Annotated in this window: 43 protein-coding genes and 1 tRNA gene; 22 read left to right on the forward strand and 22 right to left on the reverse strand. The window is 47.4% G+C overall.

Features of this window, described 5'->3' with window-relative positions:
• From der to F752_RS0108340, 6 genes are all read left to right on the forward strand, one after another.
• Positions 1-1,202, forward strand: a 1,202-nt coding sequence (gene der, locus F752_RS0108315) for a ribosome biogenesis GTPase Der (protein ID WP_017731270.1), incomplete at its 5' end; no start/stop codon positions are given.
• Between the two features lie 183 nt (positions 1,203-1,385).
• Positions 1,386-1,607 (forward strand): hypothetical protein, encoded by a 222-nt coding sequence (locus F752_RS0108320; protein ID WP_152425073.1) that lies wholly within the window; start codon positions 1,386-1,388, stop codon positions 1,605-1,607.
• A gap of 213 nt (positions 1,608-1,820) precedes the next feature.
• Positions 1,821-2,435 (forward strand): SprT family zinc-dependent metalloprotease, encoded by a 615-nt coding sequence (locus tag F752_RS0108325; RefSeq protein ID WP_017731272.1) that lies wholly within the window; start codon positions 1,821-1,823, stop codon positions 2,433-2,435.
• Between the two features lie 168 nt (positions 2,436-2,603).
• Entirely contained in the window at positions 2,604-4,166 is a 1,563-nt protein-coding gene (gene bshC, locus F752_RS0108330) for a bacillithiol biosynthesis cysteine-adding enzyme BshC (protein ID WP_017731273.1), read from the forward strand.
• The gene (locus tag F752_RS0108335) at positions 4,159-4,734 is read left to right on the forward strand and encodes a 5-formyltetrahydrofolate cyclo-ligase (protein WP_017731274.1); all 576 of its coding nucleotides are present in this window, start codon (positions 4,159-4,161) and stop codon (positions 4,732-4,734) included. Before bshC ends, F752_RS0108335 begins: the two co-directional genes overlap by 8 nt.
• Positions 4,735-4,818: 84 nt before the next feature.
• Entirely contained in the window at positions 4,819-5,406 is a 588-nt protein-coding gene (locus tag F752_RS0108340) for a uracil-DNA glycosylase family protein (RefSeq protein ID WP_017731275.1), read from the forward strand.
• A 62-nt stretch (positions 5,407-5,468) separates the two neighbouring features.
• Here the strand turns inward: F752_RS0108340 and mnmD are convergent, their stop codons facing one another.
• The 3 genes from mnmD to F752_RS0108355 form a co-directional block, all read right to left on the reverse strand.
• Positions 5,469-6,158, reverse strand: a complete 690-nt coding sequence (mnmD, locus tag F752_RS0108345; protein ID WP_017731276.1) for a tRNA (5-methylaminomethyl-2-thiouridine)(34)-methyltransferase MnmD — start codon at positions 6,156-6,158, stop codon at positions 5,469-5,471.
• Complete coding sequence (ispF, locus tag F752_RS0108350; RefSeq protein ID WP_040664478.1) at positions 6,155-6,697, reverse strand: 2-C-methyl-D-erythritol 2,4-cyclodiphosphate synthase; 543 nt, start codon at positions 6,695-6,697, stop codon at positions 6,155-6,157. The genes mnmD and ispF overlap by 4 nt, the downstream gene beginning before the upstream one ends.
• A 108-nt stretch (positions 6,698-6,805) precedes the next feature.
• On the reverse strand, positions 6,806-8,056 hold the full coding sequence (locus tag F752_RS0108355) for a M16 family metallopeptidase (RefSeq protein WP_026135603.1): 1,251 nt from the start codon (positions 8,054-8,056) through the stop codon (positions 6,806-6,808).
• 241 nt (positions 8,057-8,297) lie between these two features.
• On the opposite strand from F752_RS0108355, the gene F752_RS0108360 reads away from it, so the two are divergent.
• From F752_RS0108360 to ytxJ, 3 genes are all read left to right on the forward strand, one after another.
• Complete coding sequence (locus F752_RS0108360; RefSeq protein WP_017731279.1) at positions 8,298-10,277, forward strand: alpha-ketoacid dehydrogenase subunit alpha/beta; 1,980 nt, start codon at positions 8,298-8,300, stop codon at positions 10,275-10,277.
• 104 nt (positions 10,278-10,381) lie between these two features.
• Positions 10,382-11,707: a hypothetical protein gene (locus tag F752_RS0108365; protein ID WP_017731280.1), complete on the forward strand. Its 1,326-nt coding sequence runs from the start codon at positions 10,382-10,384 to the stop codon at positions 11,705-11,707.
• A 1-nt stretch (position 11,708) separates the two neighbouring features.
• A complete protein-coding gene (gene ytxJ / locus F752_RS0108370; RefSeq protein ID WP_026135604.1) occupies positions 11,709-12,047 on the forward strand; it encodes a bacillithiol system redox-active protein YtxJ in 339 nt (112 codons plus the stop codon).
• A gap of 110 nt (positions 12,048-12,157) precedes the next feature.
• On the opposite strand, the gene F752_RS0108380 is transcribed toward ytxJ, so the two are convergent.
• On the reverse strand, positions 12,158-12,565 hold the full coding sequence (locus tag F752_RS0108380; RefSeq protein ID WP_017731283.1) for an OsmC family protein: 408 nt from the start codon (positions 12,563-12,565) through the stop codon (positions 12,158-12,160).
• A 68-nt stretch (positions 12,566-12,633) separates the two neighbouring features.
• Between F752_RS0108380 and F752_RS0108385 the strand changes: the two genes are divergently transcribed.
• The 4 genes from F752_RS0108385 (at position 12,634) to F752_RS23745 (ending at position 16,404) form a co-directional block, all read left to right on the forward strand.
• A complete protein-coding gene (locus tag F752_RS0108385; protein ID WP_017731284.1) occupies positions 12,634-13,374 on the forward strand; it encodes a hypothetical protein in 741 nt (246 codons plus the stop codon).
• Between the two features lie 67 nt (positions 13,375-13,441).
• Complete coding sequence (lipA, locus tag F752_RS0108390) at positions 13,442-14,320, forward strand: lipoyl synthase (protein ID WP_017731285.1); 879 nt, start codon at positions 13,442-13,444, stop codon at positions 14,318-14,320.
• 179 nt (positions 14,321-14,499) lie between these two features.
• The gene (locus F752_RS23740; protein ID WP_152425074.1) at positions 14,500-15,129 is read left to right on the forward strand and encodes a hypothetical protein; all 630 of its coding nucleotides are present in this window, start codon (positions 14,500-14,502) and stop codon (positions 15,127-15,129) included.
• A 321-nt stretch (positions 15,130-15,450) separates the two neighbouring features.
• A complete protein-coding gene (locus tag F752_RS23745; RefSeq protein ID WP_017731288.1) occupies positions 15,451-16,404 on the forward strand; it encodes an NAD-dependent epimerase/dehydratase family protein in 954 nt (317 codons plus the stop codon).
• Positions 16,405-16,515: 111 nt separating this feature from the next.
• Here the strand turns inward: F752_RS23745 and gcvP are convergent, their stop codons facing one another.
• Complete coding sequence (gcvP, locus tag F752_RS0108410; protein WP_017731289.1) at positions 16,516-19,431, reverse strand: aminomethyl-transferring glycine dehydrogenase; 2,916 nt, start codon at positions 19,429-19,431, stop codon at positions 16,516-16,518.
• 195 nt (positions 19,432-19,626) lie between these two features.
• Here gcvP and F752_RS0108415 point away from each other — a divergent pair, with 195 nt between their 5' ends.
• Positions 19,627-21,174, forward strand: coding sequence for a M28 family peptidase (locus F752_RS0108415; protein ID WP_017731290.1), 1,548 nt, complete (start codon positions 19,627-19,629; stop codon positions 21,172-21,174).
• A gap of 79 nt (positions 21,175-21,253) precedes the next feature.
• Here F752_RS0108415 and F752_RS0108420 read toward each other — a convergent pair whose 3' ends face one another.
• Entirely contained in the window at positions 21,254-21,505 is a 252-nt protein-coding gene (locus tag F752_RS0108420; protein WP_017731291.1) for a hypothetical protein, read from the reverse strand.
• A gap of 158 nt (positions 21,506-21,663) precedes the next feature.
• The gene (locus F752_RS0108425; RefSeq protein ID WP_017731292.1) at positions 21,664-23,052 is read right to left on the reverse strand and encodes a DEAD/DEAH box helicase; all 1,389 of its coding nucleotides are present in this window, start codon (positions 23,050-23,052) and stop codon (positions 21,664-21,666) included.
• Between the two features lie 138 nt (positions 23,053-23,190).
• On the opposite strand from F752_RS0108425, the gene F752_RS0108430 reads away from it, so the two are divergent.
• The 4 genes from F752_RS0108430 to F752_RS26430 all read left to right on the forward strand — a co-directional run bounded on the left by F752_RS0108430 (position 23,191) and on the right by F752_RS26430 (position 25,333).
• A complete protein-coding gene (locus F752_RS0108430) occupies positions 23,191-24,531 on the forward strand; it encodes a dihydroorotase (protein WP_017731293.1) in 1,341 nt (446 codons plus the stop codon).
• A 71-nt stretch (positions 24,532-24,602) separates the two neighbouring features.
• Positions 24,603-24,678 (forward strand) — tRNA-His (locus F752_RS0108435).
• Between the two features lie 82 nt (positions 24,679-24,760).
• Positions 24,761-25,015, forward strand: coding sequence for a hypothetical protein (locus F752_RS0108440; RefSeq protein ID WP_017731294.1), 255 nt, complete (start codon positions 24,761-24,763; stop codon positions 25,013-25,015).
• A 144-nt stretch (positions 25,016-25,159) separates the two neighbouring features.
• Positions 25,160-25,333 carry a hypothetical protein gene (locus F752_RS26430; protein WP_017731295.1) on the forward strand — a complete coding sequence of 58 codons (174 nt, stop codon included), beginning with the start codon at positions 25,160-25,162 and terminating at the stop codon, positions 25,331-25,333.
• 91 nt (positions 25,334-25,424) lie between these two features.
• Here the strand turns inward: F752_RS26430 and coaE are convergent, their stop codons facing one another.
• From coaE to F752_RS0108485, 8 genes are all read right to left on the reverse strand, one after another.
• Entirely contained in the window at positions 25,425-26,069 is a 645-nt protein-coding gene (coaE, locus tag F752_RS0108450) for a dephospho-CoA kinase (protein ID WP_017731296.1), read from the reverse strand.
• Positions 26,047-27,027: a YbbR-like domain-containing protein gene (locus F752_RS0108455; RefSeq protein WP_017731297.1), complete on the reverse strand. Its 981-nt coding sequence runs from the start codon at positions 27,025-27,027 to the stop codon at positions 26,047-26,049. Before F752_RS0108455 ends, coaE begins: the two co-directional genes overlap by 23 nt.
• Positions 27,024-27,350 (reverse strand): preprotein translocase subunit YajC, encoded by a 327-nt coding sequence (yajC, locus tag F752_RS0108460; protein WP_017731298.1) that lies wholly within the window; start codon positions 27,348-27,350, stop codon positions 27,024-27,026. The genes F752_RS0108455 and yajC overlap by 4 nt, the downstream gene beginning before the upstream one ends.
• Before the next feature lie 20 nt (positions 27,351-27,370).
• Complete coding sequence (locus tag F752_RS0108465; RefSeq protein WP_026135605.1) at positions 27,371-27,913, reverse strand: DUF1573 domain-containing protein; 543 nt, start codon at positions 27,911-27,913, stop codon at positions 27,371-27,373.
• Between the two features lie 97 nt (positions 27,914-28,010).
• Positions 28,011-29,018 (reverse strand): isocitrate/isopropylmalate dehydrogenase family protein, encoded by a 1,008-nt coding sequence (locus F752_RS0108470; RefSeq protein WP_017731300.1) that lies wholly within the window; start codon positions 29,016-29,018, stop codon positions 28,011-28,013.
• A 2-nt stretch (positions 29,019-29,020) separates the two neighbouring features.
• Positions 29,021-29,323 (reverse strand): YtxH domain-containing protein, encoded by a 303-nt coding sequence (locus F752_RS0108475; RefSeq protein ID WP_017731301.1) that lies wholly within the window; start codon positions 29,321-29,323, stop codon positions 29,021-29,023.
• Positions 29,324-29,332: 9 nt separating this feature from the next.
• Positions 29,333-30,472: a transcription antitermination factor NusB gene (gene nusB / locus F752_RS0108480; protein WP_017731302.1), complete on the reverse strand. Its 1,140-nt coding sequence runs from the start codon at positions 30,470-30,472 to the stop codon at positions 29,333-29,335.
• Positions 30,473-30,631: 159 nt separating this feature from the next.
• The gene (locus F752_RS0108485) at positions 30,632-31,735 is read right to left on the reverse strand and encodes a Glu/Leu/Phe/Val family dehydrogenase (protein ID WP_017731303.1); all 1,104 of its coding nucleotides are present in this window, start codon (positions 31,733-31,735) and stop codon (positions 30,632-30,634) included.
• Between the two features lie 149 nt (positions 31,736-31,884).
• On the opposite strand from F752_RS0108485, the gene F752_RS0108490 reads away from it, so the two are divergent.
• Positions 31,885-33,675, forward strand: coding sequence for an ABC transporter ATP-binding protein (locus F752_RS0108490; protein WP_017731304.1), 1,791 nt, complete (start codon positions 31,885-31,887; stop codon positions 33,673-33,675).
• A 276-nt stretch (positions 33,676-33,951) separates the two neighbouring features.
• Here F752_RS0108490 and F752_RS0108500 read toward each other — a convergent pair whose 3' ends face one another.
• From F752_RS0108500 to F752_RS0108520, 5 genes are all read right to left on the reverse strand, one after another.
• A complete protein-coding gene (locus tag F752_RS0108500; RefSeq protein ID WP_017731306.1) occupies positions 33,952-34,485 on the reverse strand; it encodes a hypothetical protein in 534 nt (177 codons plus the stop codon).
• A 47-nt stretch (positions 34,486-34,532) separates the two neighbouring features.
• The gene (locus tag F752_RS0108505; protein WP_017731307.1) at positions 34,533-36,293 is read right to left on the reverse strand and encodes an ABC transporter ATP-binding protein; all 1,761 of its coding nucleotides are present in this window, start codon (positions 36,291-36,293) and stop codon (positions 34,533-34,535) included.
• A 19-nt stretch (positions 36,294-36,312) separates the two neighbouring features.
• On the reverse strand, positions 36,313-36,801 hold the full coding sequence (locus F752_RS0108510; protein ID WP_017731308.1) for a GNAT family N-acetyltransferase: 489 nt from the start codon (positions 36,799-36,801) through the stop codon (positions 36,313-36,315).
• Positions 36,785-37,552, reverse strand: a complete 768-nt coding sequence (gene truA / locus F752_RS0108515) for a tRNA pseudouridine(38-40) synthase TruA (protein ID WP_017731309.1) — start codon at positions 37,550-37,552, stop codon at positions 36,785-36,787. The genes F752_RS0108510 and truA overlap by 17 nt, the downstream gene beginning before the upstream one ends.
• 165 nt (positions 37,553-37,717) lie before the next feature.
• The gene (locus tag F752_RS0108520; protein WP_017731310.1) at positions 37,718-38,917 is read right to left on the reverse strand and encodes a thiolase family protein; all 1,200 of its coding nucleotides are present in this window, start codon (positions 38,915-38,917) and stop codon (positions 37,718-37,720) included.
• 135 nt (positions 38,918-39,052) lie between these two features.
• On the opposite strand from F752_RS0108520, the gene F752_RS0108530 reads away from it, so the two are divergent.
• Entirely contained in the window at positions 39,053-39,544 is a 492-nt protein-coding gene (locus tag F752_RS0108530) for a DUF4293 domain-containing protein (protein ID WP_026135607.1), read from the forward strand.
• A 77-nt stretch (positions 39,545-39,621) separates the two neighbouring features.
• On the opposite strand, the gene F752_RS25290 is transcribed toward F752_RS0108530, so the two are convergent.
• Positions 39,622-42,204: a PAS domain S-box protein gene (locus tag F752_RS25290; RefSeq protein ID WP_017731312.1), complete on the reverse strand. Its 2,583-nt coding sequence runs from the start codon at positions 42,202-42,204 to the stop codon at positions 39,622-39,624.
• Positions 42,205-42,453: 249 nt separating this feature from the next.
• On the opposite strand from F752_RS25290, the gene htpG reads away from it, so the two are divergent.
• Positions 42,454-44,313 carry a molecular chaperone HtpG gene (htpG, locus tag F752_RS0108545; protein ID WP_017731314.1) on the forward strand — a complete coding sequence of 620 codons (1,860 nt, stop codon included), beginning with the start codon at positions 42,454-42,456 and terminating at the stop codon, positions 44,311-44,313.
• Between the two features lie 132 nt (positions 44,314-44,445).
• On the opposite strand, the gene F752_RS0108550 is transcribed toward htpG, so the two are convergent.
• A complete protein-coding gene (locus F752_RS0108550; RefSeq protein WP_017731315.1) occupies positions 44,446-45,138 on the reverse strand; it encodes a CPBP family intramembrane glutamic endopeptidase in 693 nt (230 codons plus the stop codon).
• 200 nt (positions 45,139-45,338) lie between these two features.
• On the opposite strand from F752_RS0108550, the gene F752_RS0108555 reads away from it, so the two are divergent.
• Positions 45,339-46,571, forward strand: a complete 1,233-nt coding sequence (locus F752_RS0108555; RefSeq protein ID WP_017731316.1) for an IS256 family transposase — start codon at positions 45,339-45,341, stop codon at positions 46,569-46,571.
• The last annotated feature ends 67 nt before the right edge of the window (positions 46,572-46,638 follow it).

Raw genomic sequence — 46,638 nt, forward strand, 5'->3', positions numbered from 1 at the left:
CCCGCGACCGCCACTATGGATATGCCGAGTGGGTGGGCAAGCATTTTACCGTTATCGATACAGGAGGGTATGTTGAAGGCTCAGATGACATTTTTGAAGAAGCCATTCGCACACAGGTAAAACTTGCCGTGGAAGAAGCCTCCGTTATTTTGTTTATGGTCGATGTCCGGGAAGGGCTCACCGGCCTGGATCAGGATTTTGCCAGGGTGGTTCGCCAGTCGAAGAAGCCGGTTTATGTGGTGGCCAATAAAGCCGACACCCATCAGGCTGCCTTTTCTGCAGGAGAATTCTATGGACTGGGCTTAGGAGAAGTGCACCCGATTTCCTCCGCAAGCGGCTCCGGCACCGGCGACCTGCTCGATAAGGTGGTATCGCACTTTGAGGATGAAGGTATAGAAGATCCTGATGCCGAAATTCCACGGATAGCTATTTTGGGCCGCCCGAATGTTGGTAAGTCAAGCTTCCTTAATATGCTGTTAGGTAATGAGCGCAGCATTGTTACAGATATTGCCGGCACTACCCGCGACGCCATCAACACCCATTATAAAATGTTCGGGAAGGATTTTATCCTGACGGATACGGCTGGCTTGCGTAAAAAGAGCCGCAGCAAGGATGATATAGAATTCTTTTCCGTTCTCCGCTCTATTCAGGCACTGCAGGATTCTGACGTTTGCATTGTCATGATCGATGCGGAACGGGGCTTCGAAGCCCAGGATATGAGTATTATTTCACTGGCTCACCGCTATAATAAGGGTATAGTATTGCTGGTAAATAAATGGGATTTAGTAACTGATAAGGACAGCATGACCGCCAAACATTTTGAGGACACTATCAAAGAAAGACTGGGGCCGCTGGACTACATTCCAATTATGTTTATCTCTGTCCTAAAAAAGCAGCGAATTTTCCAGGCAATAGAAAAGGCAGTAGAGGTAAATGAGAACAAGCAGAAGAAAATCTCCACCTCCACCATTAATGATGTGATGCTGAAGGAAATTGAAAATTACCCTCCTCCATCCATCAAGGGCAAATACATTAAAATCAAGTACATTACCCAGTTACCCGGCCGTGTACCCACTTTTGCCTTTTTCTGTAATCTGCCGCAGTACATTAAGCCTCCTTATGAGCGCTACCTGGAAAATAAATTACGCTCACACTTCGATTTCACAGGAGTTCCCATTAGGCTTTACTTCAGGAAAAAATAATGGTCTAAAAGTGGTAATTTCGAAATAATATATATATTTGAGTCTTAAACCAAAACCTAACTTTAAAAATTACGTCTTTATTCCCTGTTTGTAAACCGAGTAAAACTGGCGTTAACAGACACAATTGAGAACTAATTGATAAAGATTATTATTTCTAAAACCACAACTAAACAAAACCAGACCATGAAAAAATTACTTTTTACCATGTTTGCTGCTGGTCTCTTTTTCGCATCATGCGATTCAAGCGAGACGTCAGAAACTGAAACTGAAACTGAAGTATTAACTGATACTGCTGTAGTTGTCAAAGAAAGAGAAGTAACTATTGAAAAAGAAACTGAGATAGATGTAGATACTTCAGATGCCGAGGTAGTGGATGAAATCGAAAACGAAGAAGTAATTGAGTAGTCTTTCCACTACTTTGCTACTACTTTAATAGGTACAAAAAAGAAGAGCTTTGCCGACTGGCAAAGCTCTTCTTTTTTGTACAGAATTCTCTAAATAATTATTTTCCAAGCCCTCACAGACAATAATTTGTTATTATTTTTGCTAAATAAAAGCTGCCATAACAGGCATAATTTTTAAAATTTTATCCTGTGCAGAATTAGAAGAAAGACGTTTGTGAAGAAAGATCAATTTTATAAAGTGAGCGCCGCCCATTTTCCAGGAGCCGCTATCGATTACTGCTGCGACTTGTGGCTGCTTTATCAGTTTAACTTTAAAATTAGCAGGGACCGCCAAACCAAACTGGGAGACTTCCGGTACGATAAAATTAAAAAGACCTATCAGGTAACGGTAAACAAAGGACTTAATCCTTATGCTTTTCTGGTTACCTATATTCATGAGGTGGCACATGTCGACAACTACCGGCAGCATGGACAAAAAGTAAAACCACATGGGCCGGAGTGGCAGCAAAGCTTCCGAAAGCTCGCTTATCCACTCCTCAATACAGACGTTTTTCCTGCTGATGTATTAAAAGCTTTCAAGGATTATCTTCAAAAGCCTGCTGCCAGCTCCAGCGGCTACCTGCCCTTATCCCTGGCGCTCCGCAGGTATGATACAGGAATTGAAGAAAGCCTGCTGCTTGCCCATCTTGACCAGGGCAGCAAATTTATTTTCAAGGATCGTACCTTTGTAAAAGAAGGAAAGAAAAGAACCCGGGCAATTTGCACCGACCTGGGCAATGGCCGAAAGTACCTGATCCCGGAAGGAGCACAGGTAAAAAAAGTGGCTTGAAAAATAAAGTTTAAACTTCAATTAAGCTCCTCAGTCCTGGAAAGTTACCATGGCTGGTTTCTGTTTTTCACCCTATCTCCATAAACATTTCCGGAAGAAAACAGTCCTGATTTCATGCGGTGCCCTGGAATGCCCTTATATTTGTGCTGAATTATCGACCTTACTTTTATGAGATCAGAAAAGATAGAACTGGATCAGCTTCAACAATTCTCTCCCCTTTTTTTAGACTACCTCAAGGGAAAACCTGAATTAAAAAGCTTCTACCACCTTCCCCCCTCTCCTGCCAGCTTCCAGCCACAAATTCAACAGAAGCAATTCTCTTCTCAGTATCGGGCTAATTTACAGGAGGTATTAATCGAACAGTACAGCGGCCTCCCCACAGCAGATGCCGTACAGGAAAATATTCGCTTGCTCGGCCTCGACAATACTTTTACCGTTACTACCGGACACCAGCTCAACATCTTTACCGGCCCACTCTACTTTATCTACAAAATTATTACCACCATTAATACCTGCCGCGAGCTGAGCCAGAAGTACCCCGACTACCATTTTGTACCGGTTTACTGGATGGCTTCAGAAGATCACGATTTTGAGGAAATTAATAATTTCAGGCTTTTCGGCAAGGAGTATCGCTGGGAGAGCAGCCAAAAAGGACCTGTTGGTGCTTTTTCCCCAAATGGGTTAAGTAGCCTGTTAAAAGAACTTCCGGAGTCTCTCCCCGTCTTTGAGAAAGCCTATACCGAGAACAAAACGCTGTCTGCTGCTACCCGCCAGTATGTACATGAGCTGTTTGCCAAAGAAGGGCTGCTCGTACTCGATGCCAGCCACCCGAAACTAAAGGCTTCTTTCACTGATATCATTAAAGCAGATTTACTCGAAAACCAGGCCAACCGCTTAGTAGAAGAGCAGTCAGCCAGGCTTAAGGAAATGGGTTATAAAGACCAGGTTTTCCCGCGCGAGATCAACTTCTTTTATATGAAGCCAGGCCTTCGGGAGCGCATTGTCAGGGAAGGGAATGAATTTAAGGTGTTGAATACGGAGCTCACCTTTTCCGAAGAAGAGCTGCTGCAGGAAGTGGAGCAGCACCCGGAGCGCTTTAGTCCCAATGTAATTCTACGTCCCCTCTACCAGGAATGGATTCTGCCTAACCTGGCTTATGTGGGTGGTCCGGCAGAAGTTGCTTACTGGCTGCAGTTAAAAAGGGTGTTTGACCATTTTGGTGTTCCCTTTCCCCTCCTGCTCCCCCGCAATTTTGCCCTGCTCATTAACAAGGCCAGCCAGCATAAACTCGAAAAAACAGGTCTCGAAGCCGTAGAACTTTTTAAAGATTCGCACGAGCTCAAGCAGCAGCTGGTTTTGGCCAATGTCGAGCAGGAAATAAGCCTGCAGGAAGAACAAAAGGAGCTCGAAGCGCTCTTTGCCCGTATTCAGGAAAAAGCAGCTGCTGTAGATAAGAGCCTTGAAGGATTTGTAGGAGCCGAAGCCGCCAAGAGCCAGAAGAGCCTCGAGAATATAGAAAAGCGAATTAAAAAAGCCGAAGAACGTAAACACGAAACCACACTGAGCCAGGTCGACAGTCTGAAGGAAAAACTCTTCCCTGACAACAGTTTGCAGGAAAGGAAAGACAGCTTCCTGAACTTCTATATCAATAACACTGGTTTCCTGCAAGAGTTAAGCCAGGAGCTTCACCCCTTCGATTTCCGCTTTAACATCCTTTCTTCCGATGAATAAAGAGGCGTTACGGAAGCAATACCTGCAACTGCGCCAGGCCCTGTCGGAAGAGGAGGTTGATAAACGGAGCCAGCAGATTTGCGACCAGCTCTTCGGTAGTGGAAAACTGAAAGAAGTAAAATATCTTCATTGCTTCCTCCCCATCCGGCATAAAAAGGAGGTCAATACCTGGATTATCGTAGACCGCATACGGCAGGAACAGCCACAAAGCAAAGTCATCGTATCCACCACTAACTGGACGGCAAAACGAATGGACCACTTTTTCCTGGAGGAGAGTGGTCTGATAGAGGAAAGCAAGCTGGGGATACCGGAGCCGGTTGATGCACCTGTATGCCCGGCTCAAAAGATTGAGCTCGTGCTCCTCCCTCTTTTAGCTTTCGACCAGAAAGGCCAGCGGGTTGGCTATGGGGCAGGCTTTTACGACCGATTTCTGTCAGAATGTATGCCCGGCACGCAAAAGGTGGGCCTTTCCCTTTTTGGTCCCACTTCAGAGCCTGTTACCGATGTGCACGAACTGGACATACCGCTCGACAGCTGCGTTACCCCTGAGAAGGTTTACAATTTTTAGTTTTGGTTGTTGGTTGTTGGTTGTTGGTTGTTGGTTGTTGGTTGATAAAGGAATTTTTTCCTGACTCCCTTTTGTTCTGCTACCATGCCTTCTTCCGTAGAAACCCTTCAAAAAGAGCTTGCCGCCTGCCGCTTATGCCAGCACAGCTTTAGCCATGAACCCCGGCCAATGATTTGGGGCCATGCTTCCGCGCCTGTTATGCTAATCGGACAGGCCCCTTCGCGCAGGGTCCATGAAACCGGAAAACCTTTTAATGATATGAGTGGCCGGCGACTCCGGAACTGGCTTGCCTTAAATGAGGAGCAGTTCTGGAATAAGGATTTCCTTTATATCTCAGCCATGGGACATTGCTTTCCTGGCAAAGCCCTTAAGGGCGGGGGCGATAATAAGCCGCCAAAAGTCTGCAGCGAAACCTGGATGCCACGGCTGTTGGAGAGTTTTCAGCCACAGCTGTACCTGCTGGTTGGCAGCTATGCCGCTCAGTACTTCTTTCCGAAGAAAAAACTGTCGGAGCTGGTATTTGAGGAACTGAGCATCCGCCACAAACCTGCCTTTGTGCTACCACACCCTTCGCCCCTCAACCAGAAGTGGTTCAAAGATTACCCTGAATTTGAACAGGCGCGGATATACGACATCAGGGCTGTCTTGCAGCAGTGGCAGCCATTGCAATAGCTGCCTCAATAAAGGTTACCGCGCAGTAAAGTCTAATTGCCGGCGGCTCCGGGCAAATCCTTTTAGGCTTCTCCGCTTTTACCGGCCCTCACCATCTCCTTTTTACCGGGTGCGCCTGGAAGAGTTTCCACCTCCAGTCCAAGGGCCTTTAAATCGCGCTTGAGCTGGCCTTTCGCACAATAAGTAGTAAATATAGCACCCGGTGCCATCAGCCGGCTTATTTTCTCCAGTTGTTCTTTTTCCCACAGTTCAGCCTGTTTGCTGGGGGCAAAAGCATCGAAAAAGATAAGGTCATAGGTAGCTGTTGCGCTGAAGTCCTCCAGCTTGTATCGCTCTTTCCGGAGCGTGAAATAGGGACTGATTTTTACGGCTTCTCCCCAGGGGCAGGTATGCATCCTGAGGAAGTCATTCTCATACCTACCTTCCGCCACCATACTGCCATAATTGAGGGCCTGAACAGTTTCCGCAGCAATGGGGTAAGGCTCCAGGCTGGTAAAGTTAATAGTCAGTTTCTCCTGCTCTGCGGCCTCCAGCGACAGCAAGGCATTGAGGCCGGTGCCGAAGCCTACCTCCAGCACATGCAGTTCACGGACATCAAGAAACTGCTCCCGCCAGTGAGCTAATCCCATTTTAATGAATACATGGCGGGATTCGCCCAGCGCGCCATGAAAGGAGTGGTAGGTCTCATTCAGCTCCGGCAGGAAAAGCGAACTGCTGCCATCTTCAGTTTCAATAACCTTTACCTCCCTCATATCCGGTTATAGGTGTGGTAATTCAGATCACCGCTGGCCTCAACCTTATAAATTAAAGCCACACAATAGGCAGATACCCCTTCTTCGCGTCCTACAAAGCCCAAACGCTCCGTAGTGGTCGCCTTTACCGATACATCCTCTTTGCGGCAGTGCATCGTTTCGGCCAGCACCTCCTTCATCTGCTCTATGTGCGGACTCAGCTTTGGCTGCTGCAGACAAATGGTGGCGTCGATATTTCCGACTTCGTACTGATGCTCCCGCAACAGTTCCATGACCCGCCCAAGCAGTATTTTACTGTCAATGCCCTTGTACTGAGGGTCCTTATCCGAGAAATGAAAGCCTATATCGCGCAGGTTGGCCGCCCCAAGCAAGGCATCGCATATTACATGGATAAGCACATCGGCATCGGAATGGCCCACGGCACCATGGGTATGGGGAATTTTAATGCCGCCAAGCCAAAAGTCTTTTCCTTCTTCCAGCTGGTGTACATCATACCCCATGCCTATGCGGAAGTTTAATGTCGGTTTGTTTGGTATCATAATTTAGTCCTGAGTCTTGAGTCATGAGTTGCTGACACCATTGATACTGTTTCTCCATCTATCACTTCTTCGATAGAGGCTTTCCAAGTACCAATTACCAGCTACTATCTACTCACTACTATTGTTTTTTGCTTTATAATGAAGAGTAGAGCAGTTGGTGGGCACGAGAATCTGGCGAGCCATCGCCTGTATACCCTCCGCGCTTACACCCTGGATGTATTCACCTTCTTTATTAATCAGGTCCGGCTGGCCGAGTAAGGCACCGAAAGCAAGATTCATAGCCCGGTTAAGCAGGTCCACTTCAGAAAACACCAGGCTCGATTCGGCCTGGTTCTTTACCTTCGCCAGTTCCTCTTCGCTCACACCTTTTTCCCGTACCTCAGTAATCACTGCCTCAATGGCTTCCTCTCCCTGCTGATGGGTCACACCCGGCCTTAACTTGCCACTAATAACCAGCAGCCCCGGATCTATGGAGCCGGTAACATAGGCCGACAGCTCCGAAAACAGCTTTTCCTCCTTCACCAGCTTATCATATAAAAGACTTGATTTTCCTCTTCCAAGTACATCACTCAGCAAATCGGCTGTATAATAACGAATGTCGGTACGGCCGGGCATGTGGTAAGCCTTGTAAATGGCATCGAGCGGCACTTCTCCTTCGGCAACCTCCAGCCTTGCCTCTGTTTGCTGTGGCTCTGCCGGTACCTGGCGAATGTATTTCTCCCCCGCCGGAATAGGCCCAAACCATTTTTCGCTCAGCTCCTTTACCTGTTCAAAGGTAACATTGCCGGCCACCACCATTACAGCATTATTCGGCAGGTAAAACTTAAAGAAGAATTTACGCACATCGTCCAGCGTTGCATCTTCGATATGCTTTATTTCTTTTCCAATGGTAGCCCAGCGGTAGGAATGCTTCCGGTAAGCCAGCGGGCGCAGTTTCAGCCACACATCGCCATAAGGCTGGTCCAGGTAGCGTTGTTTAAACTCTTCAATAACCACTTTCCGCTGTACCTCCAGCACTTTCGGGCTAAAGTTAAGGCTCATCATACGGTCAGATTCCAGCCAGAAAGCAGTTTCCAGGTTCAGTGCCGGAAGAGTGATATAATAGTTGGTTACATCGGGCGAGGTAAAGGCATTATTTTCGCCCCCAACCCGCTGCAGCGGCTCATCGTACGATTCGATATGTTTAGAGCCCCCGAACATTAAATGTTCGAAAAGGTGCGCAAAACCCGTCTTTTCTTCTTCTTCGTCGCGAGAGCCTACATTATACATAATATTTACTGCGGCCAGTGGCGTTGCACGATCTTCGTGTACAAAAACCTGCAAACCATTGGGCAGTGTAAAACTTTTATAATCGATCATAGTATTTCCGGAGCTCTCCTGGAGCTTTTTTACATCTACATTCAGTTTAAGCAACCCGCCTCAGGCTGCTTAAGTTTTTCAAACAGAGAAGGATCAGTAGCCTGTTTCGCCTCCTTTAGCCGCACAAGTTCCTGTACTTCAGCATAATTTACTGAAATACATTACGCAGCCACCCCACAAAAGTAAAAAATATTTTGCAGCTAAGGCGAATCCTGTAAATTTGTCAGATATCTATTATTTTATGAAGTTCGACCGCCAAGATTTTTCCGACGAAGATTTATTACATGTCTACGAGGAGCTCCTGCGCCCCCGTATGATTGAAGAGAAAATGCTTATCCTCCTACGCCAGAACAAAATCAGCAAGTGGTTTTCCGGTATTGGACAGGAGGGGGTGGCGGTAAGTGCTGCCCTCGCCCTGCAGGATAATGAATATATACTCCCCATGCACCGTAACCTGGGTGTATTTACCGCTCGTAAGGTTCCTTTCAACCGCCTCTTCAGCCAGTTCCAGGGCAAGCGAAATGGCTTTACCAAAGGCCGCGACCGCTCTTTCCACTTTGGAGCACCCGATTACCACATCGTAGGCATGATTTCGCACCTCGGTCCCCAAATGGCCCTGGCCGATGGTATTGCCCTGGCGCATAAGCTTAAAAAAGAAAATAAAATTGCCCTTGCCTTTACAGGCGACGGGGCCAGCAGCGAAGGCGACTTCCACGAAGCCCTTAATGTGGCTGCGGTATGGGACCTGCCGGTTATTTTCCTGGTAGAAAATAATGGGTATGGCCTTTCCACCCCCAGCGAAGAGCAGTTCCGCTTTAAATATTTTATCGACAAAGGCCCCGGCTATGGAATGGAAACCGTGCAGCTCGATGGAAATAACATCCTGGAAATGTACGGCACCCTCCGTAAACTGGCGGCAGATATACGTAAAAATCCACGCCCAATTTTAGTGGAAGCCCTCACCTTTAGGATGCGCGGCCACGAAGAGGCTTCAGGCACCAAATATGTTCCAAAGGAGCTCTTCGAAATATGGGGCAAAAAAGATCCGGTAGAGAATTACGAAAAATTCCTGCTGAAGGAAGGGGTGCTGAACGAAGATAAAATAGCCACACTCCGTAAGCAGATTACTAAAGAAATAGAAGCAGGCTTAAAAGATGCTTTTGCCGAAGGGGAGCCGGTGGCCGATACCGCTCTGGAGCTGCAGGACATGTATGCCCCTCACGAGCAGGAAGTAATTAAGCCAGAAAGTAAGCAGACAGAAGAAAAACGTTTTGTCGATGCCATTTCCGATGCCCTTCGCCAGAGTATGGAGAAGTATCCGAACCTGGTACTCATGGGACAGGATATTGCCGAATATGGAGGGGTATTTAAAATTACCGAAGGCTTTGTGCAGCAGTTTGGCAAAGAACGGGTACGAAATACGCCCCTCTGCGAATCGGCAATTATTGGTACCGGCCTTGGCCTGAGCATTAACGGCTATAAAGCAATGGTGGAGATGCAGTTTGCCGACTTTGTTACCTGCGGCTTTAACCAGATTGTAAATAACCTTGCTAAAATCCATTATCGCTGGGGGCAGCATGCCGATGTAGTGGTGCGTATGCCTACCGGTGCAGGCGTAGCGGCAGGCCCTTTTCACTCCCAGTCGAATGAAGCCTGGTTCTTCCACACTCCAGGCTTAAAAGTAGTGTATCCTTCAAACCCGCACGATGCCAAAGGACTCTTAAATGCTGCGCTGGAAGATCCAAATCCGGTTATTTTCTTCGAGCATAAAGCACTCTACCGCTCCCTCAGCGGACCTGTTCCAAACGATTATTATACAGAAGAGATTGGAAAGGCAAAACTGCTACAGGAAGGGGAAGATATGAGTATCATTACCTATGGTATGGGAGTACACTGGGCAAAGCAGTATATGGAAGAACACCCGGAGCTCAGCATCGACCTGCTCGACCTCCGCAGTCTGCTGCCATGGGACAAAGAAGCCGTGGCTGCCACAGTTAAAAGAACCGGAAAGGTGCTCATTCTGCACGAAGACTGCCTGACAGGCGGAATCGGCGGGGAAATTGCCGCCTGGATCGCCGAGCATTGCTTCCAGTATCTCGATGCCCCGGTAATGCGCGAAGCCAGCCTCGATACCGCCGTTCCTTTTGCGCCACCACTGGAGCAGAATTTCCTGCCTAAAAACAGGCTAACCAAGAAAATTGAATCTCTGGTTTCCTTTTAAGAGGTGCCGGATGTATTGATACCCACCGAATGACAGAGGGGGTATACCTGCAAGAGGCAGAGAGTGGATAGAATGTGGATTGTGTTCTGATAAATGAAATCTGTTTGAAGCAACGAATTATTAAATATGGATTTTCCCTCTGGCTGGCCTTCTGCCTCCTCAGCGGACTTTCGCCCTGGAGCAGTGCAGCCATGGCGCAGGGAGGCTATCCGGACAAGGTGCTGGAAACAGTAAAAAAGAAAAAGCAGAAAAAGCGAAAGAAAAAGAACCCCAAGCCGAAGGAGAACCGAGGAACAGATGTAATGGAAATTCAGCCACCCCTCATGGACCTCAGAAAACCGGGCAGTCGTGGAAAGAGAAAACTTCCTAAAAAAGATAAGTTTTATCAACCCGAACTCAACGATAACCGCAGCCTAAGGCTAAAGCAGAAAAAGGAAGAGCGGCAGCGAACCATCTTCTCAGGTCGGCTGAAAGAAGATCGGAACGAAGGGCCGGCCCCTGGCACCCATTATAAAGGACGAATAAAGCGGCAGGAAATAGACAATAATCAGCAGGGCACCCGGCATGCTGGTAGTATTCGTGTTAAACCTTCTGAAATAAGCGAACCCGGCAAGGGGCAGGAACATAGCCGAAAGGAATTCAGAAAGCACCAGCAACGCAATGGCACCGGCTTTGCCGGAAGAGGGAGCGTCCCTAAAAAGCAGGTGCGGGAGCCGGGAGTCCACCATCAGGATAGGCCCGGGAGTTTATCGAAGAAGTGGGGCAACAGTACCGAGGCCGCTTCTCATGCCGGGCACATGAGAGTCCGTAAGGATGAGATGAACGAGCCCGGCACTCTGCACAGCGACAGAAAGGAATCAGTAGGCAGAAAATACAGCAGCTATGAAGGAAGCCGCCACAGCGGCGACCATAAAATAGCTAAAAAGTATGTTAAAAAGCCCGGCACTCACTATTCTGAGCGAAAGAAGAGTATGGCCGGGCAGTATGAAAGCACCGTCGGCACGAACTATGCAGGTACTGAGCGTGTTAAAAAGAAGTACCTGAAGGAACCAGGCACCCTGCACAGCGACAGAAAGCGCTCTCTTGCCAGACAATACAGTAGTACAAGGGCTACGGGTTTCCGGGGACATATTAAAGTGCTCAGTCGCCGGCAGGAATCGCGCTTCTACGAAGAACTCTCATACGAGATGCATCAGTACGAAGGAAGCATTAAGATAAAATCAAGGCATCGAAATATGCATCCAAGTGCAGCCGCCCGAAAAAACGTGGTGATGCGCTCCAGAGAAATGGCAGAGCGCAGGCGCGGGCTCCACAGGTGGTGGAACAAACTATGGGACCGTGGCCAGCCGGAGGTTGTAAAAGAAGAGGCAAAGAAGCCCCGTTACGATGGGGATGAAGGAGAAATTTGGGATAAAAGCAGAGAATGGTAATATGAAGTGGAATCAACTTAATTCTGAACAAGCACTGGAGGCCATAAAAGAGCACTCAGCCGATAAAGCAATCATTATTTTCAAGCACAGCACCCGCTGTCCGGTAAGCCAGATGGCTCTCAGCTGGTTCGAGCGTTCCTGGAAAGAGGAGGAAATGAAAGGGGTAGAGCCTTACTTTCTCGACCTCATCAGTTACCGCCCGGTTTCCGGAAAGGTAGCCGAAATATTTAATGTTCAGCACGAATCGCCACAGCTCCTGCTCATACGTAATGGCAAGTGTACCTACCACCGCTCTCATTCGAATATCTCTTATAAAGAGCTTCAGAAGGAATTAGGCTAAAGAAAAGCCAGGGAGATAAATCTAAAAGAGGCAGCTTTAATTTTTAAGGCTGCCTCTTTTCTTCTTATAGAACAGCATGTACGCCAGCTGTTTTCTATCATAAAGGGACATCAAAAATCAAAATTGATCACCTGCTCAATTTCCGGATGAAGGCTTAGTGCAACCGGGCAGGTGCGTGCCGCATTCTTCAGCTTTTGTACCTGGGCCGCACTTAAAGCGGGGGCATTTTTCCAGCTGAAGTGGATTTCAATCTTCGATATACGGCGCGGCTCTGCGGCCATATGTTTGGTGGTGCTGAGGGACAGGCCTTCGAGGGAGATATCTTCCCGCTGGGCTACAATCCCCATAATCGTCATCATACAGCTGCCGAGTGCCGCGCATACCAAATCGGTAGGCGAAAAAGCCTCACCCTTTCCCTGATTATCCACAGGGGCATCGGTAATGATTCTGTTAGACGATTTTAAGTGGGTAGCTTCCGTCCGTAAGCTTCCCAGGTATTTTCCTTCTATGGTTGGCATAAACTTATAGGGTTCTTTTTTGTTAATTTATTAATTCATATTTTTATAGACAAACCTCTTTCGCTGGCATGAAGGCTCAACCGCTCAACACTCTGCTCCTGCTCTTATTTTTTTCCCTGGCAGGCATTTCTTCTTTACAGGCACAGGACGATGAAGAGGAAGAATATACCCGTGAGTTTGTGGGTGGTGTAAACCTCAATACCAATGGCGGTATTGTTGGTTTAGGAGGCCTTACTTTCAAATATTCCACCCTTCTTCGGCCGGGACTTTACCGGAGTCTTACCTTTGAAGCAGTAAACGTAAAACATGCCAAGGAAACCCGCTATCCTTCTTTCTCCGGCGGCACCTTTATACTGGGTAAAGTTAACTATTTATATTCGTTGCGCTTTAGCCTTGGGCTCGAAAAAATAGTGTTTAAAAGAGGGGTACAGCAGGGCGTTCAGGTAAATGTACTGGCGTCGGCAGGGCCTTCGATTGGCATTATTTCGCCTTACTATGTAGAGTATGCTGATGGCTCAGGCAACTATGCCAATTCCATTCCTTACCGGCCAGGACTTAACCCCAGTGGCATTTACGGGCCGGGGCGGCCGCTCCAGGGTATTGGAGAATCTAAAATAAGCCCGGGTCTGCATGTTCGTACCGGTGTTGGCTTTGAGTTTGGCACCTTCGAATCGAACATCAGCGGCTTGGAGCTGGGCCTCCTGCTCGAAGCCTTCCCTAAGCGCATTCAAATATTATCTGAGGCAGATACCCAATGGTTTTTCCCCTCAGCTTATCTTACTTTCTTCTTTTTTGGCAGCCGAAGTTAGCCCATGTTAAGCCTGGGTGAAGTCCGCAGAATTGCCTACCTTTGTTAATGAACAACGAAAGGCTCAGATGATAGAATTACCAGTGATATCAGAAGAAGCGAGCAAGCGTAAAAAGCCTGACTGGTTGCGCGTAAAGCTTCCGGTAGGAAAAGAATATGCGAGCGTTCGCAAATTAGTCGACCAATATAAACTTCATACCATTTGCGAGAGTGGCAACTGCCCGAATATGGGCGAATGCTGGGGCGCCGGCACTGCCACTTTTATGATATTAGGCAACGTATGTACCCGTAGCTGCAGCTTTTGTGCCGTAGCAACCGGCCGGCCGCCGGAGTACGATGAGGACGAACCTCGTCGTGTAGCCGAAGCCATTAAGCTGATGGGAGTTAAACATGCCGTCCTTACTTCGGTAAACCGCGATGAACTAAAAGACCGTGGTGCCGAAATCTGGTACCAGACCGTGGTAGAAACCAAGAAGCTAAGCCCCGAAACCACTATCGAAACGCTTATCCCTGATGTGAAAAGCAATTGGGATGCCCTCTACCGCATGATTAGTGCCGGGCAGGAAGTGGTTTCGCACAATATGGAAACGGTAGAGCGCCTGTACCGCCGCGTGAGGCCACAGGCAAAATACCAGCGTAGCCTTGACCAGATAAAGCTCACCAAGGAGTACGGCAAACGCACTAAAACAGGCATTATGCTTGGCCTGGGCGAAACGCCGGACGAGGTACACAAGGCAATGGACGATCTGGCCGCGCATGGCTGCGACATCCTTACCTTAGGGCAATATCTGCAGCCTACTAAAATGCATATTGAGGTGGCCGAATTTATCCACCCCGATTTATTTGATGCTTACCGGGAGGAAGGCCTGAAAAGAGGACTTAAATATGTGGAATCCGGCCCTTTGGTACGTTCTTCTTACCATGCCGAACGGCATGTAAATGTGTAAATTATTAGCAGTCACCCTGTTAGAAGAGCCTTTCCTTCCGGAAGGGCTTTTTTATTTTCTATTAATATTACTTCTGTACCATCCAACAATATCTGCCGCACAACAGAGTTATAAGTTTTGTATCATTGTAATACTAATACACTCAGCTAGTTAAATAAGTAGAAAAAATAGGGATGGGAATGTGTAGTAGAAGAAATAATACCATTTTAGCGTTAGCCATCAGTAGCCTTATGTTACTGGGCGCCTGCGAAGAAATGACAGAAGTGGTACCGGAACAGGCAGAGGTGCCGGGTACGGCAAAAGAAGCCGCCGCTGCGGCTGATATTGAAAAATATGTAATCCTGACCGGTGAGCACCACGCAACCCTAAGTTTTGAAAATGTTGCGCTGGACCAGTTAAAGTTTAATGCCCTTTTTGATAGTACCGCCATTTACTCCACTATTGATCCTGCCAACCAGGCCGACATCAATAAGCTGTACGGAATGGCCGACTGCAACAGCTACCACCATACCAACAGCGCCCGCTTCGGCTGGAGGTGGCACGAAGAGCAGCTGGAAATATGGGCATATACCTATGTAAATGGCGAAAGAAATTCAGCTTTCGTAGATACTGTTTCGCTGGGTGTGTTTAATGAGTATGAAATTAGCTTCGAAGATAATAATTACCGCTTCCGGCTAAACGAGAAAGAAGTAGAAATGCCCCGCCAGTGCGAGGCCACAGCTGAAGGATATAAACTGTTCCCTTACTTCGGTGGTGATGAAACCGCCCCCCACGATATCAGTATCTGGATAGAAGAATTAAAGAACTAAAGATAATCCTCTGTTAAACGTGTAATCTGAGTTCGAGAGTTGTTTGTTGTTAGTAGTTTTGTTAAAGGTGAAGAGCGGCTGGTTGAAAGACTGGCCGTTTTTTATTTTTCTGAGATGCCTGCAACAAAATATTTCTTGGAAAAGCTGGCTAGCACTTGCAGCAAAAAGGATACAGCAGGCTTTCTTTTTTCATCATCTTGTTTAATTATTCTGCTTCCTTAACTACCGCTAATCCATTTCAGTTTGTAAGCTTTCTGCCATTTCCTTACCTTCGCCCTATTTCCAGTTGGTCCCTTTTTAGTTTTAAGCTTTGAAATTATTATGCAAACGATATTAGGCGCCGGTGGTGCCATTGGCCATCAGTTAGCCCGGGAACTCCACCAGTATACCAGAAATATCAGGCTGGTGAGCAGAAACCCGCAAAAGGTAAATACCACAGATACTCTTTTCCCTGCCGACCTTTCTGATGTATCGCAGGTCGACAGGGCCATTGAAGGCTCTAAGGTGGTATACCTGACCGTAGGCTTTGAATATAATATAAAGGCTTGGCGCAAAAACTGGCCTCCCCTCATGCGGCGGGTCATTGGCGCCTGTAAGAAGTACGATGCTAAACTGGTGTTCTTTGATAATGTGTATATGTATGATTCAAAATATGTATACCACATGACGGAAGAAACCCCTGTACGACCGGTAAGTAAAAAAGGAGCCGTAAGGGAGCAGATTGCCCAGATGCTGCTTGCAGAGCTTGAGCGGAATGAGCTAACGGCTCTTATTGCCCGTGCGGCTGACTTCATCGGTCCTAAAAACAGCATCCCGGTGGAGATGGTGTATAAGAACTTCCGGAAGGGAAAAAAAGCCGACTGGTTTGCAGATGTTAATAAAGTCCATTCCTTTACCTATACCCTCGATGCTGCTAAAGCCACCGCTCTTTTAGGGAATACTCCCGCTGCTTATAAGCAGGTGTGGCACCTACCTACCCACCATGCACCTCTTACCGGAAAACAGTGGATTGAACTCTTTGCACAGGAAATGGAGGTTAAAGCCCGTTACCGCGAACTGCCTGCCTGGCTACTCAGCTCCCTGGGTGTTTTTATGCCCCTTATGCGGGAATTCAGGGAAATGAATTACCAGTACGACAGGGACTACTTCTTCGACAGCAGTAAGTTCGACAAAAGATTCGGACTAAAACCCACCCCTCCTCAGGAAGCGGTACGACAAACTATTGAAACCCTGGAACAGGAGCATTCCGCAGCACCAATCGCAAACATAAAATAAATACAGCAGCAGCTAAACGTGGACAGGCCATTTAGCTAATGCACCTGATTCATTCCAAAAAAAGAGGCTGCCTGTGATGGGCAGCCTCTTCTTGTTTTCTAAAACAATTATTTAAACAGCCATTGCTTCCTGCTCTTCTGATTGCTCATACATTTCCACAGGAATACAGCTACACATCAGGTTGCGGTCGCCATAGGCGCTATCGATCCGGCTTACCGTTGGCCAGAACTTCATTCCTTTTACCCATTCCAGCGGATAAACTGCCTTCTGGCGGCTGTAAGGAAGGGTCCAGTTATCGGATAAGGCCACTTCGGCTGTATGGGGTGCATTTTTCAGCACATTACTTTCCTTATCAGCCTTACCCTCTTCTATTTCACGAATTTCGTTTCTGATTTCAATGAGGGCATCGCAGAAGCGGTCAAGCTCAGCGGGAGATTCACTTTCAGTTGGCTCTATCATCATGGTACCCGCCACCGGGAAGCTAACAGTTGGAGAGTGGAAACCATAGTCCATCAGGCGCTTGGCAATATCCTCCACTTCCACATCCGCTTTCTTAAAGTCGCGGCAATCGATAATCATTTCGTGTGCGCAGCGGCCATTTTTACCGGCATACAACACATCGTAATGGCCCTTGAGCCGGGCCTTGATGTAGTTAGCATTCAGGATGGCCATTTGCGTAGCTTTCTTCAGGCCTTCGGCACCCATCATGGCAATATAAGCATAGGAGATGGTAAGGATGCTGGCACTGCCCCATGGCGCTGCCGATACCGCACTAATCGCTTTTTCGCCACCGGCTTTCGCCATTGGATTCCCCGGCAGGAAAGGTGCCAGGTGTGCTGCCACTCCAATTGGGCCCATACCAGGTCCACCGCCACCGTGAGGAATACAGAAAGTTTTGTGCAGGTTCAGGTGGCAAACATCCGCACCAATATTGGCCGGCGAAGTAAGCCCAACCTGTGCGTTCATATTCGCCCCATCCATATATACCTGTCCGCCATACTGATGAATGGTTTCGCAGATTTCAATAATGGCTTCTTCAAATACCCCGTGGGTAGATGGGTAAGTCACCATTAAGCAGGAGAGCTGGTCTTTATGCTTTTCTGCCTTGGCTTTGAGGTCTTCTACATCAATATTGCCACGCTCGTCGCACTTCACAATTACTACTTCCATACCCGCCATTACAGCCGATGCAGGGTTGGTACCATGGGCGGAAGATGGAATGAGGGAAACATTACGCTGTCCTTCGCCCCTGCTCTCGTGGTAAGCACGAATCACCATAAGGCCGGCATACTCGCCCTGTGCACCTGAGTTAGGTTGCAGAGAGGTGGCGGCAAATCCGGTAATTTCACATAGCCAGCTTTCGAGGCGGCGGAACATTTCCTGGTAACCTGCGGCCTGGTCTTTAGGCGCAAAAGGATGCACACCCCCCCACTCCGGCCACGTAACCGGAATCATTTCGGTTGTGGCATTGAGCTTCATGGTACAGGAGCCGAGAGATATCATGCTATGCACCAGCGAAAGGTCTTTATTTTCCAAACGCTTGATGTAGCGCAGCATTTCGTGCTCGATATGATAGCTGTTAAATACCGGGTGTTCCATATAGGCCGTACGACGAATCAAAGCCTCGGGAACCTGCAGTTTCAGTTCTGCTGCTTCACTATCAATTGCCGGAGCTTCCTTACCTGCTACTGCAGCAAATACCGCCGCCAGGTCCTCCACATCTCTCAATCGGGTTGTTTCATCGAGCGAAAGAGTTACAATGGTGGTATCGGGGCGGTAGTTCAGGTTCATTTCCTTTTCCAGCGCCGCTTTGCGTAGCTCTTCAAGCTTTTCGGCTGAACCCAATTCTACCGCCAGGGTATCGAAGTAGGCCTCATTCAGCTGCTGATAGCCGATTTTCTCCAGTACGCCTGCCAGCTTTTGGGTAAGCAGGTGTGTGCGGCCCGCAATCCGCTTCAAGCCCTGCGGACCGTGGTATACACCATAAAAACCGGCCATTACAGCCAGCAGTACCTGTGCGGTACAAATGTTGGAAGTAGCTTTTTCGCGGCGAATATGCTGTTCGCGGGTTTGCAACGCCATCCGGAAAGCGTTTTTGCCGGTCCTGTCTTTCGATACACCAATAATACGGCCCGGTATCTGGCGCTTGTACTCATCTTTGGTTGCAAAATAAGCAGCATGCGGTCCGCCGTAGCCCATAGGTACCCCTAAGCGCTGCGAAGTTCCTACCACTACATCGGCTCCCATTTCGCCCGGAGGGGTAAGCAGGGTAAGGCTCAGCAGGTCAGCGGCAAAGGCCACAAAAACATTCTGTGCTTTAGCCTCAGCCACAAAGCGGCTGTAGTCTTTTACCGCGCCCCATTTATTGGGGTACTGCAGCAGCACACCATATAAATTCTCATCCTGCAGGTCAAGCGTTTCCACATCGCCTACCACCAGTTCAATTCCAACCGGTATAGCGCGGGTTTTAAGGATGTCGAGCGTTTGCAGGAAGGTATTCTGATCAACAAAAAACTTATTCGCTTTCTTTTTAGCGCCCTTACGGAGGCCGGACAGCATGGTCATGGCTTCAGAGGCAGCGGTTCCCTCGTCGAGCAGAGAGGCATTTGCAATTTCCATTCCCGTCAGATCCATTACCATGGTCTGGAAGTTCACCAGCGCCTCGAGGCGGCCCTGGGCAATTTCGGCCTGGTAAGGAGTATAGGCAGTATACCAACCCGGGTTCTCCAGTACGTTTCGCAGAATTACAGAAGGAACAATGGTATTGTAGTAGCCCTGCCCGATATAAGAGCGGTAGAGCCTATTCTGGTTAGCCAGTACTTTAAAATCTTTTAAAAACTCATACTCGCTTTGTGCAGCCGGCAGTTGCAGCTCTTTTTTCAGGCGAATCGACGCAGGGATGGTCTGGTCTATGAGGGTATCAATAGAATCAGCTCCTACTTTATCCAGCATGTGACGGATGCCGCTTTCGTCAGCGCCATTATGCCGTGTTTCAAACTTCTCGAAACGGGTCAGATCGATCTTCATTCTATGGTAAAAATTTTGACGGTTTGGGTAGAATTATCTTATTTATGCCATGACAAATCTACAATTTATTTAGGATAAAGATTCAACTTTGACAATAATTGTAGCCTAGTGGAACTATCCGAAACAGTTGTTCTGCTTATCTTTGTATAATGGTATTTTATTTTGCCATTCCAATCTTTAAAAATTGAATCTTATATGAAAAAGACCCTGATGACTGCCTTCGTGGCCAGCCTCAGTCTGCTTAGTGTGCAGGCCCAGGATAGCCTTTCCGTAGACAGTACAGCACTTCGCTTTGCCGGTACCATTACGGCCGAAGACATGGAAAAACACCTGAGCATTTTGGCTTCCGACAGCCTTGAAGGCCGCGAAACCGGCACCCGTGGCCAGAAGATGGCCGCCGATTATATCATGAATCATTTTAAGTCTTTAGGCCTGCAGCCGGTTGCCCAGAATAACAGCAGCTTTTACCAGCCTTTCGAGCTCGAAAAGCGCAGCTGGGGTACTGTTTATCTGAAAACAGAGGAGGATGCTACTCTTAATAACTTCGAAGATGTTATTTACTACGGCAGCGCCCATGTACCGGAAGAAACTGAAATGGAAGTCGTTTTCGCAGGCCGCGGCCGGGCGCAGGATTACGAAGGCCTCGACGTAAAAGATAAGCTCGTACTTATTTTCGACTCGGAAGATAAAGACTGGCGCCAGAAATTAAGAACGGCTAAGGAAAAGGGCGCTGCAGGCTACATCGTTACCTCAGGCGGCGATAAAGCCGAATTCAGCAGAACGGTGAATAATGCCCGTCTTTTCGTGGATCGTCCTCGTCTTGGCTTTAAGAATGAGGATAAGGAGGAGACTGGAACCATTTTCTTCTTTACTGCCCCTGAAACCGCCGCAGAAATTATGGATACCAAGCTCTCGAAGCTCGACAAGGCGATGGAGAGGAAGGATAACGGGAAGGAAAAGGCCCTGCGGAAAATAAAGCCGGCCACCATTACCGTTAAATCTGAACGGAATGTGGAAACCGTAAAGACGGAGAACGTACTTGGCTTTATGCCCGGCACTGACCTGAAAGACGAAATAATAGTCATTACCAGCCATTACGACCACCTGGGTAAAACTCCTGAAGGGGAAATATTTAACGGGGCCGATGACGATGGTTCAGGCACCACTGCCGTACTGGAAATTGCTGAAGCCTTTGCCGAGGCAAAAGAAGCCGGTAATGCTCCCCGCCGCAGCATCCTATTTATGACGGTAACGGGAGAAGAAAAAGGGTTGCTCGGCTCTGAGTATTATACCAATAATCCTGTATTTCCGCTGGAGCAAACGGTTACTAACCTGAACATCGATATGGTGGGTCGTGTGGATAAAATACACGAAGGAAAAGAAGACTATGTATACCTGATTGGTTCAGATAAGCTTTCTACCGAACTGCACGAGCTGAGTGAACGTGTAAACGATACCTACACCCAGCTGGACCTTGACTATGCGTACAATGACGAAAACGATCCGAACCGCTACTACTACCGCTCCGACCATTATAACTTCGCCAAAAATCAGGTGCCGGTTATCTTTTACTTTAACGGAACCCACGAAGACTACCATAAGTCAACGGATACCGTAGAGAAAATAACTTTTGAGCAAATGGAGAAGAGGGGCCGCCTTGTATTCCACACGGCCTGGGAACTTGCCCAGCGCGACGAGCGGGTAGCTCTGGATAAAAAAACTGAAGAGGCTGAACAGAAATAGCCTCCACCCAGCCTATAAAATAAAAGCCGGTCCTTTATCAGGACCGGCTTTTATTTTTTCAGATTCTTTATTCTTAAGTCTACTTTACATCATCGCCATAGCGAGGATCAGTACTTTTCATGGCTTTTTCTCTTGGAAATTCCTTATGCACATCTTCTGCATGCTTTCTGCTCTCCCAGTAGCTGTCATAGTTTTCCGGAATAGGCGGCTCAGATGGCTGATGCGTACGAAAAACATCTACCAAAGACAATGCAACCACAGCGCCTATGAGTATACTTACAATCCAAAAGAAGAGATGGGCTCCTGTTCCAATAGGTGGGTCAAAAAACATAAGGTTATCAATATCTGGTTAAAACAAACTTTTAGATGTTGCGAAGATACCGCTTTGCCCTCAAATATTTTAGTGAAAGACTAACTTTTTCAGGTACCTTCATATAAAGAAACGGAGAGCGTGAAAATGAGTTTCTTTCCCTTTCAGCAAGCGTAAAATCAGGATAGTTTTCTTCTGCCTTTTGCGCCCCGGTTTCCTCCCCTACGTCCTTTTGGCCCCTTCTTAACAGATGGCCCGAACTCCTTTGCCTTCTTCTGGTTTTTATCTACCACCTTTCCTTTAGGATTTTTAAACACCCTCTTTTTCTCATGGAAGGCTCCTTTAAAGTTAGGGTCTTCTTTTCGTTTCTGCTCATCTATTTCACGAGCCATTTGCTGCTCTTCGGTAAATGGTGTTTTCTCGATGGTTACATCCGGCGGAATAAAGGCCCGTGGAATGGGCTGGCGTATCATTTCCTCAATTTTAGCAACATGGTAGGCCTCGGCCGGGCTCATAAAAGTGATGGCCACCCCATTTTGCTCGGCTCTTCCGGTACGCCCAATACGGTGCACATAATCTTCGTAAATCAGGGGCACATCAAAATTAAACACATGGCTTACCATGCTTACATCTATACCACGGGAGGCCACATCGGTAGCCACCAGCACCGGCACGTTTCCTTCTTTAAAAGCATCCATGGTGTTAATGCGCGTATTTTGCCCTTTGTTGGCGTGCAGCACCCGTACTTCTCCCTCGAGCTTCCGCCCCAGGTATTTACTAATATCGTCGGCAGCTTTTTTGGTTTTGGTGAAGACAATTACCCTGTTAAACTCCTCCTGGTTCGAAAGAAGGTAAAGCAGGAGGTTTATTTTGGTTTTATGGTTAGGCACTTCGTAGAGCTTCTGGCTTACTGTTTTGGCCGTGGTTGCCTGCGGCTCTACCTCTACCCGCTCCGGAAATTCAAGGAAGTTCTCCGAAAGGCGCACGACCTTTTCGGCCATGGTAGCAGAAAACAGAGCATTTTGCCGCTTAACTGGAATTACTTCCAGTATGCTGTTAATCTGGTGCATAAAACCCATGTCCATCATCTTATCGGCCTCATCCATGATAAAGGTTTTTATCTGGCGGGTAGGCAGACTGCCGGTGCGGTACACATCTAAAAATCGGCCGGGGGTAGCAATGATAATATCCACTCCCTGCAGCACCAGTTCGGCCTGGGCCATTACCCCTTTACCACCAATTAGCGCAAGACAACGAAGGTCGGTATAGGCACTAAACTGCCTTACTACTTCCTCTATCTGCAGCACAAGCTCGCGGGTGGGGGCCAGAATAAGAGCCCTGGGAGTATTGCCCTGTGCATATTTTACCTTCATGAGCAGGGGCAGAACATAGGCTGCCGTTTTTCCGGTACCGGTCGGGGCAATACCCATCAGGTCGTGTCCTGCCAGCAAAACAGGAATCGCCTTCTGCTGAATTTCCGTCGGCTGCTGGTATCCGGCTTCCTCCACAGCTGTAAGGAGCTGCTTGTTGAGCTTGAAATCGGAAAAAGTTTTTATATCTTGGCTCATCAGTAAATTTTAACTTGTTCGGCGCAAAGATAGTGCTTTGTAATGAAAGCATCAGTGCCGCGGTTTTGTTCCGCCTTCATGCACTGCTTTTTACTTCTTCCGCCCGACCGTTAAAGCTTCCTTACCGTATAATTAGCCATGAAAACTACCCTTATTTTAAATGCCACCATCGTCAATCGGGGCAAAATTGTTGAACAGGATGTATATATCAAGGGCCCCTGGATAGAACAGATAGGCTCTGACCTTTCAGGCCGGCAAGCCGATCAGGTTATTGATGCACAGGGCAAATACCTGTTACCTGGTGTAATTGACGACCAGGTACACTTCAGGGAACCGGGCTTAACCCATAAAGGCGATATTTACAGCGAATCGCGTGCAGCCGTTGCCGGGGGTATTACCTCCTTTATGGAGATGCCCAATACCCAGCCCCAAACCCTAACACAGGAGTTGCTGGAAGAAAAATATGCCATTGCTGCAAAAGACTCCCTGGCCAACTATTCTTTTTACATGGGTGCCTCTAACGATAACCTGGAAGAGGTACTTAAGACAGATAAGGAGAATGTTTGCGCCATTAAGGTATTTATGGGCTCCTCTACCGGCAATATGCTGGTGGACGATACGGAAACCCTTGAAAAACTCTTCAGCAAAGCCGGAATGCTCATTGCTACCCACTGCGAAGATGAAGGAACCATCCGCCGGAATGCCGAAGAATTCCGGGCCCGCTTCGGGGAAGAAGTTCCTATGGAATACCACCCGAAAATACGAAGTGCCGAGGCCTGCTACCTTTCCAGCAGCCGGGCGGTTGAGCTGGCGAAGAAGCATGGTACCCGCCTTCACATTCTGCATATATCCACCGCCCGGGAAACTGAGCTCTTCCGTAACGATATACCGTTGAAGGATAAAAAGATTACAGCAGAGGCCTGCATCCACCACCTGTGGTTCGAAGAAAGCCAGTATACCGAAAAGGGCAGCTTTATCAAATGGAACCCTGCTGTAAAATCGGCAGAAGACAGAGCCGCCATCCGGCAGGCGGTAAAAGACGGACGCATTGATGTTATGGCGACTGACCATGCCCCACATACTCTGCAGGAGAAGCAAAACACCTATTTTAAAGCGCCAAGTGGCGGGCCACTGGTGCAGCACAGCCTTGTGGCGGCACTGGAACTACACAAGCAGGGGGTATTTTCGCTTGATGAGCTGGTGGAAAAGATGTGCCATAATCCCGCCATACTGTTCAACATCCGGAAGCGGGGCTATATCGAAGAAGGCTTTTATGCCGACCTGGTGCTGGTCGATCTGAACCGCCCCTGGACTGTAAGCCGGCAGAACATCCTGTACAAATGCGGATGGTCACCTTTTGAGGGGCAAAGCTTTCAGAGCTATGTTACCCATACCTTTGTTTCGGGCCACCTTGCCTGGGCCGAAGGGGCATTCAGGGAAGAAAAGAAGGGTGAGCGCCTGCAGTTTGATCCACGGTAAATATCTGCTGATTTTTTTCGGTAATCTGTTTGCAAAAAGCAAAAAGGCTACTACATTTGCATTCCAAAGACGGTGATTGTAGTTCAGTTGGTTAGAACGCCTGATTGTGGTTCAGGAGGTCGCCGGTTCGAGTCCGGTCTTTCACCCTTTCCCAAGCCCTTGTTAATTTGTCGTTAACAAGGGCTTTTTGCTATAGAACCTTTTCCGAGAAAAAAGTATTGATGGGTATATGATAGATGTGGAAATATTTTCGGGCCTCCCGATTAGGCAGAAGATAAAGGTGCTGTATGAACATGGCTCCTTTGTAGTGGCCATTCGCTACTATGGATACAAAATTAACCTGTACCTCATCGGCAGCCATTATGTGGAGGTGTTTTACAACCACAAGTTGGACTGTATTGAAAAGGTAGAGCTGATGAACCCCCGGCACAGCCGCCTGAAGTTCTATACCGACCAAATCAACCTACCCACTAACCTGCTCTAGTCTCCATCCGCCGTATAATCTTCGGAAACAGCCGCACGTTTAGAAGAAAAAATGCATTAGCTTGGGTATTTTAATCTTCCTCTTTATCTTCGTAAGGATTATAAAAATATCTTTACCAAGACAAACCTTCAACCATACAGCTAAATGGAAAATATTACGAAATACCTCGGTCTTATTTTAATTATTATTGCAGCTATTTTTATGCTGGTTGTTTTTATGATAGACAGTGTAAACAACACAACCTTAGCCATTGCCGGCGGGCTTAGCATTGTAGGTTTACTGGTACAGGTATTTGTGGGCCGTTCGGTAGATTATTAAGAAAAGCGTATTTCAGCAAATACATCTCTTTCAGCTAAACTCTCTAAGCGGGTTTAGCTTTTTTTTGCCAGGAAGGTGCTATCAATACAGGCTAACGGGCAGCAAAGGAAGGCTGACTGAACTGCTTATGGAGGCGGAGCACCTGCGGTACTACCAGGCTTTTGTCGCCATTCGTAATTTTATAGTCTGCCCTGCTTAGTCGTTCCTCTTCAGAGAGTTGCTTACGAATAATTTCTTCTACCTGCTGGCGGTTCCGGTGCTCATCGCGAATAATCGTTCTACGAACCCTTAATTCTTCGGGAGCTGATACCGCAACAACTGCATTTAGATTTTTATAAGAGCCTGCCTCAAAAATTAAAGCCGCCTCCTTTATTACATAGGGTGCCTCTTCGTGCCGCTGAAGCCATTTATTAAAATCTACGGCGACTCTCGGGTGCACCAGGCTATTCAGCAGGACCAGCTTCTCTTCATCTTTAAATACCTCATTGGCTAAATATACGCGATTGAGTGTGCCATCTGCCGCATAGCTTGCTTCACCAAAATGAGCCTTGAGCTGCCGCACAAGCGCAGGGTCCTCTGTGAGCAGGCGCTTTGCCTGCGTATCGGCATCGTAAACCGGAATGCCAAGGGCTGCAAAAACACGGCACACCACACTTTTGCCCGCGCCTATACCACCGGTAACGCCAATTTTCACTACCGGGCTGTGGGAAGGGTTATTCTTGTCTTTCGTCAGCATACTCTAAAGGTACCGCCTGCTTTTCAACTACTATATCTTTTATAAAGGCAGGTACTTCTCCTATTTTTAACTGTACCGTGGAATCCTGCCGGTTAATCTGGCGAAAGTCGGCCGACACCACAATATTTGTCTCCTGCCCCTGCTTCAGCAACTCATCGCGCACCATAAAAGAGACAAGGATGGCCGTATCTGCCAGGTACACACTCGAATCGGCCGGAAAATTAAGGGGCCGGATAGGCACACGCTTATCTACTCTTGTAAAATGAGCCACCTCAAATGCCACGGCAATTTCATCCGGCTCAACCTGTATCTGCTCCGATTCCATAAAGCTCAGATCTACCACATTATCGAAGGTTTCATTTAGCTGCTCGTAGGGCAGGTCAAGCAAAATGGAGTCGGATAACTGGCTGATAAAGGAAGAGGGCCCCACAAAAATGGCAGAATCTGGCTCAATCTCCAGAGGGCTTACAATGCGGAATCCTTTCTCCAGTGTTATACCGGAGCTATCGATTGCCAGAGCTACTTTTTTAGTTTCTTTGCGCTCGATATCCAGGAAAAGGGTATCGGTAATAACGTAATTCAGGCGCACCTCATTCAACTGATCGGCAATGATAGTTGCCAGCGAAGACTTGGTGATATACTTCTGGGAGGTAGGATTCTCGAGCAGAATTTGGATAGGGTTCAGATTAAACCAGGCGGTTTTCCGCAACAGGTTCCAGCCACCGCCTGAAATAACGATGCCCACCTCCTCCGGTAAGTCTTCAACCACTACCACTCCTTCTTTATCAAACACAAACTCCACCGGATAGTTAATTCGGGTCGCATAGTCTTTATTCAGGGCATTAAAAAACCAGAAAGTGGTAGCTCCTGCTATGCACAGGGCTACCACCTTCCAGTTCCTGCGGTCTGATTTAAACAGCCGCTTTAATCCTTTGAATATAGACTCACTTCTTTTCAAGCTGCTTTAGTTGCTTTGGAAAGTTTTTTACTTGCATCGAGAGAAATAGCCGACTTTTCAAAAGTAAGCTTGGTTCCTCTGTCCACATCCAAAATAACTATTTCACCTTCAATAGCAGATATACGCCCATGCATTCCCCCAATTGTTACTACCTGGTCTCCTTTTTTCAGAGATTCGATAAACGTCTTCTGGTCCTTTGCCTTTTTTTGCTGCGGCCGCACCATAAAGAAGTAAAAGATAATAACAATACCTCCAATAAGAATGAGGTTGCCCATCCAGCCGCTTTCGCCAGCCGGTGCCTGTAATAAAATAAACTCTAACATAGGGGAAATAAAATAATCCTTTATTGTTTAACTGGTCCTGCAGAGAGGTCCTGACCCGCTACAACAGTTCCTTTAATTTTTACTGTATTAATAGAAGGTTTTGTATTGGCAGTAATGGTAACGGTTTTGTTTTGAGTACCCACACGGTTATCGCTGTTAAACTTCACCTGAATTTCGCCGCTTTCTCCTACAGGAATAGGCTCCTTAGAATAGCTCGGAACGGTACAACCACATGACGCAGATGCATTCTGGATTATCAGCGGAACCTCTCCCACATTTTTAAACCTAAAGGTGTGCTCTACCACTGCTCCTTCAGTAACAGTACCGAAGTCATACACTTCTTCAGTAAACTCGAAAGCCGCTGCCGGACCGCTTACTTCCTGTACATCCGCAACATTAGAATTAAGCACAGGCTTTGCCGCAGCTACACCACCGTTTCCTTCCAACACTACTACCCGCTGTTCCAGCTTTTCCACGCGCTCTTCCAGCTCGGCATTGTTGCAGCTTGAAAGGGTGAATGCACCAGCACCCAACATAAGGGCATAAGCAAAATACTTTTTCATTCTTTTATGGTTTTGATTATAATTTTCCTGTAACCGAAGCTTTTTACCTGCGGTTTTGCATGAATACAAGAATTTTGAAGAATAAGTTTATTACCTCTTATTTTTTAATCTTCTCGATTACAAAATTAGTAAATTCTTCTGTAGTAGCCGAACCGCCCAGGTCGCCGGTACATTGCTCCTTGTGCTTCAGGGTTTCATTAATGGCATGGTCAATCGCATCGGCATACTCGCGTAGGTCCATATGGTGGAGCATCATAATGGCAGAACGCAGCAGGGCGGTAGGGTTGGCTTTTCCCTGGCCGGCAATATCGGGGGCAGTACCATGTACGGCCTCGAAAATTGCCACCTCATCGCCAATATTGGCACCTGAAACTACTCCAAGACCCCCTACGAGGCCGGCACAAAGGTCGGACAGGATATCGCCAAAGAGGTTAGTAGCCACCACCACATCGAACTGCTGCGGCTTAATAACCAGCTGCATACACATGTTATCGACGATTTTATCATCCAGCTCAATGTGCGGGTAATCTTTCGATACTTCTTCGCCAGCCTTCAGGAACAGCTTACCTGCACTTTTAAGGATGTTGGCTTTATGCACAACCGTAACCTTTTTGCAGCCCATTCTATCTGCATATTCAAAGGCCGCTTTTACGATACGATAAGAACCTTCCCAGGTAACACGGGCTACAGAATCGGAAATTTGCAGGCGCTCGTCGAAAAATTCTAATCCGGCATAAAGCCCTTCAGTATTCTCACGGAAGATTACCAGGTTTACATCCTTAAACCGCGACTCGACACCTTCGGTCGTTACACAGGGACGAACGTTCTGGTAAAGGTCAAATATTTGTCTGAGTTGTACATTTACGCTTTTAAAGCCTTTCCCTACAGGCGTAGTTAAAGGACCTTTGAGCGCTATTTTATTTTTCTTGATGGATTCGATAAGAGAAGATGGAATTAACTCCCCGCATTCTGCCAGCGTCGTCTGCCCTGCATTTTCCTCTTCCCAGCTGACAGGCACCTGAGCGGCTTTGAATACCGTCTTTACCGCTTCAGTAATTTCCGGTCCAATACCATCGCCCTTTATTAATGTTACTGTCTTTGTCATTTTTACAGTTTTTCCTCTTTTTTAATTTGACCGATTAAGGTCTCCACATCTTTTAATAATTCTTCCGCCTTTATTTTGGCGTCTGATATCACCCGCTCACCTTCTGACTTTGCCGCACTATCGGGCAGGTCTTCGGCCTGGAGTTCATTCAGCAAATCTTCTAATGCTGCTTTAAATCTGAATAAGTTATAGGAAACTCTGCCTCTGGTGTTAGAACCTGTGTCGGGTGCAAATAATACGCCTACCGCCAGCCCTACGGCTGCGCCGGTTATGAGAGATAAAAAACCTACGGTACCTTTATTCATAATATATATCTATTTATTGTCAATTAATCCTCTACCGCTCTTCTTGATGAGTCCCTTCTCCTGCAACTCGTTTGACAGCACATCGAGCACCCCGTTAATAAAGAATTTACTCTTGGGTGTGCTATATTTTTTGGCGAGTTCAATATACTCGTTTATTGTCACTTTTACAGGAATACTGCTAAAATTAATCATTTCGCAGAGGGCCATTATCAGAATTACCCGGTCGAGCAGGGCCAGTCTTTCGACGTCCCAGTTCTTACTTTTCTGCGAAATCATTTCTTCATATTCCTTCTCATGCCTGATACTCAGGTTAAAAAGGTCGATGAAGAATTCTTTGTCATCTTCCCAGTTATACGAAAGCTCTGCCAGCTCAAACTGGTCGTTGTTTTCTTCCTCCAGCGCCTTAACTGTCCGCTGCACCATGCTCTTCAACACTTCCCTGTTTTCGGCCCAGTAAAGGTCGCGCTGGTCCATTAGAGAACTTACCAGCTCATTTTTAAAGAACACTTTTTTAATGATGTGCAATACTATCTGCTTATCGTCCTCGAAAGTCGTGCCGCTTTTCTCCAAGTACTTTAAAAAAGTTTCATCTTTCCCCAGTACCTCTTTATAGAGCTGCTTAATAAACTCCTGCTCATCGTTCCACTGGAGGTTATGCTTAATAGCTTCCACCTGCAAGGGCTTATTCTGGGCCAGTTGTTCCACTACCCGGTTATTGAGCCAGTTGGTTTCATCTATTTTTGCACTACGTCCAAGGCTCAGGCGCTTGTCCCGCTCATTACGTGCATAGCTAACCAGTTCTGTCAGTAAAAGTAAGAATTCCAGGTAACGTTCGGCTATTTTCTCTGCTTCGGCCACCATACTTTTCCGCAGGTGCTGAGTATCCTGTCTTACCAGTTTATCGTAATATTGAAGCGCATCCTGGGCCGCTTTTGTCTGTGCTTCGGTTGTCTCTTTGGCAGGCGCCAGCTTCATTTCTTTATAACCCGCTGCAAACAAATCTGAGGCCGCTTTCCTGTCCGCCTCCAGCTTTACAGGGTCTTGTACCTCCATCGAGTTCAGGTCAGGTGCAAATTCCTCCTTAATCAGGTCCAATCCCAGATGGAAATCGGACTGACGGCACTGAATAAAAGCGAAGAAATTTTGCATCACCTTTATCCGTAAATATCTTCTGTTAAGCATTCTTCCTGATTAAATGGCCTCTTTAAAATTTAAGAAGCACCGCCGCCAGGGCAGCAATGCTTCCTAAAATAATAATGTAATTTTAGTAATAGTTGTTCTTTTCTCAGCAAAATATACCTTCCATAATTAGTACGGAAGCTTTACTCTGCCCATTGCCTCAATCCGCTCCAACGCCATTTTCATGGCTGCTTCCTGTGGCGTAATTCTTTCGTCATCTGCCTTTTTAAGAATATCGGTACAGATACCGTATACTTTCTCTGCTTTCTGGTAAGCACGCTCGCGCTGGTAGTTGCCTTCATATTCGGCGGCCACATTTATTACACCGCCGCAGTTAATAAGAAAGTCAGGCGCATAAATAATACCTTTTTCTACCAATTGCAGACCATGGCGCTTCTCGTCTTTCAGCTGGTTATTGGCAGCACCGGCCACCACCTGGCACTTCAGCCGGCTGATCGATTCGTCGTTAAGCGTAGCACCAAGCGCACAGGGCGAATAGATGTCGAGATCCAGATCGTAGATTTTATCGCCTGCCACAATTTCGGCTCCATAAGTATCGGATACGTGCTTCAGACGCTCAGGCGATATATCAGAAGCATAAATTTTTGCTTTTTCTTTATGCAGCAGCTCTACCAGGTAAGTACCTACCTGCCCTACTCCCTGCACCAGTATCTTTTTACCTTCCAGGCTGTCGTTTCCCCATGCTTTATGAGCAGCTGCCTTCATACCAAGGTACGTACTGTAAGCTGTTACCGGAGAAGGGTCTCCGCCACCGCCCACCACTTCAGGCAAACCGGAAACATAATCGGTTTCCATGGCAATGTATTCGATATCGGAAGTACGGATATTCACATCCTCAGCCGTTACATAGCGGCCTCCAAGGCTGTCGACAAAACGACCGAAGCGGCGCATGAAGGCTTCGGTTTTCTGGGTTTTAGCATCCCCGATAATCACTGCCTTACCGCCACCAAGGTTCAGGCCGGCAATGGAGTTTTTAAAAGTCATGCCGCGCGAGAGTCGTAGCACATCGGTAAGGGCTTCTTCGTCGGAAGCATACTGCCACATACGGGTACCGCCGAGTGCGGGGCCGAGGGTAGTATTATGCACGGCAATGATGGCTTTTAAGCCGGTGGGTTCATCATAGCACATCACAACCTGTTCGTGCCCCATCAGTTCAATCTGACCAAATACAGAATTCTTTGTTTCTGTACCTACTTCATTTAACTCTACCATTTAAAGTTATTTATAGTTTGTACTACCTTTACATGCAGGGATGCTACGGTATAGCTTTTAAAAATAATGCAAAATTAGAGCTTTTCATCGAGTATTTCAATCGTTAATGCAGAATATAACTTAATTAAACGTCCAACGTTGTTCATAAGGTGAAAGAGCTTAATTACCTCAATAAATACCTGCTGAAGTATAAGCGCTATCTTATTTTAGGTACGCTGTTTCTGATCATATCCAATATTTTTGCCATTGTGCCGGCACAGGTGGTACGCTATGCCTTCGACCTGGTGAAGGAAAACATAGAAGTATACCGGCTATACCGCGATTTTGAGCTGCAGGAATCCATCTTCGACATGTTTGCCCACAGCATTTTTGTGTATGGGCTTATTATCCTGGCCATGGCCATTCTGCGCGGCGTTTTTCTCTTCCTGGTACGACAGACGATTATTGCCATGTCGCGGCACATTGAGTACGACCTTAAAAACGAAATTTACGAGCACTATCAGAGCCTGCCGCTCAGCTTTTACCGCCGCAATAATACCGGCGACCTGATGTCGCGCATATCGGAAGATGTGAGCAAAGTACGGATGTACCTTGGGCCTGCCATTATGTATGGCATTAATCTGGTCACCCTTTTCCTGATTCTCATTCCGTACATGGTGTCAGTCAATGCCAGGCTTACCCTCTATGCGCTGCTCCCGTTACCAATCCTTTCGGTCAGCATTTATTTTGTCAATAACCTTATTAATAAGCGGTCGGAAGAAATACAGCGGGCATTGGGCGGGCTTACTACTTTTACCCAGGAGGCATTTTCGGGTATTCGGGTACTGAAAGCTTTTGCCCGTGAGAAGGACTCGGCCGAGCAGTTCGACCGCAAGAGCAATGAGTATAAAGATAAATCGCTGCGACTCACCTTCGTCAATGCTCTCTTCTTTCCGCTGGTAATGGCGCTCATTGGCCTCAGCACTATATTAATTGTATATATAGGGGGTGTGGAAGTAATGCGTGGCGCCATTTCGGTGGGTAATATTGCCGAGTTTGTTATATACGTCAACCTGCTTACCTGGCCTGTTACATCCGTAGGCTGGGTTACCAGTATTGTACAGCAGGCCGCCGCCTCCCAGCAACGAATCAATGAATTTCTGCATACCAAAAATGACATTGTCTCTCATAAAAATCTCCAGAAGGAAATTCAGGGACATATTGCCTTTGAGGAAGTGAGCTTTGTGTACCCCGACTCCGGCATAAAAGCATTGAAGAACATTTCTTTTGAAGTGGCTCCAGGGCAGTCGCTCGCCATTATCGGCACCACCGGCTCCGGAAAAAGCACCATTGCCAACCTGCTGCTCAGGATGTACGATACCACGGAGGGAACGATTTATATTGATGAAACGCCTATCGAGGACTATAACATTAATAAGCTCCGTGCCCAAAGCGGCTATGTTCCGCAGGATGTGTTTCTCTTCTCAGAAACCATCCGCAATAACATTGCTTTCGGCAATGTAGACCTGACAGAGGAGCAGATTAAGGCCGCCGCGGCCGATGCCGACCTGCTGGAGAACATCAGCCGTTTCCCGCAGGGCTTTGAAACCCGACTGGGTGAACGGGGTATCACCCTCAGTGGTGGCCAGAAGCAACGCGTAAGCATTGCCCGCGCCATTGCCCGAAACCCTAAAATCCTCATTCTTGACGATGCCCTCTCGGCGGTCGATACCAAAACGGAAAACAGCATTTTAAATGCCCTCAAAAAGATTATGAAAGGGCGAACCAGCATCATCATCTCCCACAGGGTATCGTCTGCCAAGCTGGCCGACAAAATTATCGTGCTCGACGACGGCCGCATTGTGGAACAGGGCACCAACGAAAGCCTGCTGAAAAAGAATGGGGTATACAAAGAGCTCTACGATAAGCAGCTGAAGGAAGAAGATGAGGTAGTGGATTAAGCTGGCAAGATGATGTATTTAGAGTGAGGAGGAAGTACAGCAATTGATTTAGAAATCACCCACTCTTGTCATGCCCCCGGGCATCTGAGGAATTAAGTGCAAAGTGGAGGCACTTAAATGAAGAACAGAGAGGGCTTTATTTTTCAGGAGCTCCGTCAGGTTCCCTGCAGGTATAACAAATCTACCATTTCTGTTAATAAGGAATCTCTTATTAAATCTGAAAACCATAGCCGGAACTACACCTTTTTAGCTTGCAGCGATAAACCTAAAAAGCTTCTACTCCTCCACTGGCACTTCAATCTCCAGGTGTCGCTCTCCTATATACTTTTCGATGCTGATATTAGGTTGTAGCTTCAGGCCCTGTTCTTTTGCAAAAGCTTCCAGCTCTTCGCGGATAACATTTGGCTTGGCCATCACCATATTGTGCGACCGGATGGTACTCCGCACCGCCTGGTCGGCCTCGACGGTAAAATGTTCCCAGCCTTCGGGTAGTTCTTCCACAGGTTGTTCGGTAAGCACGCCTATAAACTGCTCCACCGTGTCTTTTTCTTCCACCGGCTCTTTCAGCACCACTACAGTTAACACTCCTTCCAGCTCATCCTGCTGCACTTTATCCTGCACTTCGAAAAAGATATCCCCCAGCGCCTCATTCTGTAGGGTTCCGGTATAGTGCTTCCCAATGAGGTGGTAATTATTTACCTCCACGAGCGCCAGCTCCCGATCTTTAAAACCACCTAAATAAATGTAGCCTGCAAGACTGATAACTGCCGCTATCAACAGAACTGTAATAATGTATTTTTTCCCCGACATGGATCTGGTTTTGCGTAGAGCTGCAAGTATAGGCAGGAAGGCTGATATTATACAACCTCTTTGTACTGCATTTTATAAAGCTGGGCGTAATAGGCATTCAGGTTCATCAGCTCCTCATGAGTTCCTTCTTCCATTATCTCTCCTTTGTCCAGCACAATAATTTTATCGGCCTTTTGAATTGTAGACAGGCGGTGGGCAATAACGATGGAGGTTCGGCCTTTCATCAGCTTTTCTATGGCGCCCTGTATCATTTCTTCTGTTTCGGTATCGACAGAGGATGTCGCCTCATCGAGCACAATAATGCGCGGGTCATAGACAAGGGCCCGCACGAAGGAAATCAACTGGCGCTGGCCTACGGAAAGAGTGGCTCCCCTCTCCATTACATTATAGTCGAAGCCACCGGGCAGTCGCTCGATAAACTTAAACGCCCCCACCAGTTCAGCTGCCTCCCGCACTTTTTCCATGCTTATTTCCTCATTATTCAGGCGGATGTTCTGGCCAATAGTGTCAGAGAAAAGGAAAACATCCTGCAACACCACGCCTATTCGCTGGCGCAGGTTGGCCAGGTCAAACTCTTTGATATCACGCCCATCGACGCATATCTCTCCTTTGTTGATATCGTAAAAGCGGTTGAGCAGGTTAATGATGGATGATTTCCCGGCACCGGTCGCTCCTACCAACGCCACGGTTTCGCCGGGCTTAACGGTAAAGCTGATATCCTTCAGCACCCATTCCTCTTCATTATAGGCAAACCACACACTTTTGAAGGCCACCTCCCCTTCCATGCTTTCAGGAATAAAGCTGCCATTATTCGGAATATTTTCTTTACTATCGAGCAGGCGCATAATACGCTCCGAGCTTACTACGCCCAGCTGAAGGGTATTAAAGCGGTCGGCAATGAGACGGATGGGGCGGAAGAACATCTGGATATACAGGATAAAAGCTACCAGCACCCCCAGTTCAATTTCTTCGTAAATTACCTGTCGTGCACCGTACCACACCAGCAGTCCAATACCTGCTGCCTGAATAACTTCTGCCACCGGAAAGTAAACGGCATAATACAGCACCGAGCGAAGGTTCGCGTGCCGGTGCTCTTTATTGATATCTTTAAACTTTTTGTATTCCCGCTCTTCACTGTTAAAAATCTGCACAATGCTCATGCCCGAGATATGTTCCTGCACAAAGGAGTTTAGGTTACTCACGGCATTTCGTACATCATTAAAAGCAACCTTAATTTTTTCTTTGAAAACATAGGTACTGATAATGAGTACCGGCAAGGTAGAGAGGGTAACCAGTGTCAGGCGCCAGTCGGTATACAGCATAAAGCCGATGATGAAGACCAGCTGCAGCAGGTCGCCTATAATGGCGGCAAAGCCCTGACTGAAAACGTTGGCCAGCGTTTCAATATCGGATACACTTCGGGTAACCAGGCGGCCGATAGGTGTGCGGTCATAAAAGCGGAGCCTGAGGGTAAGCAGGTGGCGAAAAAGGCTGGTGCGTATATCGCGGATTACATACTGGCCCAGCCAGTCGCTGGAGTAGGTATGCAGGTATTGCACTACCGCATTGAGCACCAATAGTCCAATGAGGATAAAAAGCATGAGCTGAAGGCCGGAGTAATCGCCTACCAGAATGTAGTTATCGATGGCCTTCTGGATTACATAAGGACGCAGCGGGGCCAGCACAGCCAGCAGCACCGTAAGCACTACTAATACCCAAAATCGCACTATGTATGGCTTTACAAATTTAAAAAGCCTGCCCAACACCTGTGCATCTACAATATTTCCGCTTTTAACTTCTTTATCCATCCCTTAACAATCATCCAAATTATAAGTCCAGGGCATAGGCCTGGTCGCAGCGACAGGACATTTCCTTCCTGCACACAGGCCTGAAGCCCCGCTTTTCGTACAGCTTTATGGCCTCCTTTAATACCTGCGCTGTCTCCAGCTCCACTCGGCTAAATCCTTTTTCACGGGCTATTCTTAATAATTCATCAAGCAGGAAAGCCCCCAGGCCTTTTCCACGGGCCGAAGGCAGCAGGTACATCTTCCGCACTTCTGCCACACGGCCACTCTCCTCCTCCAATGGGTATAAGCCAAAGGTACCAACCAATGTTTCTTCTTTATCTTCCACCACTCCAAAAAAACCGCCGCGGCTGTTATAGCTGGTTTCCACATCTGCTATATCCGCATCGGTACTTCCTTCGTCCGGCTGCAATCCATAATCCTGCAGCACCCCAAACACCAGCTTTTTAATGGCCGCGCTATCGGCAGAGCGAGCTGCCCGAATGCGGTAGTCTTTAAAAGTCAGATTCATAGTCGGAAAGTTCGTAAATCTTATCCGGATAAGTGACTTTGGTGAGAAATAAACCCTGCGCCGGGGCCGAGCGGCCAGCACGGGAGCGGTCGCGGCTTTCCAGTACCTGCCGAAACTCTTCCCGGCTCATCCGGTGCTGCCCTACTTCCAAAAGCGTTCCTACAATGGCACGCACCATATTACGCAGAAAGCGATTGGCGCGGATGTAAAAAACAAGCATATCTCCTTCCTCTATCCACCGGGCCTCCTGAATGTTACAACGGAAATGCTTTACCTCGGTATGTACCTTGCTGAAACATTCAAAATCTTCCCATTGCAGCAAGAATTCGGCTGCTTTATTCATCGCCTCCACATCGAGCGGGCGCCCATTTACATAAGTGAGCTTTTGCAGAAAAGGATTCTTCTGGCGGCTGATACGGTACTCATAGCTCCTGAAAAGGGCACTAAAGCGGGCATGAGCCTTCGGATGCACCGGGAAAATCCGTTTTACGGCAATATCGGACGGAAGAAGCTTATTAAGCCTGAAGTGCAGCTGCTCCACATCCAGCTCCGCATCCCAGTCGAGATGTACCAGCTGCTGCTCGGCATGTACACCCGTATCGGTACGGCCACTTCCAACCACGGCAATGGGAGTCCGCAGCAGCTTCGATAAAGCCCCCTCCAGCTCTGCCTGAACGGTATTGGCATTCTGCTGCACCTGCCAGCCATGGTAGTGGGTGCCGTTATACGCTACATCTAAAAAATACCTCAAGTTTAAAGTGCAAATGGTTTGATGTGATAACCTACCTGCCGGCAGGCGGGTGTGCTGATGATCTGGCCTGCCGGTGGCTTTATATGCTTACATCCTTTCTGATACCTATGCCAGACAGCCTATAAAGACTGCCTGACAAAGCTCATATTGTTTGATTACGGCAGGTTAAACTTTCTCAAAAACAATCGCTGCGCCCTGCCCTACGCCTACACACATGGTGGCCAGGCCATAGCGGGCATTCGGCCGCTTCTGCATTTCATGCAATAAAGTAGCCGAAATACGCGTACCACTGGCGCCCAGCGGGTGACCAATGGCAATGGAGCCACCATTCACATTTACAATCTCCGGGTTCAGGTCCAGCTCCTGCATACAGGCAATGGACTGGGAGGCAAAGGCTTCGTTCAGCTCGATGAGGTCAAGATCTTTTACCTGCAGGCCGGCACGCTTAAGGGCTTTGCGGGTCGCTTCCACCGGGCCAATACCCATACACTCCGGCTCCACACCGGAAACAGCCATAGACACCACACGTGCCATGGGCTTCAGGCCGTATTTCTTCATGGTTGCCTCATTTACCACCAGGGCGGCAGCTGCTCCATCGTTTACGCCGGAGGCATTACCAGCCGTTACGCTTCCATCTTTTTTAAAGGCCGGCTTTAAGCTCAGCAGCTTCTCGACCGAGGAAAGGCGTGGATGCTCATCGGCCTCAAACATAGTATCTTCGCCCTTGCGCTGCGGAATCATAACCGGCACAATTTCATCTTTAAACCTGCCGGCCTCAAAAGCCTGCTGGTATTTTACCTGCGAGTGGTGCGCAAACTCATCCTGCGCCTGGCGGCTGATGTTCCATTTATCAGCCACATTTTCGGCGGTTTCGCCCATGGCAAAGGGATAGTGCAGCTCCGACAGTTTTGGATTGATAAAGCGCCAGCCAATGGTGGTATCGTATATTTCCTGGTTCCGGCTCCAGGCATTTTCGGCTTTGCCCATTACGTAAGGTGCACGGCTCATGCTTTCGACGCCTCCTGCAATATAAGCACCGCCTTCCTGCAGCTTGAGCGCGCGGGAAGCATCCATAATCGACTGCAGGCCCGAAGCACATAGGCGGTTAACTGTAACCCCCCCGATGGTCAGTGGCAGCCCTGCCATTAAAAGGGCCATACGGGCCACATTACGATTGTCTTCGCCAGCCTGGTTGGCGGCACCAAAAATTACATCTTCCAATTCATTCACCTCCAGTTCAGGGTTGCGCTTCATTAGTTCCCGCATTACATGGGCAGCTAAGTCGTCGGGCCGAACAGCGGCTAACGTTCCTCCGAATTTACCGACAGGGGTGCGGATAATATCAATTATATAGGCAGATTCCATATTGTATTATATTTATAATTTCAGCAAAAAATCAATCAATCCGGAGGCTCCCGAATTACCGGCTATTGTGGCCTGTTGTTTTTATTTTAAGGCTTTTTATTCTTACTTTGCAACGCAATTTAACCTTTAGCTGACATGATACAAAGAATACAATCCATATTTCTGTTACTGGTAGCCATATCGATGGGCCTGATGCTGGGCTTTGACATCTGGCAAAAAGTGGCCCCTGAGCAGGCAGTAATACTGAATGCGTATTTCCTCACCCACCAGGAGGTAAATGGTAGCCTCGAAGCTGCACCGGCTGACATCCTCCACCAGGAAGCCACCTGGTATATCGCTATTCTGGCGAGTCTTACTGCCGTTATCGCTCTTTACTCCATTTTCCGCTACGACAACCGCCTTACCCAAATGAAGCTCGGTGCCCTCAACTCTCTTTTAATTGGAGGCACCCTCGCCGTTTGTCTTTACCTGGCCTACCAGGGTCAGCAAATGCTGCCTGGCCCTGAGCATGGACAGTACCTGGTGGGCATTTACCTGCCCGGCGCTGCCCTGGTGTTTAATATGCTGGCCAACCGCTTTATCAGGAAAGATGAAGCTTTAGTACGTTCAGCCGACCGTTTCCGCTAGGAAAACCTAAAAACGACAAAAAGCCCTCCGGAAGTTAAAAACGACTACTCCCGGAGGGTTTTTTTTATCGTTTTCTTCTACGCTCTGGTCTGTCTTCGGGCAATAAACTGCAGGAGCTTCTGTTCCATTTCTTCTGCCTGAAAAGGCTTGGATACAAAACCATTCATACCAGCCTCCAGGGCTTTCTGCTGTATTAGCGGCTCCGTTGCCGCAGAAATAGCCAGTACCGGCAGTTCCGCCACTCTTTTATCTTTTAGCCGGCGAATCTGGCGGGTGGTTTCAAAACCATCCATTTCCGGCATCTGCAGGTCCATCAGAATAAGATTAAAAAGTATTTCCTGCTTTTGAAGCATTTCCAGGGCCACCAGTCCGTTTTCAGCCGAATGTACCTCTACCTCCCACTTCTGCAGAAATTTTTTTCCTACAAACACGTTTAGCGGGTTATCTTCGACCATTAGTATTTTACAACCTTTCAGCCCATGGTTTTGCTGACTGCCCGGTGGCTCTTTTTCTTTCATTACGATAGGATCCTGGTATTTATCAAGCTTTAAACAGAAAGAAAAAGTACTTCCTTCATCCTCCCGGCTTTCCAACATAATTTTACTTCCCTGAAGTTCAAGGAGGCGTTTACTAATAGAAAGGCCGAGACCTGTGCCGCCATAACGACGGGTAATATCGCTTCCTGCCTGGGTAAAGCTCTCGAAAATGACTTCCTGCATATTTTCAGGTATCCCTATTCCGGTATCTTTTACTTTAAACTGCACCAGGCTACTCTCTTCTGTGTCTTCCAGCACTGTAAGCTGCACCAGAATACTGCCCTCATGGGTAAATTTGATGGCATTGCTGATCAGGTTGGTAAGCACCTGCGACAAACGTACCGGATCGCCCATTACTTTCCGGGGCAGGTCTGCATCCTGCAACAGTTCCAGCTCCACTCCTTTCTTTCTGGCGGCTGGCAGCATGGATTTTTTAATATCGGATATGAGCTGTGGCAGCTGGAAAGGAATATGCTCGAAATGAATTTTGCCGGCCTCTATTTTGCTCAGGTCCAGCACATCGTTCAGGAGCACCAGCAGATTTTCGGCCGAGAACTGTAGTATCCGGAGATTTTCGGCCTGCTCGGGAGTCGGTTTATCTTCCTGCAGGAAATGGGTGATGCCAATGATGGCATTAAGCGGAGTTCGAATTTCGTGGCTCATGGTACTCAGGAACTGCGCCTTTACCCTTGCCGCCTCTTCTGCTTTTTCTCTTGCCTCTACCAATGCTTTGGCTGCCCTCTCCTGCTCAGTAATGTCTTTGGCAAAAACGGTATAGCGATCTACTACCTCACCATCCATTATTGGGAATACAGTCGTTCTGAAAACCCGCTCCTCGTTGCCTGTTGTAAGGTGGTCAATATAGGCGTGCACCTGCCCGCCGGCAGCGGCCTTATAACGCTGGAGCCACTTCTCATGTTCCCCGGGGGGTGTTAAGCTAAAAATGTTCTCATTCCTCCGCAGTTCCTGTCCATAAGCTGCCGTAAAAGAATGGGCAAATGCTTTATTAAAATCGAGGAGGCGATATTCCTTATCAATCAGAAAAATCCGGTTATCATTATTATCAAGTATACTGCGGATGTTCCTTTCTTTCGTGCGCGCCTGCTCCTCATAATGGAGCCTGTCGGTAATATCGCGGGAGTTAATAACAATACCTCCTACTGTTTTATCGCCCAGCAGGTTGGTGCCTTTTGCCTCCAGGTATAAGTAACTGCCGTCGGACTTCCGGTAACGAAACCTGAGAACGGACTGACTGGTAAGCTCCTGCAACCTGGCTGAAAAACGATCTTTCGTTGCGGCCAGGTCTTCGGGATGTACAAAGTCGAAAACCGTTTTTTCGGCCACTTCCTCTGGCTTAAAACCCGTAAGTCGAAAGAAAGAGGGAGTGAGATATTTAAAGTAGCCCTCTGCATCGACTACCGCGGTAATGTCAGAAGCATTTTGTAAAAGCGCTTTAAAATAGTCATTCTGGTCGCGCAGGCGCTCGCTCAGGCGGTTGGAGTGCAAAAGGTTCTTTTGCAGCTTCTTCTCCTGGTGGCGCAGGTGCAGGTTCAGCTCTTCCTGCTTTTCGAGCGCCTGTTTTAGCTGTTCCTGCTGCTGAATGGTCATCCGGAAGTACAAAAAAGCAAGCAGGAAAGAAGAAATAATGGTAAGGAGGAAGCTTTGCTGATTTATTTGCTGCAACTCCTGGCGGTACAGTTCCTGATCAACCGCCAGGCTGTCATCCAGGTACAGCAACAGTAAAATTGACAGCACCGGAGCGGCGAGTACTGTAAAAATATACTTTCGCTTCCGCAGGTTAAATACCAGGGCCGTTGCCGCAATAATGGGAATAAAATAAAGCTGAATTCCACTGCTAAAGCCGAAGCTGGCCGCCATAGTAAAGCAATAGACATTAAGGGACAGGTAAAAGATTAAACGTGCCTGCCTGGTGTATCCGGCGCTATTCAGGATGGGAATACAGATAAAAATGAAGGGAATAAGCAACTTCAGCACCCTTAGCCAGGAAGACTCAAACCCAAACTGCTGAAATATAAATACAGAAGCGAGCAAACTGATTAAAAGGCTCAGCTGGTTAACCAGTTGTATAGATTTTTTCTTGCCGGCATTAAAATGCTGTTGCACACCTAAGTTTGAGTACAGCAGAAATGCATGATTCAGTTTTTTCAACATACAGGGCACCAGGGAGAGAGAACTGCCAATACGGCAAATGGTGTGTTAAAAGTATGGCTTGCTGCTGCAGTAAAAAATTGATAATGCACCACAAAATTACACTCCTGACAAACTGTCATTTATTCAAACAATTTTTTCTTCTGGAATAGCTTTTGATAGACCTGCGGTGGAAAATAGTATAAACCACAAAAAATAAGGCACATGCAAGAGAAAGGAACCATTTCCATACATACCGAGAATATCTTTCCGATTATCAAGAAATTCCTCTACTCTGACCATGAGATTTTTCTGCGCGAACTTGTTTCTAACGGTGTGGATGCAACACAGAAGTTGCAGAAGCTTGCACAGCTGGGAGAATACAAGGGAGAGCTGGGCGATTTAAAGGTAACTGTAACGCTCGATAAGGAAGCGAAAACTATTACCGTATCGGACAATGGTATTGGTATGACGGCCGAAGAAATTAAGAAGTACATCAACCAGATTGCTTTTTCGGGCGCTACCGAATTTATAGAGAAATATAAAGACAAAGGCGAAGACAAGCAGATTATCGGCCACTTTGGTCTTGGTTTCTACTCCAGCTTTATGGTGGCTGGCAAGGTAGAAATTAATACCCTTTCGCGCCAGGAAGGGGCACAGCCTGCCCGCTGGGAGTGCGATGGCAGCACCCAGTTCGAAATTACCGACGGCAGCCGCACCGAGCGGGGTACCGACGTTATTCTGCACATTAACGAAGACAGCGAAGAATTCCTGGAGCCTTACCGCCTGCGTGGCATCCTGGAGAAATACTGCCGCTTTCTTCCCGCTCCTTTATTCTTTATCGATGGAGAAAAAGGCGAAGAAGGAAAGGAAAAAGAGCCGGAGCAGATTAATGATCCGAACCCGCTATGGACCAAAGCTCCAGCCGAGCTTAAGGACGAAGATTATCTGAAGTTCTACAAAGAACTGTACCCTTACGCCCCGGACCCGCTGTTCTGGATTCACCTGAATGTCGATTATCCTTTTAACCTTACCGGTGTTCTGTACTTCCCTAAGCTGAAAAATGACTTTGAAGTACAGAAGAATAAGATACAGCTCTACAGCCGCCAGGTGTTTATTACCGATGAGGTAAAAGATGTGGTGCCAGAATTCCTGCAACTGCTGCATGGAGTTATCGACTCACCCGACATTCCGCTGAACGTATCGCGCAGCTTCCTGCAGGCCGATTCGAATGTGAAGAAGATTAACTCCCACATCACTAAAAAAGTGGCCGACAAGCTGGGCGAGCTTTATAAGAGCGACCGCAAGGCTTACGAAGAAAAGTGGGACGATATTGGCCTGTTCGTGAAGTACGGCATGATTAGCGAAGATAAATTCTACGACCGCGCCAAAGATTTTGCCCTGCTCAAAAACACCGAAGGCAAATACTTTACCCTCAACGAAACCAAAGAGCAGGCACAGGCTAACCAGACCGATAAAGACGGCAATGTGGTATTACTTTACACCAACGATGCCGCCAAGCAGGATGCCTACATTCAGGCTGCCAAAAAGCGTAGCTACGATGTACTGGAGCTCGACACGGTTATCGACAGCCACTTTATTAATATGCTGGAGCAGAAGCTCGAAAAAACTTCGCTCAAGCGCGTAGATTCCGACACCATCGATAAGCTTATCGACAAGGACGAGAAGAAAGAAAGTGTACTGAACGATAAGGAGAAGGAAAAGGTAAAAGAAGTATTCGACAAAGCCATCAACAATAAGAGCTATACCGTACAGGTAGAGCCAATGGCGACCGACGAAATGCCGGTAAGTGTAACCATGCCTGAATTTATGCGCCGCATGAAGGACATGAGCATGGCCGGCGGCGGAGGCATGCAAATGTTCGGCAACTTCCCCGATAACTATACCGTGGCGGTAAATGCCAACCACAGCATTACCGGCAAAATTCTGAAAGAAACCGATGAGGCAAAGCAGAAAGAACTGGCCAAGCTGGCCTTCGACTTAGCCCGCTTACAGCAAAACATGCTGCAGGGTGCTGAGCTGACTGCCTTTATCCAGAGAAGTGTAGACCTGGCCGCAAAATAAGCCAGTTCCTTTTTTTCTTTCCCGAAGCCGGAGTGCAATTGTGCTCCGGCTTTTTTATATCCTGATTCCAGCCCTTAATCAATTAAGATCAAAGCCTCCTATGTTCTGGACATAATTCTTCCTGAAAATTTATTAAACGGTCACTCTGGTGATTCCCTTTAAGAAAAATTCCTTTTTATCAGCCTTCCAGATCAAAAAAGTCCCTGCAATCAGGAGGAAGAGAAGAAAAGGAAGTTCTGATACTATTATCTCGGAGAGCTCCATCTGGGGTATAACTACCGGCGATTCTAATGCTTCCACATCAGGCACCTGCCGCTCCTGTGCCCTGCGGAACTTTTGAATATTCTCTTTCACATCCCATAAAGAATGTATTAGGGAGGGAATTACTATATTTTGGGTTATCAGAAACAGACCACAGAAAAAGATACCTGCACAGGAAGCAGATATTACCTGAAATACCGTTACCTGAAAGTGCTGCCCATAAGCCAGATTAATAAAGTGAAAAACTCCGAACAGGAGGGAAGAAAAAATCACCCCTGCCATTACAGGATTCCTGTGGTTTGCAAACACCCTGATCAGACGCGGCAGGAGAATTCCTCTGAAAAAGAATTCTTCCGTAAAACCTATTAAACAAAACCCGAGAAGAAATAACAGAAGGGTGAAACCATAGGGGTAGTTGAAGGCACTGAAATTGTTCAGTAAAATAAAAAGCAGATAGGCTACAGGTATCCATAGTAGCTTCCGATTTTCAGGTAAAAGTCCTCCTTTTATTCCGTTGAACTCCTGTAGCCTCCATTTCTTGATGAGCCACACAAAAAAGCCCATGAGAGGGAATAGTAAAAGGATGCTTACAACAGAATAAATATTTTGAGCTGATACAGGAAATAATTCCAGCAGCTCTTTTAGCGGTAGCCCTAAGGATAAATAAAGAACGTAAAGCAAAAACAGGAGCGGTACAGTCGAGACTGTAAATGGAACTGTGTCAAAGTTAAAAAAATAATTAATTTAGCTTTAACACAGCAAGTATGTCCGAGAAGAAATTTGATTACGAGCGCTTTCAGAAGGAAGCCATCCAGGGCTTATATGAAGGCAAATCTTTAACGGGTGAAAATGGGATTTTCGCCCCACTTTTAAAGCATTTCTTAGAGTCAGCATTAGAGGGAGAACTCTCTGCTCACCTTCTGGAAGAGAAATCCAGTGACTCTCCTTTAAAGAACCGCAGGAACGGCAAAGCTACTAAGCAGGTAAAGAGCCTTTCAGGAGACTTTGATTTGCAGACTCCCAGAGACAGGGCAGGCACTTTTGAACCCCATGTTGTAGGTAAGCGCCAGGTTATCATTACAGAGGGCCTGGAAGAGAAGGTAATTGCCTTGTACGGAATGGGCAATAGCCTCAGAGATATATCTTCTCACATCCAGGAAATCTATGGCATGGAACTTTCGGCCACTCAGCTTTCGGAGATAACTGACAAGGTGATTCCTGCCATGAACCAATGGCGAGTAAGACCGCTGGAAAGCCTTTATTGCTTTGTTTATCTGGATTGCATGCATTACAAAGTGAAAGACCAGGGACGGGTGGTGAGCCGTGCTGTTTATAATGTTCTGGGCATAGGACAAGAGGGAAGAAAAGAACTGATAGGCATGTACGTATCAGAGAGTGAAGGGGCTAAATTCTGGCTCTCTGTACTCACTGATCTGAAAAGCAGAGGAGTAGAGGATATCCTCATTGCCTGTGTGGACGGGCTGAAAGGCTTTCCTGAAGCTATAGAAACTGTTTTTCCTCAAGCCCAGATACAGACCTGCGTTATCCATCAAATCCGAAATACCATGCGCTACGTGGTGGAAAAGGATAAGAAGGAATTCATGGCAGACCTAAAGCCTGTTTATCAGGCTGTAAATAAGGAAGATGGCTATTTTAACCTGCTGGCTCTGGAAGAAAAATGGGGCAAAAAGTACCCTGTAGCCGTTCAGTCCTGGCTAAATAACTGGGAGTATCTTTCCACTTTTTTTGCTTATGATCAGGAAGTCAGAAAGGTGATCTATACCACCAATACGATTGAGGGATTCCATCGTCAGGTGAGAAAAGTGACGAAAACAAAAGGGGCCTTTACCTCTGACGCAGCCTTACAGAAGCTTATTTATCTGGTGGTGATGAATGTCTCTAAAAAGTGGACCCTGCCTTTACGCAACTGGCCATTGACTTTCTCGCAGCTTTATATCATGTTTGAGGAAAGAATCAAACTGCACGTGAGGGTTTGACTTTTTCGGCGTTAGGCTTCGCCGTAACACCGAAAAAGCCAGTTGACACAGTTGCGTTTACACTCCC

This window comes from Nafulsella turpanensis ZLM-10 (assembly GCF_000346615.1).
GTDB lineage: Bacteria > Bacteroidota > Bacteroidia > Cytophagales > Cyclobacteriaceae > Nafulsella > Nafulsella turpanensis.

Bases quoted from the DNA above. Each gene is read 5' to 3' on its own strand.
- F752_RS0108320 (WP_152425073.1), top strand. From the start codon at position 1,386: ATGAAAAAATTACTTTTTACCATGTTTGCTGCTGGTCTCTTTTTCGCA.
- bshC (WP_017731273.1), top strand. From the start codon at position 2,604: ATGAGATCAGAAAAGATAGAACTGGATCAGCTTCAACAATTCTCTCCC.
- F752_RS0108335 (WP_017731274.1), top strand. From the start codon at position 4,159: ATGAATAAAGAGGCGTTACGGAAGCAATACCTGCAACTGCGCCAGGCC.
- F752_RS0108340 (WP_017731275.1), top strand. From the start codon at position 4,819: ATGCCTTCTTCCGTAGAAACCCTTCAAAAAGAGCTTGCCGCCTGCCGC.
- mnmD (WP_017731276.1), bottom strand. From the start codon at position 6,158: ATGAGGGAGGTAAAGGTTATTGAAACTGAAGATGGCAGCAGTTCGCTT.
- ispF (WP_040664478.1), bottom strand. From the start codon at position 6,697: ATGATACCAAACAAACCGACATTAAACTTCCGCATAGGCATGGGGTAT.
- F752_RS0108355 (WP_026135603.1), bottom strand. From the start codon at position 8,056: ATGATCGATTATAAAAGTTTTACACTGCCCAATGGTTTGCAGGTTTTT.
- F752_RS0108360 (WP_017731279.1), top strand. From the start codon at position 8,298: ATGAAGTTCGACCGCCAAGATTTTTCCGACGAAGATTTATTACATGTC.
- ytxJ (WP_026135604.1), top strand. From the start codon at position 11,709: ATGAAGTGGAATCAACTTAATTCTGAACAAGCACTGGAGGCCATAAAA.
- F752_RS0108380 (WP_017731283.1), bottom strand. From the start codon at position 12,565: ATGCCAACCATAGAAGGAAAATACCTGGGAAGCTTACGGACGGAAGCT.
- F752_RS0108385 (WP_017731284.1), top strand. From the start codon at position 12,634: ATGAAGGCTCAACCGCTCAACACTCTGCTCCTGCTCTTATTTTTTTCC.
- lipA (WP_017731285.1), top strand. From the start codon at position 13,442: ATGATAGAATTACCAGTGATATCAGAAGAAGCGAGCAAGCGTAAAAAG.
- F752_RS23740 (WP_152425074.1), top strand. From the start codon at position 14,500: ATGTGTAGTAGAAGAAATAATACCATTTTAGCGTTAGCCATCAGTAGC.
- F752_RS23745 (WP_017731288.1), top strand. From the start codon at position 15,451: ATGCAAACGATATTAGGCGCCGGTGGTGCCATTGGCCATCAGTTAGCC.
- gcvP (WP_017731289.1), bottom strand. From the start codon at position 19,431: ATGAAGATCGATCTGACCCGTTTCGAGAAGTTTGAAACACGGCATAAT.
- F752_RS0108415 (WP_017731290.1), top strand. From the start codon at position 19,627: ATGAAAAAGACCCTGATGACTGCCTTCGTGGCCAGCCTCAGTCTGCTT.
- F752_RS0108420 (WP_017731291.1), bottom strand. From the start codon at position 21,505: ATGTTTTTTGACCCACCTATTGGAACAGGAGCCCATCTCTTCTTTTGG.
- F752_RS0108425 (WP_017731292.1), bottom strand. From the start codon at position 23,052: ATGAGCCAAGATATAAAAACTTTTTCCGATTTCAAGCTCAACAAGCAG.
- F752_RS0108430 (WP_017731293.1), top strand. From the start codon at position 23,191: ATGAAAACTACCCTTATTTTAAATGCCACCATCGTCAATCGGGGCAAA.
- F752_RS0108440 (WP_017731294.1), top strand. From the start codon at position 24,761: ATGATAGATGTGGAAATATTTTCGGGCCTCCCGATTAGGCAGAAGATA.
- F752_RS26430 (WP_017731295.1), top strand. From the start codon at position 25,160: ATGGAAAATATTACGAAATACCTCGGTCTTATTTTAATTATTATTGCA.
- coaE (WP_017731296.1), bottom strand. From the start codon at position 26,069: ATGCTGACGAAAGACAAGAATAACCCTTCCCACAGCCCGGTAGTGAAA.
- yajC (WP_017731298.1), bottom strand. From the start codon at position 27,350: ATGTTAGAGTTTATTTTATTACAGGCACCGGCTGGCGAAAGCGGCTGG.
- F752_RS0108465 (WP_026135605.1), bottom strand. From the start codon at position 27,913: ATGAAAAAGTATTTTGCTTATGCCCTTATGTTGGGTGCTGGTGCATTC.
- F752_RS0108470 (WP_017731300.1), bottom strand. From the start codon at position 29,018: ATGACAAAGACAGTAACATTAATAAAGGGCGATGGTATTGGACCGGAA.
- F752_RS0108475 (WP_017731301.1), bottom strand. From the start codon at position 29,323: ATGAATAAAGGTACCGTAGGTTTTTTATCTCTCATAACCGGCGCAGCC.
- nusB (WP_017731302.1), bottom strand. From the start codon at position 30,472: ATGCAAAATTTCTTCGCTTTTATTCAGTGCCGTCAGTCCGATTTCCAT.
- F752_RS0108485 (WP_017731303.1), bottom strand. From the start codon at position 31,735: ATGGTAGAGTTAAATGAAGTAGGTACAGAAACAAAGAATTCTGTATTT.
- F752_RS0108500 (WP_017731306.1), bottom strand. From the start codon at position 34,485: ATGTCGGGGAAAAAATACATTATTACAGTTCTGTTGATAGCGGCAGTT.
- F752_RS0108505 (WP_017731307.1), bottom strand. From the start codon at position 36,293: ATGGATAAAGAAGTTAAAAGCGGAAATATTGTAGATGCACAGGTGTTG.
- F752_RS0108510 (WP_017731308.1), bottom strand. From the start codon at position 36,801: ATGAATCTGACTTTTAAAGACTACCGCATTCGGGCAGCTCGCTCTGCC.
- F752_RS0108520 (WP_017731310.1), bottom strand. From the start codon at position 38,917: ATGGAATCTGCCTATATAATTGATATTATCCGCACCCCTGTCGGTAAA.
- F752_RS0108530 (WP_026135607.1), top strand. From the start codon at position 39,053: ATGATACAAAGAATACAATCCATATTTCTGTTACTGGTAGCCATATCG.
- htpG (WP_017731314.1), top strand. From the start codon at position 42,454: ATGCAAGAGAAAGGAACCATTTCCATACATACCGAGAATATCTTTCCG.
- F752_RS0108550 (WP_017731315.1), bottom strand. From the start codon at position 45,138: ATGGGCTTTTTTGTGTGGCTCATCAAGAAATGGAGGCTACAGGAGTTC.
- F752_RS0108555 (WP_017731316.1), top strand. From the start codon at position 45,339: ATGTCCGAGAAGAAATTTGATTACGAGCGCTTTCAGAAGGAAGCCATC.